The sequence below is a fragment of the Paenibacillus amylolyticus genome (assembly GCF_003719335.1).
GTDB lineage: Bacteria > Bacillota > Bacilli > Paenibacillales > Paenibacillaceae > Paenibacillus > Paenibacillus amylolyticus_D.
Window position 1 is genome coordinate 230,687 of record NZ_RIAS01000007.1, and the last position, 57,671, is coordinate 288,357.

Here is a 57,671-nt window from a genome sequence, read left to right on the forward strand (position 1 = left end):
AGACCAACGGTTGTATAGAAAGACCCCAATGCAGAACCATAGATGTATCCTCCGGCAATCTGCACAATTTCTCCTGGAATCGGCGCAACAACGATCTGCAAAATCTGGAATAAAATAAACATGATCGGGCCCCAGTGTCCCGTGGAATGAATATAAGCTCTGAAATTGTCCATCGACGACATGATTCTAATGATAGCTGGAGCATAATAGATCAGTAGACCCGTAGACAAGGCAGCGAGCAGACCCAGCAGTATTTTCATCACAGTACGTTTTGAGAATTTCGGCATAACGTAAGACCCCTTTGTATAATGAGATTCACTATTAACAGTATAAAACGAAATCATGAAGAGATACCTACTTAACTTCTTAAGAATTCTTAAGGCGATGCTGATCCGCTGGCTCTGTTAAAACGCGCGGACTATACTGGAAGGAACGGAGGGATTTCGAATGAACAACAACAAGCAGATTTTAATTGCAGATGACAATAGTGAGATTCGTGAGATCGTGAAGATTTTGTTAGAAAGTGAAAACTACGAAGTCATTGAAGCCGTCGACGGTCAAGATGCGATAGATAAAGTAACGCAGGAAACAGATCTTATTATTCTGGATATGATGATGCCCAATAAGTCGGGACTGAAGGCATGTCTGGAGATTCGTGAAAAAACGAGTGCACCGATCCTGTTCCTTACAGCGAAAACACAGGATTCAGATAAACAACTGGCTTTTTCGTCCGGAAGCGATGACTTTTTGTCCAAGCCTTTCTCGTATACCGAACTGGTGGCAAGGGTCAAGGCGCTGCTTCGCAGATATTATGTATACCGGGGCAAGGAAAAAGTCGAGGAGGCCGAGCACATTGCGGTGAAGGATCTGACCATTCACAAGGATGCCAAATCGGTGTATATCGGTGAGAAAGAAATCTCGCTGACGGAAATAGAGTATCAAATTCTGTTGCTCTTGGCTTCCAAACGAAGAAAGGTTTTTTCAGCCGAAAATATCTATGAAAGCGTGTGGCAGCAGCCTTATTTTTATACTTGTAATAACACGGTAATGGTTCATATTCGCAATTTGAGAAATAAGCTGGAAGACGACCCGCAGCATCCTAAATATGTGCAGACCGTTTGGGGGAAGGGGTACAAAATTGAATAAACTGCTCATCGGGAAAAAACTAAAGCTCAAGCTGGTGCTTGCAATTATTCTGTCTCTGTTTGTTGCGGTAGGAACATTTATCGTGTTACAGGTGGTTGGCGAGACCGCGCTTGATAGTTATCTTAGTAAATCAACGTTTAGCGAAAACAGACAGCAGGATGCGCTCGAACGATTCCAGACCATGGTAAGCAGTGAGCACTTGTCCACACAGGATCATCAGCGGCTCTCGGAATGGATTCGTGGGGAGCGGTATCTGGAGCTGTTTATGTTTGAACAGGATAAATTGATATATTCGTCCAACATACAAGCGGATTCTGCGATTAATGAAGAACTGTTAACTCAGTTCTTGCCTTCTCGCACACCGATTACAACGGTGCAGTTTACAGATAAAACAGTGCAGATCTATCTGGTTGGTTTCTATGAATATCAATACTATAACCTGCTTTTGATTTTGACGGTATTCGCAGCCTTGATTGCGTTTATTGTTGCGTTCTTGCTCATGATCAATCGGAAAATATCCTATATTGGTAATCTGGAGCGTGAGATTAAAATACTGGAAGGCGGCAATCTGGATTATAAGATTACTGTATCTGGTAAAGACGAGCTGTCATCGCTCGCAATGAGTATTGATGAGATGCGGAAATCATTTGTGGAACGGCTCGGTAGCGAGGAAAGGGTGAGAAGCGCGAATCGAGAGTTGATTACGGCCATTTCTCATGATTTGCGCACACCGCTCACGATTCTGCTGGGATACATGGACATTATTGAACTGGGCAAATACAAGACACAGGAAGACCTGCACCAGTATATTCACAATAGCCGAGAGAAGGCGTATCAGATCAAGATCCTATCAGATAAGCTGTTCGAGTACTTCACGGTGTCTACTGCATCAGAGGAAGGGGACGTAGAATTCGAAATCTATGATGGAAGGGAGTTGTTTGATCAGCTCCTGGATGAGCAGCTAGCCTTAATGGAAAATTTCGATGTTGAGATGAAGCAGCAATACGGAGAACGGGCCTTTTTGATCGAGTTGAACCTTGTAGCGATCCGTCGTGTGTTTGATAATATTTTTTCGAATATAAAGAAATACGCACACACGTCTTATCCAGTGCATATCGAGCTGTTCTTTCATCAGCAAACCTTAATCATGACGGCTCGGAACCGGATTAAACCTGTCGACAAAACGAAGGACAGTAACGAGATCGGACTCGTTAGTTGCCAGAAAATCATCGAACAGCATAACGGAACATTGAAGATATCTCAGGCAGCAGACACATTTATCTTACAGATCGAATTGCCTGTTATTCTCAGTAAAGAAGATCAGAAGTAGCAGCTTATACAGGCAAATGGGGAGTATAGGCAGTTTAGGCAGAAAGAATGCATGTTCACTTATTCGATGAAACTTCCAGGTGTCAGGAAGGGTTATATAAGAGAGCTATAGAAAAGGTCACATAGAAGAGTGGCGAAAAGAAAAAGTGTAAGTGGAAATGAAAGTACAAGTGACAACATGAGGGGAGAGAGTTTCGTGAAGAACAATCATACTCCACTGAGTAAAAATCGGGTTTTGGAAGAACTGGACTCGCTGGGTTATTCGAACCGAATGAAAGAGATTGCGCGGCTGGGACGGAATCATCTGGCTGTGGCCCCGAAAGAATACGCAGCGCTGCTCATTCAGCTACTGGACAGCGGGACAGCGTACGAGGCACATCTGGCACTAACCGGAGCTGGTGCGGTAAAAGATGCACAAGCTGTTATACACGCATTAAATCATTCTAAGGCCGGGGTTAGGGGACGAGCAGCCTGGATGTTGGCAGAGGTGGTCATTGATCCGGGGTATAACATTGAATCCGAGATTGTTTCGATGTCGCACCATTGCCGTCAGCAACTACTGCGAAGTATTGTGAAGTATGCCAGACAGGATTGGGCAGAACGTCTGTTGCCGATCGTATTGGAACGTTGGGGTGCCGATGAGGCTGTTTTCCTACTATCCATGTGCGGTGAAGCAACGGTTCGCACACGACTGCCACAGCTTGGATATGCGATTGATAATTGGCGGGTAATTACGACCCGGTATCCTGATTTGGTCGCTGCTTACTTAGAAAATGCCTTAAATCAGGCATCGGAGAGCGACAGGCCCAGTGTGTGGTATGAGATGAGCACGGCGGTAGAGAAGCTGAGTATAGTAAGACCAGCAGTAGTCCTGGAATATGCATTGTCTTATGGTCCAAAAGAACAGATTCATCCTGTAATTAAGAATCAGCTGGGTATCCTGATTCGGACTAGCCCTGAGCAAGTATTTGAGCTGCTCACGAGGCAGGAAACAAGGGCATACCTGCTGAACAACGGAGTTCCGGCGGGTGTGTTGAAAAAGAGAAGATACTTCACCACCGCGCATTGGACTGCAATGGTGACCATGCTTGCCGAAGCACCTTTTCAAGTGGCCAAGGTGCTGGATACGCTTGCCCCTTCGAGCCGTGAAGCGTTATTTAATGCGGCGTATCCGGAGCAGGAGCGAACGAATCGAGTGTTCCCTATGACCTTGCTCGATGTACTGCCGCATCAGTTGCGCGACAAGGAAGCGGTTCGCATGCTTAACCTGCGAGAAGTCAAGGAAGACCGGGGAAGAACGTTCGATATGACAGCACGTCGCCTGATTATACAAGTTAGAGAAACGCTGGAACAGTCTGTTCAGGTATCGAATGCGGATGAGCGTGCTACGGCGTATTCCCGGTTGATACAAAGCACGGCTTTGTCCCGTAGTGGGATGGAGGAAACAATACGCTTTCTGACAAGGGTAAAAAACGATCAGGACCCGGTACGTTTCATCGTCATGGCTGAACTATCGAGATGTCCAGTCACGATGTTTAAGGAAGAGCATGTGCCACATCTGACGATCCTGGTCGACAGTGTCATTGAGGCGAGAGATACTTCACATGGAACCAGAACCGCAGTCGAGCAATTGGCTTTTACCGTTCTGCGGGAGCATGCAAATGAACCGGAGCGTCCCTTGTTCCAATTCGCACTTAGAACACTCAAGCGTATGGCGATGCGTGATGGGCAGTTTATGTTATTTTCCAGAGAGTGGGAGAGTCTGCCGCAGGCCGCGCTAGAAACCTTATTTGAGGAGATCTATGCCATGGGTATAGAAGCGAATAAACGGGAGAGTGACTACGTCGTTCTACAGATGGCTAGTGCATTTGGCAAAGCAATTGATCGATTGCCCAAACTCCATGATCTGCTCGAGGAATTGGTGAAGGGTAAAAAATCAGCGGCTCAAGCCGTCAGGTACTGGCTGGCACCCTACAAGACCAGGGATAAACGGGTTAGGGAACTGCTGGACCTTGATCCGACATTCATCTCATTCTACGAAGTGTTCGAGCACTTGCACCTGAAACGTCAGGAGTGGCTTGATCCGTTTATCTCCGGCAAAGTCCTCAAAGGCAAGCATTTAACAGGGAAAACGATCTATCTCGTTCCGGCTTATAATGGCTTTTACCGCTGGTTGCCTCGTCAGCAACAGGCGCTGGCTTCGCTGCTTGACCGGGTGGCACAAGACAACAAGCGAAGCTTCTATGAGCGTGCAAATGCGATGCGGAGTTTGGCGGGCATGCCGGATTATCGCTCGAATCAGCCGTTAGAGAAGCTGTTAACTGATCCAGAAGTACATATTGTCGAGGCTGCACTGCATGCCTTTTCGCTAACGGAGGAACCGGAAGAGGCTCTTCCGGTGTTATTAAATAATCTGGATGGAGATCGTGCACGAGTGGCGATGTATTCTATTCCGCGGTGTGCACGCAGGGTGAATCCGGTGCTGCTCACGTCCATGCTTTCGGACCTGTTAGACCGGGAGAAACTCAAGATTACAGTGCGGAAAGAAGCAGTGCGACTGCTGGGAGCCTATAAAATCCGCGAGAGTGTGACCTTACTCGTCCGGGAATTCGAAAAGCCAAACAGGCACAAGGATGTCATCATTGCCATTGGTCATGCGGCCAGACAATGTCTGGATGATGAGCGAAGCTGGGCAATGATGAGTGTTATGGCGTCTTCTTCGGATCGAGACATTGCACGCAGTTTGCTGAATCAGCGTCCCGATGAACTTCCGGTGGAAGCGCGGCAGCGATATTTACAATGGATTACGGAGATTGCAGGTCATGATGACCCGATTGTATCGATGGAAGCTTTTCATGCCATGTCACGTTGGGGAAAGGTAAGTGCAGAGGTTATTGCAGATTGTGCTGGCACAGCGCTGAGCAATCTCCAGGAGGGTACACGCTGGAAATCTGCACTCCATGCCTTCGTCACGGTTTGCAAAGACGGGAAGGTGAATGATCGGGTCATGCAGGTCACTCGGGAATTGGCACAAGCAAAGGTGGAGGACGACTGGAACGCAGGCAGTGAGCGGGATTTGCCGCATCGTCAGCGACTGCACCAGTTGATTGACTCGCTTGTCTCGTTATCTCCACTGGTGAAAAGGAAACTTGCTCCGTTATATGCAGCCATGATCGAGACTCTTCAGCAACATGAAATGCTGAAACTCACCGTGATTCGTCTGCACTTGGCTGCGATGGACTGGAGCCAGCCGGATCAAGTGATCACCCGGTTGTATCCTGTCATTGACGTTGCAAATGCGAATCCGGTTGTACTGAACTCGGTGGATCGGCAGGTTACACGTACAGTGCTCGATAGCAAAGGGTATTGGAATCCTGAACATCTGCTTCACATCGTAGATGTGTTGAGAGCGCGGGCGGATATAACTTCTTCATGGATTGGACTCTCTTTGCTCAAGATTGCTGGAGAGGAACTATTATGGAACCAGGATTGCCGCGAACGCCTGAGAGCATACCGGCAACATGAGCAAGAAGCGGTTCGTCTGCTGGCGTTGGATAGTTGGACAATACTTGAATAACATCACAGGAAAAGCGGTACAGAGATTATTCTGTACCGCTTTTTTGGCATGATTTAATGTTCAGAAGAACATGGTTCAGTGAAGGTTTAGCGGCCCGCATTAATGGATTCAAACATCTGCTCTTCATATTTCAGTACACTGTCGCTTCCGGGCTTGGTTACTCCGGTGTATACATTTTTGGTATTGTGATAGAAGGCTTCAGCCAAATCCCTGAGACGGTCAAGATCATGATGCTTCAGGGCAATAGCCTGGAATATACCGCTTAACATATATTTGTCGTCTGAACTATCGTCAAGATATCTCAAATTAAGAAACTCATTGAGAACATATACTTTGAATTCCTCAAGCTCTTCAGTAGTGGGGACATATTCCTTAGCGAGCTTCTCTACTGCAGCAGCCTTTTCCTTCGGGGATTGCTGGTTGTTTGCGATTTGATCAATCTGTTCTTCCCAAGCAGAGGAAGGGGGTTCATCCTGAATAGAGACAGCAGGTGACACATCACTACCGGCTCCACTGTAGAACATCAATGTCGTAAAAGTGTACATCAGGAATGATAACATAAACGCAATCTCTTTCATTTTTTTCCTCCATTGTATATTTATATAGAGTAGTGTACCAGAGATTCGAAAGACATGTCATGTAATGTAGATTTAATTAAACATGCAAATAAGTTCTAGATGTCAAAATAATAAATTTACTTTAAAGCGGAGAAGTGTTAGTATGTGGTGGAAAATGTTAGAAAAAGGATCTGAATTATGCTTCTACATGATCTGCACTCAAGGAGGCATCCCGTATTGAACATTGTATTTGTCGTGGATATTGTGCTCAGTGGCCGAGGTGGTATGGAGACAGCCCTTTCGTTAATCTATCATGAGCTCAAACAGAAACATGATATCACCGTGATTTTAAGAGGGGAGTCTGCAGATGATGCCTGGGAAGAGGGGATAAATACGATCACTTTGTCTGCCAAGATCAATGATTTTATCCCAAAGCATATTTTGTTCAATATGTATTCTGCTGCCTTGGCGAACGTCATGAAAGACCTTCCGAGAGCAGATATCATCGTCTCGACAGGTGCTATTGGCGTGAAAGCTTCAACGATGGCAGTGAAGCGGTTAGATATTCAAGTACCGGTGGTTAGCTGGCTTCATTTTAATCTGGATTTTTACTATCAATTCTTCGAAGATTTACGTGCCGCGGATGGCCATCTGGCGATCAGCGAAGGGAATTTAAGAGATTTAAACTGTGTTTTTCCCGAAAAACAAAACAAGCTGGTCTATAATCCCGTGAAATTTGATAACATTCCATATGTGAACAGAGCACCTCATCCCGTATTTCTGGTTGTTGGAAGACTGGCCAAGGTGAAAAATGTGGATCAGATCTTGAGGGCTTTTTCTCCTTTGCAAAAAGAATACTTTGAATTACACATCATTGGTGATGGTAATCAATATGAATCTTTAGTAGAACTGTCCAGGCAACTGGGACTGCAGAATCACGTGGTCTGGTATGGGTGGCAACCAAGGCCATGGGATACGGTGATTAGTGCGACTTCACTAGTCCTGGCATCGGATACAGAACCGTTTGGGCTGGTTCTGATTGAAGCCCTTGCTAGAGGCATTCCGGTGATCTCCAGCAACTGCAAGTATGGGCCAGGAGAGATTATAAATGACAGCAATGGCTGGCTGTATGAGCCTGATAATCTGAAGCAACTGACGTCTATTTTGGATGGCGTTATGCAAGGACGCTTGCCGCTTCCTGCACCAGAATTATGCAGAGAGTCGGTGAGAAGTTACGCCGTGCAAAGCATCGCTGAACGTTTTGAACAGGCGCTCCAGGACATTGAAAATGACCAAGCTATTCAACAGAAATGAATTGTTCACAGAATATTCAAAAAATAGTTGACACAGCAAAAGAATGGAAGTATTCTAGAAAAAAATTCAATTAAATGAAATAAAATACATTGTACTCCAAGAAGAATTACACATGTTCATACCATGCACATGGACTCTACAGCATATCCAATTACAAAATCTAATGTGAATTAATTTGATGTTCACGTTAACTTCCTAGAATGACCTCTCGATCTCCTTCCTTTCTTTTTTAACTAGACTTGAAAGTGCAATCTTTGTGCTAGACAAGCCTTTACCCCATTCGTTCAACGTTTGAATCGTTCAGCTTTTTTGTTTTCTCTTACAGCTTCCTCTTTCAATAAACCTTTTTTGCTCAAAATGCAAGCGCTTACCTTACGTTGTTATATGAGAGGAGGTGAGAAGACATGACGAATTATAAAAAACCGACTTTTCGCAAATTGGAATCCGCAGCGATTGCTGTTGCAGCAGGTTGTGGCTGTGGTTGCGCATTTTCAGTGGGCGCCGGTTATGGATCTTGCTAATCATTTATTGTTCATGAACACACAAAGAGGCCTGTTTATCGGCCTCTTATCTTGATTATTGGAGGCATGTTCATGCAAATGGAGGAACGATTGCATATTCCGGATGTCGCGGTGTACTACGAGGATGGTCAGTATGTCGTACATAACGTTCAACTCAACTGTTGGGTTGTGTACTCACCAAGCGAGTATGAGATTGCATCGGAATTGATATATGACGGAAAATCGGCAACTGAATTGATTGATTCAGGCTTAAACCCGCAGCAGGTGAAGCAGGTTGCACGAAAAATGTTGATGTATCGTGTAGCCTATCAAGGAGAAAGACCCGCTGAGTACCACATGCTGGATGTGATGCAGAAGCAGGGAATGGGGAAGGTTCCGCCTGCTGCTGTATATTTCGTAACGACCTATAAATGTAATCTGAGCTGTATTTATTGTTATGCGGACAGCAGCCCGGAGCGCTCGATGAATGGGGATATGAATACGGAAGAAGCCAAAGACATGATCAGACAGATCAAGGAACTTGGCAGTAGTACCATCGTGTTTACGGGTGGTGAGGCGTTTATCCGTAAGGACATCATGGAGCTCATGGCCTACAGTAAAGAAATCGGATTACGAGTTAACGTAATCAGCAATGGAACATTAATTAACAGTCGTGAAAAGGTCAATGAAATTGCCAAGCTGGTGGATGTGTTTACGATCAGCTTTGACTCACTCGACAAAGAGGAGCATGAAGCCAATCGCGGTATAAATACGTGGGAACGTGCTCGTAAATCGATTGATCTTATCTTAGAAGCCGGAATTAAATTGAAAATCAACCAAACGGTGACCAAGCATAATCGGGATTCAGTTGAGCCCATGCTGCAGTTTGCCACGGAGCGCTCGGTACGCTTGAATATTGTACCGCTAGCGACGCTTGGCCGCGGGGATGACCGCATGCAGGGACTGAACTTTGGCGAACGTCGCCGAATTGCGGATCGGATGCTGGATATTGAGATGGGAGACGCTCATGAAGATTGTCATGCCTTGAACGTAAGGCAATATGAGCGTAGACGGCATTGCGGTCACGGTACGAGCGAGTTTTCAATTGATGCGAAGGGCAACGTTTTCCCCTGCAAGCTGATGCATTCTCCGATGTTCCACGCTGGATCGATTCGAGAGAAGTCACTTCGGGAAATATGGGAGACGTCGGAGGTGTTTGAACGCTCGCGGAACAGGACGGTGCACACGTTGCCAGAGTGCATGAAATGTACGTTCAGGGAATCTTGCGGTGGGGGCTGTCGTGCATTTCATTGGGGAGCTACAGGTGACATTGACGGAACCACCCCTCATGATTGTTCAGGGATCCGGCGTGGAATTCGTAGAAAAATGGTAGCTTATTTCAAAATGGCAGGAGGTAAACCGAATGAGCCAGTGGTTTCAAATAGCCGATGATGTTTTTTTTGATGAAAATGTAGAAGGAATATTCATTCTTTCGGATGCTGGTGAGGTATTTGTATTGGAGGATGATGTCAGTAAAGCGGTGTGGAATATGCTCGCAGATTCTGCACAATCTCTTGATGAGATGTGTCAGCAGATCAAGCTGAAATTCAATATTGGCGATGAAGATCATGTCGAGGACGACGTTCGGGATTTTGTAACGGCATTATCCAAAATAGGAGTTCTGAACGAATGCTTAGTACCCGCAGACAGGATTTCCTGATTCGTGCATTGCAACAAGGCAAGTCCATCCCCATCGTGATTGAGGGTCACTGTATGCACCCTCTTCTTGTTGAAGGGCAGCACATTACTGTGCATCCTTTACTGGAAGACATCAAAGTAGGCGATATTGTGCTGGTTCGTGACCAGATGAAAGGTTTTTTGGCTCATCGCATTATCAGCCTTGGACATGACTTCGTTGTTACTTCAGGTGACCGCAATCACATGTCTGATCCTCCGGTACGGCGGAACGATATTTTGGGACGGCTGGATGTACCGGAAAATCCAATGCTCAATCAGAACCCGGAGCAAAATCCTGATCAGCGTTCATCGACCTTAACTGATTTACAAGGGTTATCATGTGAAATAAAGATTGTTGTTCATCCTGATGCCATTGATAGTTCATATGGTGAAGTGTTGTCTCGTGCCTTTGGTATAGATGTCGACATTGCGGAAAATCCGCTCACCCAGCTAAAGCATATGCGGGAGAAGGGATGGACATCCGTTGTCATTCATGAAGGTGCAAGACAGCATCTATCTCAGTTGCCGCATGTTGCTAGCAGGGTTGTGATCTTTGCCGGTTACGAGGTGGCGAGGGACACGGATGAATCTGCCGGTATTATTGGCATGAGTGATGTGGACTTCGTAGCTCGAACAGCAGTCGAGTATTGGAATAACCTGCATGCAGAACTAAGCATTGCAGCGATTATAGGTTTTCATATGAGGGGGACAACCGTATGTCATGGGTAATTACCGCCACATGCGAAGGAGAACTTTTGGCTAAATGTATCGTGGCTTGCCCCGAAGAAGCCATTCAGACATCTCCGGATGCGAAGCAATATTATATTAATCCATCGGTATGTACCGATTGCGGCCTGTGTGATCTGGCTTGCCCTGTGGCAGCTATTTTTCCGGAAAGCGCTGTGCCGAAGCAATGGAGAAGCAGCATTGAAGAGAATCGTTTGTTCTTTCTCACGTAGTCACGCCATCATAACCTGCATATGTCAGCGCAAGGCGGAAGAGGCTTGCGTTGACATGTAGTATCAGGGAAGAAGGGGAGCCGTAATACGATGCCGACACTTCGTGTACGAGTTGGGCAATATCCACTGTTATTGGAGTTGTGTAGAGCCATTAATGAGTTAAGACAAGATAAGTTGTGGACTGTTCCTAAGGAACGAAACTATCCGCCTGCGCTCTTGAATCTTATCCGTAATCGGGGTCTTCGTTCTAATGTCTATCGCTATTGGGGCAGTTTGCTTCTGAAAGATATGTTGGCTGTCCAAAGTGAGCCGGAAGTTAAATTGGTCAAACGCATATTAAGTGCATCTGCGGATACCAAAGCGGATGAGGTTATGGCTGAATATGAAAGTCATCTGGCTTCACAATGCGAGGCGATTCGTGAGTATCTCGCACCTTTAATCCAAAATTTTGACATTGCCGAGGTTGTTGAACTGAAGCTTTACCCGCTATCAACCATGCCTCCTCCGCAGATCGGAAGATTCGGGGCCAGCCTGAGCAAAGCAACAACAACATCCGTTCATTTGGCCTTCGGCGCACCACCGCTTCATCTGTGGGATGACTTTAACCTGACCGTCTCTTTCTTCGCACGAGGCGGCATTCATTATCTCGTTAAAGAATGGCTGCTTGCTCACGAAGGTGAATATGGAGAAGTAAAGGAAGGTTTGAAGCCGTATCTGATTAATCTGGTATCGGCGATCATTTTAATGGAAGTGGATCACTTTTTCAGCACGAATTTTGATCTGGTTTTCCATGAAGAGGACAAATTAGTCTATCAGTGGGCACTCTCGCAATATGATGGCAAGATGGGGTTTGGTAACCATCTGATTCAATATGTTCGCAATCTGAATGCGGACTGGCCGCCTCCGCATCTGGGAGATGTTCGTCATGACGTCCCTATGACGGTCGTACATACGATCCAGAAGAAGGTTCGAGTCTCCATAAGCGACCAGTACAACCTTTTGGCAAACACCAGATGGATTGCTGATTATTATGATATTGCGGAGGCGGAGGATGATGGCGGATTGGGGAGGGCATATCCGTTTCTGGTCTTGCCATGGAATGCAGAAGGTGCTGCCGAGATCTGCTCAAGGCATCATATACAGCACAGCTATCATGAAGCCGCCGTGACTTATGAGCATATGACGGGTCAAAAGCAGTTCGATACCACCGATACCCTCTGTCTGCTCATAGACGATGATGCGGAGTCCTCTTGGAAGTTTGTTTTACTGTGTCCTTCCGCGCGTACTGGATCAGGTTATTACATTGAGACTTCCGTATTGTCACAGATTCATACAGCAATCGCTTTCGTAGATTCTGCCTCGGGAAGGAGAATATTATGAGCCGTTTACAGGCCGGATTGGTCCAGATGTGGATGATTGTCCGGGCAGGGGATCGGGCGATCTGGGTATTGTTAGCGCTTATTCTTGCACTCGGCGTATGGCCTGGTTTCATGGTATGGGCAATCAAGCATTCGGTGAATCAACTGGCTAATGGCGACCGCAACGCCTCTTTAGCTTACATAGGCATTATTGCTGGGGCTGGCACGATTGCGATTTTGCTCAACGTGATACAGCCCTATTTTCTTAGAAAAGTAAAAGACCACGTCTATCATAATCTGTCTATCCGTTTGTTTGACAATGTGAATCGCAGAACAGAAAATGAGCTGCTCCGTGCGTCGACCCGAAACCGGATTTCAAGCACCTCGGAATCGGTCAGCTCCATCTACCATGGTGGACTGGACGGGCTGTCGGCACTACTCCAGGTCATTATAACGGGATTTTCCCTGACATGGATTCTGCTAGTTGTAGCATGGTGGGCGCCCCTGCTAATTCTCGCTGGAACGGTGCTTAATGTTTGGCTCATGAAAAAGGCAGCAGCTACTGAATCGGATTTTCTACAAAGCATCTCGGAAAAAACGAGGCTGGAAGGAACTTTTCTGGACATGCTGACCACATTAAAGTCTGCCAAAGAAATGCGTGTTTTTGGCATATCCGGTTGGGTGAAAGACAAATGGCAGACCGAGCAGATTCGAATTGCACAGTTAACGATCAGACAAATGATCAAGACCGGATTTTACAGATTGGCAGGTCAACTTGGCAGCGGGGTTGTAACAACCATTGTATTGCTGGCCGGGTTATGGAAGCTTTGGCAAGGTACACTGCATCCCGGAGAAGTCGCAGCACTGCTAATTGGGGGGCTGCATCTGGAACAGTTACTGGGTCTGGTTCTTAGCCAGGGCAAGCACTGGTTGGGACGGAAAATGTTCTTGGCGGAACTGATTCAGCAGCCCGCAGAGGAACAGTCGAAAACAGTGGCAAATCCGGTTACAGAGACAGTTGCAAACACAGCTGTTGCCAAAAGTACAAACATAACTCCGTATGCGGGTATGGATACAGGCACAGTAGGCTGCCAAAATAATGATATCCATTCTACCTGCGCCATTTCTGTTCGACAACTAACGTTCAGTTATGACGGGGATCATGATGTGCTGAAAAACATCAACTTTGATATTGAACGCGGAGCCAGGGTGGCGATCGTTGGCGCCAACGGCTCAGGCAAAAGTACCTTGATGCTGATGCTTGCGGGCTTGTTGAAGCCGGACCATGGTTTCGTAGTGTCGGAGGATACAGGTGGCTTCTGTTTGCAAGACTACGGACGTTATAAACTATCCGCTGCCGAGAACGTGTATCTGGGCGATATTACTCGCAAGGAGCATACGGAAGACATAATGGAAGCATTGAAGCTGACCAATGCCCAATTTGTAAACACACTGCCTCAAGGGCTACAAACCGAGTTGTGGCCGGAAGTCGGGGGATCGGATTTGTCAGAAGGCCAGTGGCAGCGGCTCGCGTTAGCCAGAAGTATGTTCCGGGCTATTTATCGGGCAGGCTCGGTCATTATCATGGATGAGCCAACGTCCAAACTGGACCCGAGTAACGAATTAAGCATTCTGGAGTCCATCATTAACCGATTAGAGGGATACACCGTATTGTTTGTTGTTCATCGTCTGGTGGGTTGTGCCTTTGCGGATACAGTTCTTCTGATGGATCAGGGAGAAATCCGGGACTATGGAACACATGATGGATTGCTTCAGACAAGCGAACCTTATCAAGCGATGTGGAAAGCCTCTTCTTCTTTTATGGAGACGATGAAGGAAGAGGAAGGAGGGGACGTGGCCTAATGTGGTTAACCAAGGTAAAGAACAAACGAAAGTTGTTACCATGGATTGCGTTCGCTCTGTCCGTGACACTGTTCAAAGGGATATTGCCCGCCGTTCGCATTTTTTTATTCGGTTATGCTGTTCAGCAAGTGATTTCCGGGGTGGATCTCGATCGGATGATTCTGCTGATGGCCTGGTTTGCGGCAGCAACCATCGGAGAGAAAGTGATGGATTCGTTGTACGGCATTGCGCTGGAGGGACTGCGTGTTCATATGGGCCGAGCCGCCAAAGAGCTGTATATCGATCAATATAACAAAGTACCCTATCAGAAACTTCTCGATGCCTCGTTTTCCGAATCAGCGGAGAAGGCAGCGAACGGTCTCGATCGTGGACATCGCGTTCTTACGCTGGCCCTGGATGTTCTGAGTGCCGCAGTAACTTTAATCAGCTTGGGTACAGCGCTATGGTTTGTCACGAAAATCGGGTGTCTGGTGATGATGGTAACCTTTGCTTTTGTTGTAATCAAACAATACAAGCTGGGCCGTCAGATGTTTAACATAGAAAATCAGCTGTCAGGTCAGCGTATCCGTGAAAATTATTACCGTAGCACTGTCATGGACTTTCAACTGGGCAAGGAACGAAAGCTGTTTGGATACTCCCCTTATATCGTGGGTCTGTGGAAAAATACATTTACGGACATCAGCAAGACCAATCAATCCTTTCTCCTTACCTCCCAAAAGACATCAGGACTGATGCAGATTGGTCAACTTCTTCTCATCTCAGTGGCTTATATGGTATCGATTCTGACGGCCAGTTCATCCATCGGTGGTTTAATCATCGCCTTTCAATTAATTGATGAATTGCTTGGCAAAGCCAATGCATTTGTACTGGAGCTGCGCATGTTTACCAGTGAATTACTCACTGCGTCCAATCTCTCTCGTTTTTTGGCTAAAGATACTGCTGATCAAGTCGAGACCCCTGCCAAGGAAGCGAACAACGAAATTGAACTGAATGGAGTGGGATTCTCCTATCCGAATCACAGCAATCCTGTATTGACCGATGTGACCATGCATTTTCGTACTGGAGAGCTCGTCGGGCTGGTTGGGGAGAACGGAGCTGGTAAAACAACGCTATGCAATCTGATCTGTGGTTTGCTTGAGCCTGCCGAAGGCGAGATTTGGGTGGATGGAAAGCCTAGCTTGCACACCGACAGGTTGCGTTCAGTCTCCGTTGCTTATGCTGATTTTTCCAGATTCCCGCTAAGTGTTCAGCAGAATGTTGGACTTCATCAAAAGTGGAGTGATGTTGCGCAGCAGCTTGTACAGGACATCATCGAGCGAAGCGGAGACAAGCGGCTCGGTGCAGGGTATACAGACGGAACGGAGCTGTCGGGCGGACAATGGCAACGTGTGGCGGTTGCCCGGGCAATGGCTAATACCCGAACGATGCTGATCCTGGATGAGCCTACGGCTGCGATGGACCCTGTGATGGAGGAAAGTGTCGTTCGAAGTGTGAAACAATTTGCCGCTCAAGGCAAAGCGGCATTGCTGATTGCACATCGGGTCAGTACGGTGATGCATTGTGACAGAGTTTATGTAATGGCGGATGGACAGATTGTGCAGGAAGGCGCACCGCTTAGACTGTTGGAGGAAGATGGCGTATTCAGGGATATGTACGGTGCGCAGGTTGCATTGCTGAGGAAGCAGGGAATGGCCGCATCCGTCGGATGATATCTGGAAGCGTTGGAAAGGGGAAATATCGATGAAAGTACTCGTCGTATCACGTGGAAACGGATTTGGACATGCGAAGCGTGATTTGCTTGTTGCGCAGCGGCTTATACAGTTCAATCATGAAGTCATTATCGCGTCTTACTCCTCCGGATTTCAATACTTGCAGAGGGTATATTCAGGTCAATTGATCGATCTGGAGCTGCCTTCTGCTGGCAGCAGTGCCGAGCGAACCTTGAAGTTGCTGGACTTGATACGTCGCACACAACCCGATGGGATCGTGGTGGATGAAGAGCTGCTTGTTCTACCACTTGCCAAAAGTTTGGGTATTCCCACCTGCTTCATTACCAATTGGTTAGAGGATGAACAGGAGACGCTGGGTTATCTGCACATGGCGGATCGAATTGCGATTGTGGATCAGCTGGAACACTGGATGTTCCCGACATCGGACTCGATTCGGGAGAAGCTGCATTTTGTGGGCCCGGTGGTTGAAGTGCCTGAACGGGCTGCGGCCAGGGAGAAAAAGATTGTCATCACGTCAGGCTCAGCGACGATTGTGGACGTTCCTTTTTTCAAAAAAGCAATAGCGGATCTGAAAGGGGAAACCGATTATATCAAGCTGGTGTACAGCGGTACATTGACGAAATCATTGCAGCGGCTGGGGGATGAAACGACACAGTTTATCGCAGACCCAAGCTCTTTCATGGATAAAGTGAGAGACAGCTCGCTGGTGGTGTGCAGGGGTGGACATACGACATTGTGGGAATTGGCTTCGCTGGGTATACCCGCCATCGCTGTTCCCCGGCGGGAAGAAGTGAATCGCAGCAACATTGTATATGCACGGCAGATGGGCGAGAGAGGTTATATCCGTTGGCTGGAGGAATCCGACATGGATCAGGGTTTGATCGCTGCGTATGCCCGTGAGATTTTGCGAGGCGAGACACAGCTTCAAACGTATGCTTATGATGGTGCAGCACTCGATCATCTGACCTCTTGTATTCTGGAAAGCTTTTCACTTCAGCTTGCGGAGAAGCCGTTATGAACGTGACAGTCATCATCCCGGTTTATGGCAAACCGGATGTGTTGCACCTGACTCTGCAGGCGCTTGCCGGGCAGCATTACTCCGACTTTTCCGTCTGGCTGGTGGATCAGGGAGGCACGATTCCTTTTGAGCAGTTCAGGAATGCCTATGAGGACAAGTTGCGTATTCATTACATCGATACCCCTGCGCATACAACAGTGTCTGACAAACGGAATAGGGCGATTCGTGAATCCGCTGAGGATGTTGTTATTTTTCTGGATGCAGATACGATTGTGTGCGCTGACTTTGTAGGTGAACATATGGCGCTGCAGTGTGCCGGGAACGAGGTGGTGATCGGTTATATCTATGGGAAGAAGGGCATGCAACGGGAAGAGCTGAACTATGAGGGGAAGCTGGAGTTTGAGGCTTTTATGCGATGGTTTGAGCATGAATCCAGGCATATTCCAGACGAGCGTGAGAAATATTATGAGCCGGTGCAGGATCAATTGATGCGATTGCAGTGGCCTTGGGCTGTATTCTGGTCAGGTAACATCTCTGTATCCCGAGCTGCATTACAGCGTGCTGGCGGATTTGATCACAGGTTCAAAGGCTGGGGCATCGAGGACATCGAGGTTGGCTACAGACTTGTTCAATCTGGCTATGAACTCACCTTAAGCCGCTCGGCTTGGGCTGTGCATGTGCCACACGAGGTGGATGAGGCGAAGCGAATGCAGGATCAGACGGCAAATGCCAGAATGTTTTTACGAAAATATCCTGCAATGGAGATTGAATTATATTTTCTCAAAGTGCATGACTGGAGGAAGGTCCCAGATCGAGGCGAAGCCATAGCTAAAGCAGCAAATAAAGCCACAGTAACAGCAACGACGTCCATAGCCGACACCCTCATGCAGGAAGATGAACTGACCCATGGGATGCAGAAGATTATACAGATGGTCACTTCCAGCTACGACACGCACTTTTTACTGGTAGGTTATGATGCCAAACTGTTTGTTTTATCGCAGGTGAGCACACTGATTGACCCCAGAGCGATGAGCGAAGGGCTGATGAATGTTTCTGGAAAAAAGGTCTACAGGCTTGCCGGGAGCTGCATGCCGTTTGAGGCATTATCATTTGATGTTTGTATCATTACACCTGTGTGGACGATGTACAACCCCGAGATGATTCCTCATCTCCTCATGGAAGCATTGAGAACCTCACGTGTATGCTATTGTTTAAGTCCAAGAACGGAAATTTTGCCTCTGCTTGCAGTCCTCACTTCTTTGAAAAAGCTGGGCAGAGACATCGAATACAGCATTGTGGATGTCGTAGATCAAAACATGAAGCTTATCACGTGCAAAGATCGTGGAATGATTCAAGTTCAGGAAGGGGGCATGTTAGATGATCAAGGGCGTTACCGTCATCATTCCTACATATAATCACTCGGATTTACTGGAACGAACGCTTGTATGTCTGAAACATCAGGAGGCTGACATATCATTATTCGAGGTCATCGTGTGTGATGACGGGTCAAGTGATGATACGAAAGAGGTCGCCTGTTCCTTTGAATCCGATCTAGATCTGAGGTACTGCTATCAGAAGGATCTGGGGTTTAGGGCAGGAACGGCACGTAATATGGGACTGCATCTGGCTAAACATGAGATATGTGTATACCTGGATACCGGTGTATTGATTGGTGCCGACCTTATTCTTAACGTCATTCAATTTCACGATCTTCACGAACATACAATTGGACTCGGCACGGTTCATGGTATGAATCAAAAGGATCACCAGCATCCACTTGCTAAATACTTGCAATCTATTGCTTCCTCCGAACATCCCGAGGCATGCTTGCGGAATCCCATGTTGAAGGCTTATCCCGATTCCAGACAAACACAGTTTGATTTTTATGAAAATGATCTGGATCGAAGTTCTGCTCCATGGTCGATGTTTTGGACAAGCATGGTTTCTGTGGAAACCTTTCTGCTAAGACAGGTGGGCGGATTTGATGAGTCGTTCCACGGCTGGGGGCACGAGGATCTGGAATTAGGTTACCGCCTCTGGAAGGCAGGTTTGCATTTCCGGTCCGATCCTTCGCTCCGCGCGCTGCATTTGCCACATGAGCAGTTCAATCCGGTGCAGATGACAAGTCGGAAGAATCATCTGCACTTTGTGAAGCTGCATCAGGAACTTCCGGTGGAACTGTCCTATGTGAACGAAAACTTTATTTTTGAAATGCTGCTTGGACAGTTGAATGTTGCGGATCAATACCTGCCTCAAAATTATGATGATCTTGATCCGAACCTGCTTGGTTCCCATGAAGAAGGAAGACGATTGGCAGTGGGGTATATAACCCCGGCGTTTGCTAGCAGGTTGAACATTACGGATGTGTTTGCGTGTAATCAACGTAACGCCGAGATTATTCGTACACAGAGACCGGATGTTCACACCGCTTTCAAAGCAGGGTTTGTCAATTTCTGTGAGGATAATATGTATCAGACGGTTATCATTACAGATGTATGGAAAGTCATCCCGATTACATTGTTAATTGTACTGCTGGATGACATGCTACGGATAGCCAAACGAGTCTATCTGCTGGATACAGCGGATTTAGAGCTCGATAAACTGCCGATCGTCGGCGAGCTTCTTCCAACCGGATTCCATGCGGAGTCGATTGCAAGTGCTGGCAAAACAGAAGTTTATGCCATAACCCGGCTGGTGCAGCAGCTTCATGTCGAAGTAAACAACCTGTAAAGGGGACAGGTTGTTTTTCGTTTTTATTTTCACTACAATCGAGTAGAACAAGTGCGCTACACCACTATGTTAATGAACCGGGGGAGAATGAGGATGACCACGAACTCCATTGAAAATGAGAAAGAACTGTCACCGGAACAACGTGATGAGTTGTTCAAGGCATTAAAGACCCGTTTTGAAAAGAATACGAGTCGTCATCCCGATCTGGAATGGGTTAACGTTGAGGCCAAACTCGAAGCACACCCGGATAAACTGTGGTCGCTTCACGAGATGGAGCAAACAGGCGGCGAACCGGATGTCGTGGAGTTTGACAGTGAGACAGGTAAATACATCTTTGTGGATTGTTCTGCAGAGAGTCCCAAGGGCCGCCGCAGTGTATGTTACGATCAGGCTGCACTGGATGCACGCAAAGAAAACAAGCCCAAACATAGTGCTGTTCAGATGTGCATCGAAATGGGCATTGAACTTCTGGACGAGACCCAGTATCGGGAACTACAGCAACTGGGGAACTTTGATCTGAAAACATCCAGCTGGGTGGTGACCCCTGAACACATTAGACAGCGGGGTGGGGCTATTTTTTGCGACCGCCGTTACGATACCGTATTTATGTACCATAATGGTGCAGAGTCTTATTATGCGGCAAGAGGTTTCCGCGGTTTGTTAAGGGTGTAAATGAAATCTAGAGTGAGCTAGGTTAGATGAATGAGGACAGTCCAACAGTAATAGAGAGGAACGATTCGGCAAGCTGCGAATCGTTCCTCTTTTTAATTTAAATTAAGTTAGTTAAGCTATATCTTCTTTTTCATTTGGCTTCTCAATATGCACCATAACCCGAACCAGGTAATCCTCCGCATGCTGCAGCACAATCTCATCCTGCATGTAGTCCTCGTAGGCATCCCCCTTAATGACGTACTGTTTCTTCTCGATGTAATCAAAGATTTGCGGAAAGAACTTCTCGGTATCTCCATAGTCGGCTCTGGCATAAGACACTAGATAATACCCCTCCGGCATATACGCCTGTTCATGATGCTCTGTGGTCATGTAGCTGTACATATGGGAGATCATGTCTCCATTTTTCTGAAGTAAATCAGCTTTAGGGATGATGACGCCGCCGGGATAACCGAGCGGTGCATGTTCCTTGTTCAAACGTACTCGAAAATCCTCCCAAATTTCCTCAGGGAACTCCTTTTTGGATGAGTAGATGCGGCGGCTCAGCAGCAAGGGGGTTTCGGGTTGCCAGATGACATGCATTCGGCTGGTGTCGAGGTGCATGGATTGCTCTATATTTTCCGCACGTTGAATAATCATTTGTTTCGCCTGAGTCAGTTTGGCAATTTGCAACTGCAGATTTTCTTCCTGTTTGCGCAACAGTTGGAGGGTAGTTTCCGGAGAACGCTCGCCGAGATGTTGCTGGATTTCCTCCAGGGACATGCCCAATTCTTTGAAAATATGAATAACGCCGATCATTTCAAACTGGCCGTGGCTGTAATAGCGGTAACCGTTATCTGCCACATAAGCAGGTTTGAACAGTCCGATGCGGTCGTAGTAAATGAGAGTTTTGCGCGAAACCTCGGACAGCTTGGAAAAAGCACTAATGGACAACATTTCATTGGGATGCATAAGTACCTCCAGATCAAAAAAGTGGATTGACTGTATAGTTGCTATACAGTTTATAATACGGCTGTTCTGACCGCCGATCCACCTTTAGATGGCTGATCAGGGTGTTTATTTTAGACGAGGAGAATGCTTATGGTAAGGAAATTACTGCAAAGTGTACGGGAATATAAAAAAGATATGTGGCTGACGCCTTTGTTTTTACTTGGTGAAGTGGCCATGGAAGTCATTATTCCGCTGTTTATGGCTGAATTGATTGACCAGGGGATTGCCGGAGGCCAGATGAATGAGGTAGTGAAGTATGGCTTGATTCTGATGTTGTTTGCCCTCGTGTCTCTGATCTTTGGAGCGCTGGCGGGTAAGCATTCTGCGATTGCGATGTCGGGGTTTGGCAGAAATCTGCGTTATGACCTTTTCCGTCATGTGCAGCAACTGTCGTACTCCAATATGGATAAATTCTCAACCTCAGGCATCGTCACCAGGCTGACTACGGATATTACGCATGTGCAAAATGCGTTTCTAATGATTATCCGGATTGCCTTCCGCAGTCCGGTGATGATGATTTTTGCGACAATTATGACGTATCGCATCAGCCCATCCATTGCTTCTTGGTTCATGATTGTTATCCCTGTGCTGGCCATTGGCATGATCATCATCATGAAGTATTCTTTTCCGATTTTCGAGCGTGCCTTTGACAGTTACGATGATCTCAATAAAGTTGTTCAGGAGAACGTCCGTGGCATCCGGGTCGTGAAATCCTATGTGCGAGAAGAGCGTGAGGTATCCAAGTTTCAGGCCGTATCCCAGCGGATCTTTACACAGATGGTTAAGGCAGAACGCATGCTGTCGTATGAAATTCCGCTGATGCAAGTTGTGCTGTATGCCGTGATGCTGATCATCTCATGGATTGGTGCCAAACTGGTTGTGGGTGGAAGCATGACGACCGGCGAGCTTACGAGTGTATTCGCGTACTCCATGCAAATTCTGATGAGTTTGATGACCCTGGGTCTCGTTGTTATTATGGTTGCCATCGCCCGGGCTTCGGCAGGACGGATTAATGACCTGTTAAGTGAACAGCCGGACATTACCAGTCCGGAGTCACCCGTTACAGAGCTGCACAGCGGGGAGATTGAATTCCGCGATGTATCCTTCCGTTACTCAGGCAAAGCCGAGAATTACGCCCTGTCTGGCATCAATCTGCGAATTTCTTCGGGACAGACGATCGGTATTATTGGAGCAGCGGGCAGTGCAAAATCCACCTTGGTACAGTTGATTCCACGTCTATATGATGCCAGTAAGGGTGAAGTGCTCGTCAGTGGAGTCAATGTGAAGGAGTACGATCTGAGTGTACTTCGCAGCCAAGTCGCAATGGTATTGCAAAAAAACGTCCTGTTTGAAGGTACGATTAAGGAGAATCTGCGTTGGGGCAATGAACATGCGACCGACGAAGAGTTGATTGAAGCGTGCAAAGCGGCACAGGCACATGAGTTTATTTCCACGTTTCCGGATGGATATGACACTCATTTGGCACAAGGCGGTACGAACGTTTCAGGAGGTCAGAAGCAGAGACTGTGTATTGCCAGAGCTTTACTCAAAAAGCCGAAGATTCTGATTCTGGACGACTCCACCAGCGCCGTAGATACACGAACCGACGCGTTAATCCGAAGCGTTTTCAAGGAAAGCATACCGGATACAACCAAAATTATTATTGCCCAGCGTATTGCATCTGTGGAAGATGCGGATCAGATTGTCGTGCTGGATGAAGGCATGATGGTAGATATCGGAACCCATCAGGAACTGCTGGGCAGAAATACAATTTATCAAGAGGCTTATTATACACAGACGCAAGGCGGTGAAGCACTGGATGGATAACATACAATATGGTCGGACAATAAAACGTCTGCTAGCCTACTTTAAATATTACAAATTCAGAACGACAATAGCGCTAATTCTGGTTCTGGTGAGTTCCGCTGTCTCTGTCGCTTCTGCGGCCTTTCTGCGATTGCTGATCGACGACTTTATTACGCCGCTGCTCGGGAATCAGAATCCCGTGTTTGACGCCTTGTTACAGGCTTTAATCATTCTGGCTGTGATCTACGCTGCTGGAGTCATGAGTACGTTTATCTCGAAACGGCTAATGATTACCGTCTCACAGCAGATTATGAAGAGGATTCGTGACCGCTTATTCCATCACATGCAGAAGCTGCCGATTAAATATTTTGACCGTAAAGCCCACGGGGATATTATGAGTCATTACACGAACGATGTGGACACGCTGAACATGATGCTGACGGATGGATTACCCCAGCTGTTGTCCACTGCGGTGACAGTGGTGGTTGTTCTCGGTACGATGTTGTATCTTGATGTGCCTTTAACGATCGTGGTTGTACTCGGGGCACTCGCCATGCTTTGGGTTACCAAAACCTTGGGTACCAAGGCTACCGAGCACTTTTTCCGGCAGCAGGAGTCGATTGGTGTGGTGGATGGATATATCGAGGAGATCATTCATGGGCAAAAAGTGGTGCAGGTGTTCGGTCGCGAGCAAAAAGCGATGGAACAATTTGCCCGCCTGAATGATGGATTATTTGATGACTCGGCGACAGCTAACAAATATTCGAATATTCTCATGCCAATCAATGCAAATCTGGCCACATTAATCTACGTGCTTGTGGCCATTGCAGGCGGAGCAATGGCGATATCGGGCTGGAATGCCGGTCTGACTCTGGGAAGTATCGCAGCTTTCCTGAGCTTGTCCCGTAATTTTACGATGCCGATTGCCGAAATTTCCTCGCAGGTCAACATGTTTGTCGTGGCTCTCGCAGGGGCAGAACGGATCTTTAACCTGATGGATGAACAGCCTGAAGCAGATGAAGGCCGGGTGACCTTGGAGAAAAATCAGGATCAGACCGGGTGGGGCTGGAAACTGGAGGACGGAACAAGCATTGTTCTGAAAGGAAAAGTGGAATTTAAGGACGTCAGCTTTACGTATGACGGAAAGAAACAGGTGCTTCAGAATATTACGTTATATGCCATGCCTGGACAGAAGCTCGCGTTTGTAGGTGCAACGGGTGCAGGCAAGACTACCGTAGCCAACTTGCTCAATCGTTTCTATGATATCACAGAAGGCGAGATCATCTATGACGGCATTAATATTCAGCGTATTCGAAAAGCGGATTTGCGGCGTTCTCTGGGAATTGTACTGCAAGACACGCATCTGTTCTCGGGCACGGTAGCTGAGAATATTCGTTATGGAAGGCTGGACGCCAGTGACGAAGAGGTGATTCAGGCGGCGAAGCTATCTTATGCGGCGAGTTTTATTGAACGATTGCCTGATGGCTATGAGACCCGACTTGATGGCAACGGCAACGGTCTGTCACAGGGGCAGAGTCAACTGCTGGCGATTGCCCGAGCGGCGATTGCGAGTCCGCCTGTCATGATTCTGGACGAAGCGACCTCATCCATCGATACACGTACCGAAGCGCTGGTTCAGAAGGGGATGGATAATCTGATGCAGGGTCGAACGGTATTTGTTATCGCCCATCGTTTATCTACCGTGCGAAATTCTGATGCCATTATGGTGCTGGAGCATGGCAAGATCAAGGAACGTGGCGACCATGAACAGCTGTTAGCGGCGAAAGGTACTTATTATCAATTGTATACTGGAGCTTTTGAGTGGGATTAAAGTTTAACGTAGTATTTAATCATCAAAGAGTATACTAGAAAGCAGCCAAGATCAAAAAGGGGGTGTCCCAAAAGCCTTATAAATGGCTTTTGGGACACCCTTAAATTTTGTTCACTGGTGGAGCAATTGTAGAACGGATTGAGGGCTTTGATTCGATTGTGTGAGCATGGCTTGTGCAGCCTGCAATAAAATATTTGATTTTGTATACTCTAACATTTCTTTGGCCATGTCTGCATCTCTAATTCGAGATTCTGCATTACTCAAATTCTCTGTAGCATTACTTGTATTGTTTAATGCATGTTCCATTCGATTTTGGATTGCACCGTATATTCCACGAATACTGGAAATTTTGGAGATGGCTTTGTCTACCCGAGATAATGCTTGTTCTTGAATAGATGGTGGTAACAAGCCCATCGTTGTAATGCCTAACTCATCAGCCTGCACGTTGAATAAGGGGATATCCATATGTTGCCCTTGATTTGCTCCGGCTTGGACCGTGAGTTTCGGTGTGATATAGTCTATGTCTTTGATCTCGACATTTGAAGTTGTTTCTATGCGTGTAGACACTTCTGTTTCGTTTGTACGTTCAAATACATCCAAATTTAATGAGAAGGGACCGTATTTGAAAGCAAACGTTAAACTTGATTGAGAAGGGAGGTTAACATCCCAATCAAAATTGATTGTAGGTTGTCCCCCTGCGGGATTATGAATTGCAAGTTGGGTTGGAGATAGAGATCCGAGTGAATTATCGAACGTAATATTAGCATTTGCTTCTGTTCCTGTCATCGTATATGTATTCCCAGATGGCGAATTAATGGATGTTACACCATTGGGGATAAGTAGCCCATTTGCATCTGTCATTACTGAATTATCAGGCGGGTTAATTAGGTTACTTAGTTTTAAATTCGTATCCGTTGGATTTCCGTTATTGATTATATATTCGATTTGCATCGAATTATCTGGAAGTATAGTCCGGAGTCTTTTTATCGATACATCGGTATTTGGAAACCACATATGATCCCAAGCCGGAACTGTACCGGTATTGCTTCTAGATGTATACTCCACTGGTCGCATCATGCCGTCCACTTCTACATTCTCACTCATCGTGCCATAAACACGACCTAATGTTTTGGGGCCAAACCAGGTTGTGTTCATTCCCGAAGCATACCAATAGTCTGGTGCTGAATATTGCGGATCGGTTGTAAGTGCTAAAGTTTCATATACTGAACGCTCTGTATCTGTTTTAGTTGTTGTATAAGTATCCACATTATATTCGTTGTAACCTTGTCTCAAATCCTGCGAGGTTATCGGAGTAATTACATTTGTGTTTGTATACGTCTGAGTTGTAGAGGACGTATTAGAAATGCTGGTCAGGTGTCTTGCTTCTGGGGGTGTCCCAGAGGCTGCATAAACGACAGTTTTCTGTACGGTTGGAATTGTAGGCGGCTCACTAAGGGAAGTGTTTGTGCTGGAACTTGAACGATCCGCCAGTATTTCATAATCATCTCTTGCCAACAAGTTTATCGTGTTATAGCTTGTGTTTTGGGAAATGTGGTTTATTTCATTCGTAAGCTCTTGAATCTCACTTTCAATCATCAGACGATCGTTATTGGTGTATGTATCATTTAGACCCTGAACAATCAATTCTCTCTGTCTTTGTAAAATAGCTGAAATTTCTTGCAGTCCACCTTCTGCTGTTTGAACAAGAGAAATCCCATCCTGTATATTTCGATTTGCTTGGTCAAGTCCCCGAATCTGTGCCCTCATTTTCTCGGATATTGCTAGTCCTGCTGCATCATCAGACGCACTATCAATTCTTTGCCCAGAAGATAGTTTCTGTAGGTGGCTAGAGTTATTACGGGCGTTTTCTTGCATTCTCCTATGTGCACTAGTAGCCGCTAAGTTATGCGAAATAATCATATGTTATACCTCTATCTAAAGTGGAGTAATATGATTAATTTTACCATGGTAGAATAAGGATAGTCTATTGATATGTGATTTTTTTGTAAATTTAGTGTGCAAATTGCCTAACAAAAGTGATGTCTCCACTAAGATAATCAGCTCAGAAAGAAGAGGGCCATGCGACACCGCACAGCCTATTTAGAGGAGAAAGAGCTACACGTATTAAACCACAGGTTCATTTTGCTTTTTGAAAAAGTATTCAATCACTAATTCAAGCACAGGTTCAGGCTCCGCTAGCTGCAACTGTGCCTGATCCGTAAATTCCATGCGATAGGGTTGCTTGATGCTGCTCGGAATCCAGTAGGGAAGTGGTTTTCCAGTGGAATCCAAACCGTTGGGGTCACCTGTCGCAATGAAGTTCGAGAGATAGTTGCACATCTGGCGTGCCAGATCATAATGTTTACCCGTGAAAGGGCGCCAGCATTTGGCGAGTGTTTCAAAAAAGAACCACAGATCGACCGAATGGAACGTGCCTGGCTGATCCCATCCCGGAATCTCTGCGTCGAAGTTATAATAATAGAGCGGCGTCTCGGACGGATGACCGCTATTAGAGCGGATTACAAGCTGAATCGCATGTTCAATCATGCGCACAGAAGCCCGCTGTAAGGCATGATCCAGATCGCCAGTATCGGCTTCACATCGCTCTAAGAAGGCAGGAGCATCCTCGCCAAATAGCTCTGTAGCCATCTGTTTCAGTTCCTCCACACTGTTTACCGCAGGCTTGGTCCAGAACTCGGAGGACGTATGCCCGAGCATGACGGGAACGAGTTCGCGCTTATGTTGCATGAAGCGGGTGAACGGATCACCTATACAAAACTGATCATCAATGACCGTTCCCCAGAAGCTTCGATATTCGAGGATTTTATCCCGTAGTGTAAAGGCATCCAGCTGTCTGGCTTCCTCCAGTGAAGCTACCCCCAGAAAACGGAAAAATTCAACGCCTTTCTGCTCGGCATCCCGCAGCGTACTGCGAACAGCAGGTACAGGGACGTTTGGATACAGCTCTGTAGCGATACCACTCATGATGACAGCTCGCTGGAAGAGACCTTTATTTTGCGGAGAAGTCATCTGACTAAGAACACTGCCACCGCCAGCAGACTGTCCCCCGATTGTAATCTGATCCGGGTCACCGCCGAACGCGGCAATGTTACGCTTCACCCAGGCTGTTCCTGCTTGCTGATCGAGATGCCCAAAATTCGCTGGTGCGTGCGGTGACTCCGCACTGATTTCTGGATGGCACAGGAAACCAAACGCATTCAAGCGGTAATTGATGGTCACGACCACAATCCCCCTGCGTGCAATGCGTTCACCGTCGAATTCCATCTCTGCCGTGTGGCCGACTTGGAGCCCACCACCAAAGTACCAGACAAAGACCGGCAGTTTCTCATCGGTTCGTTTGGCAGGTGTCCACACATTTAGATATAGACAGTCCTCATTCATCGGCAGATCAGGATCAACCGCCCATTCTCGCGTATAGATGTTATTCTCATCAATGACGGTTGGTGCCTGCATGGAAGTCGGCGCAAAATCAAAGGCTTGCAGTACACCATCCCAATCGGAAGCAGGCTGTGGCGCACGCCAGCGATTCCGGCCTACAGGGGGCGCGGCGAACGGAACACCTTTAAAGCTTGTAATACGTGGATCTGCGGCAGGCAGTCCCTGAACTTGACCATTTTCGACCGTAACAGTTCTAAGCAACACAACATTCTCCTCTCTGAATTGAACATCGTTAATGTATGTCGATCCAAGATGTTTGGTTGCGCTTACAACTCTGCTGGGCGATATGCCCTCTGTCTCTATCATAAGCAACTTGAAGCGTTGTTTCCAGCATCGTAATTAAACCAATAACCCCTCATAATGATATATAATGACTGGGATCATGAAAGGAGTTGCTGGACGTGGACACATTATGGCGAGACGGGAGCAGGGCGAGCCAGGTATATTTTATCAGCGGCGGTCACAAACCGATCAATCTTCATCAGTGGGGACCGGGCGTACGTGACGTCTATGCGCTGCATTTTATCATTCGAGGGCAGGGTACACTGGAAACGGGGGGCCAGCAATTCCGGCTGGGTCCCGGAGAGAGCTTTATCCTTTTTCCGCAAAAAGAAATCTATTACTACCCCGATCCGGTGGACCCGTGGGAGTATGTATGGATCGAGTTCAACGGACGAGACGCGGGGCGATTCGTAGATATGACTCAGTTATCGGTGCGGCATCCTGTACTGCCAGCTGCACCGAAAACAATGGCGCCATGGTTTCATCTGGGCTGGAATGCAGGCGCATCACCTGGTGAAGTGTTAAGAGCGGATGCACGTTTGCATCTGTTATTATCCTATTACATGGAATTTTTTCCGAGCGAGAAGCAGGCAGAAACCAGAGATGATGTATGGATGGCGAAAACCTATATCGAGCAAAACTACTGGCAATCGTCCTTGACGGTGGCAGAGATTGTACAGGCCGTAAATCTGGAGCGAAGTTACCTGTTCCGCAAGTTCAAGGAAGCTACAGGTGAATCGGTGTCAACGTACATAACGGCATGTCGTATCCGGCGTGCCTGCGAGCTTCTTGAGTCATCCCAATTGTCCATTCAATCCATAGCTTATTCGGTAGGATATAATGATCCGCTTTATTTTTCCAGAGTATTCAAAAAGGCAACATCATACACGCCGTCTGCCTATATGATGTTGCACCAGAAAAGAGCAGGTCGTTAGGGAAAGAGCGTTGTACGCCCTTTAACGAAAAAGAGCACAGTTTCCTGACTCCCGGAAGTAACGAACGAGCTTCTCAATCGGCTCCCGCCCGCAATTCATCTTCACGCCAAGACAATCAATGCAGACAAATTGCCGGGCTGTTAGCGAGACTAATTTCAGATAGATGCCGACATCGTCGGAAGTGAGCGGAACCTGACAGGTTGTGCACAGCCGGCTTTGTGCCATTTATTTCACCAGTTTGGCTCGCACGACGAGACAATCATGGGCCGCTACGACGGGAGCATAACGCTCGCGGAATACACCGAGTTCCTTATGCTCCCAGCAGTCATAGAGGGACAAGGAGTAACCTGATGCGTAAGGCAGTCCCATATCCCAGAATTGCAGGGACAGTTCGCGCTGGCTGTCGCTCAGGTTGAAGAAACCAATCGCCAGATCACCTTCCGTAAGCACCTTCACCAGCATGAATACATCATCGGTATGGAACCACTGCGGCTCAGGTTTGATGCGGTAAGCCCCGCGCGCCTCCGGGTCCTGATTGATCGCAAGCAGATCGGGGTTCAGCAAAATGTCCTTGGTGGCCTGATTGGCCTTGCGTACATCACATCCAATCATGAGCGGTGAACCCATCATCGACCAGAGGGAGAAATGGGTTTTGTATTCAATATCGTTGCAGCCGCCAATGCTGCCGATAAAGTCGCTGTTACTTCCGCCGTACATGCCAACAATAAGCATATCCATATCATTGTGGCAGAAGGAGCCCGTGTAGCTTTGTTTTCCAAGCTGTGAAAGGGCCAGTTCTTTGACCGAGTCCCAGTTATCGCGAATATCTCCGGTGGAACGGTACATATGCGCACCCGATTCGCGAATCCATTCGTAGACATTATCCTCCCCCCAGTTGCAAGCGGAGAAAAGAATATCGCGGCCGCAGTTTTTGAGCGCAAGACTCATGCGTTTGTATAACAATTCGCCCGAGACGTGGCGCGGCTTGAAGCAGTAGTCATATTTTAAATAATCCACGCCCCACTCGGCGAATAATGCCGCATCCTGAAATTCATGCTCGAAGCTGCCCGGATACCCGGCACAAGTATGTGTTCCGACACAGGAGTACATGCCAAACTTCAGACCTTTGTCGTGAATATAATCTGCAAGCGCCTTCATTCCACTCGGGAATTTGGCAGGGTCTACGACCAGGTTGCCGTCCGCATCCCGCTCCTTCAGGCTCCAGCAATCGTCGATGACAATGTACTCGTACCCGGCGTCACGGTATCCTTCCGTTACAAACACATCGGCAACATCCCGAATCAATTGTTCATTAATATCCCACGTAAACGTGTTCCATGAATTCCAGCCCAGCGCAGGGGCAAATCCCATCATTGCATTGGTGTTATTACTCATGATCTGACTCGCTTCCTTCCTCGAACAGTTTTTTGAAATAACCAAATGCCATTTTTCATGTAGTGATTGCAGTTACTAACTATCATGAACTTAACGGATTAAGGGAATTTCAACCATAGCCTGACGTTGCTTGGACATGGACAAATGTTGTTTAGGTTAATAAAATGAAAGGAATTAAGCTGGAAGTAATTGTGCTATGCCAATTGAAATATCAAATCATCATGTTATAATAAGGGCACAAAGAGCTTATAATGCAGAAAGAGCCGTGCGTCAACACGACTCTCCATGCAATAGCCGCTTTTAAGGGCGGTGGGCTTTAAGCAGAGGTACGAATCATTGGTAGACCGCATCCTTAGCTGGGGGGCGGTCTACTTGTCTTTATTGGACAGTAATGCTGTAATCAGCAAACCAAAGGTAAGCATCAGCATCAATGATTCAAATACTGTCACAAGGCATCACCTCCCTTCCGGGAGATTAGCCGACCGCCCATATAGCCTTTCCATTGCCATGTGATTGTACCACATATTCCCTGGGAATTGAACCGTTACCAAGCAAGTACAGTTTAGTATGGATCGTCTAAAATACGCGCCTGAAATGGCGTGTTTTTTGCTGTTTTACAGGGCTATGTCCTGTACAAAACCACTAACATTAAACCTCCTTCTGGCGAAGCTTTTTTTTATCGTTTATACTTGTAAAGCCAATTTACTTGAGGAGTTGTCTAACGAATCATGAATAAAAAAGAAGTCGCGCACATTCGCAAACAATTCAAGCTGGATCATGACCTGCTGAACATTTACGACATCCTGAATGTCTATATTACGAAAGAAACCAATGAAGTCTATCACTGGGAACGCCACCCGTTTGAACTGGTGGATCGGGAGAAGCAAGAGTTATACATGGGTAATTTCAAAAAATTGCTGACAGGCGAACTGGATCAGAAACTGTTCGAACTGAAATTCCAGGAAGAGGCGGAGGAGCCGGCACAGGTGATGCTTCACCAGGCACTCGTCACAGGTGACCCGGATGAGTGGCAGGATCTGATGCTGTTGCTCGTTGATCGGATGATGGCTGATGCCAAGTACGAACGGGATATGGTGGTTACGTTTATTAAAGGACAGTATTATCTTCCAACGAAGGCCAGAAATGATGCAACGGAGGAAAGCGAGAAAAATGAGGTCTTTGCCCATCCCTTTATCCTGTGCAGTGTGAATTCCACCGAGAAACAGCGTAAGACGCTGCTCTTCGACTATGTAGAGCGGGAATTCAAGTACAACATCATCGTTGATCCGATCATCAAATTAAGTACGCCGGAGCAGGGTTTCCTGTATCCAAGCGTGACGGACAACTATTCCGACGTAAACCGTGTGCTATACTGCACGGGCAAATCTAATTTCCCGGACCCTCATTTTGTTGAAAATGTGCTGAATGGGGAACGTTCGGTAACGGCTCTGGAAGAGCGGGCAATATTCGAGGATATCGTCAAAGAGATCACGGGTGAGCAGATGGATGCTACTACGCTGGCCCATGTGTATGAAGAGATTAACCGGGTTATTGAAGTGAACGAGGAATCCCATGAGGAAGAGCCACCGAAGCTGGATTACAAAGACGTGGAACGTCTGCTTACAGCCAGCGGCGTAGAAGAACTGACCACCGAGAAGGTGGAACGTGCATTCGAAACGATCGTTGACAATAAAAACTATGAGCTGAAGGCAAACAGCGTGATGCCGAAGTACACTTCCAAGTCGATCAAGATTGATACCAAGGTGGCAACCATCTCGATCAGTCCGCAGGACCTCAAATATGTGAGACAAGTCAACTATCAGGGAAGACGCTGTATCATGATTGAAGTAGATGAAGATGCGGTGATTGAAGGGTTCACGCTGGCTACGGAGAATCTGTAACGACGAACTTAACTTCGAACGTCAACTAGACTCTACTAAGCTTGATAAAAATGATTCAACTTAAATGTAATGCAAAGCCCAAGCTTGCGGTCATTCCGCCAGGCTTGGGCTTTGTTGTCTTAGGTCTGTCTCTGTCTTTGTGTCTGTCTTTGTGTCTGTCTCAGTTATGATTGTCGCAGTAACTGCTGGATATCGGTTGCCGGGCGGGAGCCAAGCTCCTCGTGAAGCAATTCCTCGAGTAGCTGGTATTGCCACTGGGCTTCAGTCCGCCGACCAAGCGAAAGATAGATCACGATTTTTTCACGGTGAATATCTTCTCGAATCGAATCGACCTGCAGGATTCGATCCAAATAATGCAGTGTACGCAGGGGTTGCTTTTGCTGAATATGATATTGAGCAGCCGTTTCCATCATTGTGATGAAGTCCATCTCGAGCTGTCTTGACCATGCGAATGCCCATTCATAATGCCGCCCTTTCAAAAGTTCACCCCGGTACAACGTGTCTATTCGTTCGAACATCTCAGGTGAATAGGTTGAAGTTTGACGGATCTGGCGGAATAACGCTTCGAACTCATACAGATCACAATCGATGGAATCCCGGTCAATACGAATCCCGTTTCGATCCTTCTGGATCAGAGGAACATCGCTGTTATCTCCAACCGCACGCCTGACGTAGTACAGCGTTGAGTTGATATTAGTCCAGGCTTTCTGCGGACTGAGATCCTTCCATAACGTATCAGCTAGTACATCACGGCTCGTCGACTTCGCACATAAAAGAAATGCGAGCAACTCCTCTGTTTTCGGCGTTCGTAGCTTCACAGGGGTATCCACATTCGCTCCATCAAGCACAGTAAATTCGCCAAACATCCGCACAGTCAGACGAGGGGGAGGGGAAACCGGCTCCGATGAGATAGCCGTGTTCCGGAGAAGTTGCTGCAAGCGCTGAATCGTACGACTTACACGCTCGGTTGTCACAGGTTTGATGATATAATCGATGACTTCTTTTTCAAAAGCCTGTACGGCATATTCCTCATATCCTGTGACCAGCACAATCGGAAGGGAGGCATGATGCTTGCGTAATTCGCCGATCAGTTGCATCCCGGAAATTCGTGGCATGGTGATATCCAGAAAAGCAGCATCAAAACGGTGATTTGCTGCATATTCGCAAGCTTTCTCGGGGTCATGGAATACTTCGCATACCTCAATGGCTCCACTTTCAGTCAAGATCCGTTTTAGTCGTTTGAGCGATAGATCCTCATCGTCTACGATGATTACTTTTATCATGTAATGTACCCCCCGTTACCCTTCATGCTCTGGTGTTGTATGGGAAGATCGAGCGTAATGCGTGTTCCTTCACCATCATGGCTTTCCATCCGAAAATCCCTGTTGTACAGCAGTTTGAGCCTGCTCGATATATTCCATAAACCGACACCTGTGCTACCGTCGGCGGCCTGGCGGAGCTCTTTCATTTTCTGCTCCGTCATACCTATGCCGTTGTCTTCAATGGTAAACCTGGTTTCCGTTTCGCTGAGATTACGAATAGAGAGCATCACACGACCGCCGCCAACTCGGGACATCAGCCCATGCCGAATAGCATTTTCGATCAAGGGCTGCAGAATCAGCGGCGGAATCTGCATGGTTCGATCCACATCCGCATCCACATCGATAATGACTTCGAGCCTTGATCCGAAGCGTGCCTGTTCAATGGCTACATAGGCCTCGATCATACCCAATTCGTTCTCCAGGCTGGTCTTGGAATCCAGATGTTTGAAGTGCACACTGCCCCGCAAATAACTGGATAATTGTAAAATCAATCGTTCTGCCTCATCTGGCGCATCCACACATAATTCGGCAATGGCGTTCAAGGCGTTATACAGAAAGTGCGGGTTAATCTGGGAACGTAAAAAGGAAATTTCGGCATTTCGTGCAGCCTGAACGGACGCTTTCATCCGGGTTAGACCACCGATTCGGGCCAGCAATTCCTCCGATTCAAAAGGCTTGGATACAAAATCATTGGCTCCCTTCTCCAGCGCAAGCTTTAATTGATGAGCTTTATTGCCTGCGGTCAGCATGAGCACGGGAAGTTCGGAAGGGGAGAAGCGCTCCCGAATCCGGTCGAGCAGTTCATAACCTGACATGCCTGGCATCATGATATCAGCTATCACCAGATGAACGGAAGGAAGCTTGTCTAACAGCCCTAATACCGAATGGGAACGGGAGGTAACGGCATAACTGTACCCTTCCAGCTTCAGCAGACCAACAATAGTCTGCAGATTGGCTGCATCATCGTCAACCACGAGAATCCATTCATTCCTTACCCCTTGCACAATGACAGGTTCTTCATATCTCAGTGGTCGATTCCCCGTAACCGTAGGGGCCATACTGAAAGGCGTCACGTTGGAACGTTTTTCTTTTTTACCTTCAGCCAGTGGGAACGTCAGAATAAATGTGGCGCCTTGACCCAGCGTTGATTCGGCGTGAATGGTTCCGCCATGCATCTCAACAAGCTTGCGCGTGATGCTTAGTCCAAGGCCAGTGCCTCCGGCAGCCATAGGGCCGGCATCTGCTTCCTGCTCGAATGGCAGGAAGATATGCTCCAACTTGCTGGGGCTGATGCCTCGTCCCGTATCGGCAATGCGTAGTTCTGCTTTGCCCTGAACGAGTGTAGCACTTATCCGGACAAAACCCTGTTCCGTGAATTTGATGGCATTACCGATCAGATTGTGCAGAATCTGAACAAGACGATTCCCGTCTGCATATATTGCCGGGAAATAGGCAGGGATGTCGTTGATCAGTTCCACCTTTTTGGTACCGAGCAGGAAGGAATGCATGCGCATTACGGATTCGACATAGGAAGACAAATCGGTGGCTGAACGGTGTAGTGGGATGTCCCCGTGTTTCATTTTGGAGTAGTCCAGCAGTTCATCCACCAAGTAAGTCAAACGTCTGCCGCTACCTGTCACAATCGCCAGATTATGTGCCTGCTCATCCGTGAGAGGGCCTTCTGAACCCTTGAGCAGACTCTCGCTAATATTGACGATGGCGTTGAGCGGTGTTTTGAGCTCATGGGACGTGTTGGATAGAAAGTCATCCTTTACCTGGTCGAGCAGGAGAAGCTGATCCTTCAGAGAGCGAACGGTGAGGTAGGCCTCGAAAAATCGCAGGACGGCTAGAAACAGCATCAGGATGCTGAATAGTACGATACATACCTGTCCGATATTGACATTTTCTTTGAGTGAAATGGAGAACAGATTGATGTCCAGACAATACAGTGTAATACAGAGCATGGCCGCGTACCATAGAAAGCTCGATAATCGTTCTCCCTTCTCACTGAGCACATACCGCAAAGCACACTGCACTAGTAGCCATAAGAGAATCAACGTATACAGTCCGATAACATAAGGTGCGGTTAATACGTAGACGGAGATAGGGAAGAGTACGAGCAAACTGATATAAGCGCCAAAAATAAACAGCGTTACAGAGGTAAGCACCCCTGAGAATATGCCCGTTCTGAAACGGTAGAAATAAAAGATCAATAAGCCGAGACAGGCAACGGAGCAAAAATCTTTTAGTTTATATAACGTGCTAAATGAAAGATCTGTGCTTGCTGCCGCCAAAACCCGTTCACTGATCATGCCATTGTAGAGGGCATATAGTAAACACACCAGACCAAGTAGTAGCAGGGAGCTATCCCGGTTTCGATATAGAGCAGATCCCAGATAACTGATGAGAAAAATGATGGATATGGTGGCCAGTACAGCCATAGTTGCCAGTTCAATGGCTGTGCGATTCTGATGGCTTTTTAGCATGGCAGTCTGTTCTCCCAAAAAAAGCGGACCCGAGATGCCTGCATTGGGATAGTCATAGTTGGCGACCCGAACCAGTATTTCAATATCACCGCCATGATAAGGAAAAAATCCGATTTGTGGTGAATTGCCTGCCTGATATCCTGCATTTTTTTCCACGGCTTGTCCGTCTTCCATCAGTTTGGTGCCATTGACGTAAATTTCGCTGGCAAAACGAATGTTGCTCTTTTTGATAGCAAGTGTGCCCTCAACGGGTGTATTGCGCAGGACAAGCCGATATGTAGCAAAACCGTAGGAAGGTAATCGTTTATCCCCTATCTGAATGGGTCCCCAAGTACCAGGGACCTCTGCATAAGCATCAGGAGATGTTTGGGTTCCCGGTTGTTTCTGACCCGCGATATTCACTGGAGCTGGTAGTAGCGTCTTCCAATAAAATTCCCATTCACCGTCCAGCCTGATGCGATTCTCTAGCTTCGGGTTCCAGGTTGATAGATCCAGAATACCCTGACGTGCATGGAGCTCGGCAGCTTGCGGTTCTCTTGCCGTGGATAGAACTAGCAGCATAACAGCAAGTATCACGGTGAGAACAACACCTGAAATTCGTATGAACACGTTTTGCTGCTCCTTTGGGAGATTACCAATCATCTCTAGTATTCTATCGGCATTGTAGCGGATATCCCGAGGGGGTGCAATTCAATATCGACAAAATTCTTTGTTTATTTTTTGTTTATTGTAATTTTGTATAATTCGAATGTGTGATATGTCGAAAGAATCTAGTGAAAGTATCCAAAGACCTATCTTTGCGCAACTCTGGACTTATGGAGCTGAGGGTATGTACAAATCCTTAAGCTTTTTGATTTACAAATCAAACTTAGAAAGGAAGTAGAACATGATCAAGATTCTGAATGCAAAAAAAGCTTTATCTATGATACTCACCTTTTTATTAGTCCTGAGCGGTATTCCCGGATTTCATAATTGGGGAGGAGACCGTGCCTACGCAGCCACCGAGACTTGGGCGTCCTTAGGAGCTCCAGGTATTAGTACTGGAGAAGCTGAATACAATTCCGTAGCCTTGGACGCACAAAATACTCCTTATGTTGCTTTCGCAGATAAAGGGAACTACGGGAAGGCGACGGTCATGAAATTTGTGAACGGCCAGTGGCAAACTGTAGGAAGTCCTGGAATCTCGTCAGGAAAAGCCTATGAATTGTTCCTTGGCATTGATAAGCAAGATACGCCATACCTTGTTTACACGGATGAAGCTAACGAAGGTAAGCTAGGAGTAAAGAGGTTCACTGCTGGTCAATGGGAATATGTGGGAGGGAGCAATGTTTCACCAGGATCAGCGAGTGGTATGCAGATTGCCTTCGACTCCGCAGATAATCCATATGTTCTCTATAAAGACTATCCAAACCAGAACAGAGCTAAAGTTGTGAAGTTTACGAATAATACATGGTCTACCGTGGGAACGTGGGTGACTTCAGGCTTGGCCAATGAAATGGCTCTCGCCCTGGATTCACAGAATACCCCTTATGTGGTCTATAGTGACGGGACAGACAACTTTAGGTTGTCTGTTAAGAAGTTCGACGGATCAGCATGGAGTTACGTGGGAGCTACCAAGCTCACAGCGGGTCAATCATCGAACCATGCGATCGAAATCGCTTCCAACGACGTTCCTTATATTGCTTTTTCAAATCAAGACAATTCTTATAAAACTAATGTACTAAAGTTCGCAGGTAACCAATGGGAGGCGGTTGGAAACAGTGGTGGCATTTCTGTTGGCTCGTCCAGAGAAAATACACTGGCTTTCGATTCCATAGGAACTCCATATGTTGCTTATAGTGACAATGGAACCATGTTCGGAGAGCGGCCTTTTGGAGTTGTCAAAAAGCTCATCGGGAATCAGTGGCAACCTGTTGGAGGAAGTAACTTCACTGGACCGAACACCCTTAATCAAGTTCAATATGTATCGTTTGCCTTGGGATCCGATAACATTCCATATGTTGCTTATCAGGATCAATCCGCTAGTAAGAAAACAACCGTGAAGTCACTTACTACCCAGTATAACGTCAGCTACAACGGCAATGGTCATGAGTCAGGTAGTGTACCTGTAGACATGCAGGGCTATTCTACGCTGTCTCCCCTTGTCACAGTAGCTGCAAACACCGGCAATATGGAGAAAGAAGGCTACACTTTCTCACACTGGAATACAGCTGCAGACGGAACGGGCACGGACTACAGTCCGAATAATACCTTCAACATTAACGGCGCTGACGTTACACTCTATGCGCAATGGGGAAATGGGAATTCGAATGTAACCTTCGTCACGAACGGAGGCACCCCAATCTTGTCGCAGTCAGTCGGCCATAATCATAAGGCAACAGAGCCACTGCCACCGATTAGAGAGGGATACAAGTTTTTCGGCTGGTACACAGATATCGAGCTTATGCAGGCCTATGATTTTCAGTCACCTGTGACGAGTAATCTTACTCTATATGCCAAGTGGCAGTCCGAGAATGCTACACTGTCCAGCCTGAATGTAGGTCAAGGCACGCTGGAGCCAGGCTTCTCGCCAACAGAGATGGATTACCAAGTGGAAGTAGCTCCCGAAGTAACGAGCCTGGTCTTCTCCTTCTCCAAGGCAGAGACCAGCCAGACAATCAGTGTGACTGGAGCAACAGAGCAATCCGTTACCGATGATGTATATTCCTATACGGCTTCTAACCTGATGACAGGCTTGAACCCTGTACAGATCAAAGTGACGGCCGAGGATGGCAACAGCAATACTTATAACCTGAGCGTGAAACGTCTCGGCGAACCTAGTAACAATACCCACCTGGGTGGTCTGACACTGAATAGCGGTACATTATCTCCAGCCTTCTCGCCAGAAGAGCGGAATTACCAAGTGGAAGTAGCTCCCGAAGTAACCAGTCTGGACTTCTCCTTCTCCAAGGCAGAGACCAGCCAGACACTAAGCGTCACTGGAGCAACCCAGCAATCCGTTACCGATGATGTGTATTCCTACACGGCTTCTAACCTGGTGACAGGATTGAATCCTGTACAGATCAAGGTGACAGCAGAGGACGGCAACAGCAACAGTTACAATCTGAACGTAAAACGTCTCAGCGAACCTAGTAACAATGCCAACCTGGGTGGTCTGACATTGACTAGTGGTATATTATCTCCAGTCTTCAGCCCGGATGTGGAGCATTATACAGCAAGCGTGAGCAGTTCAACCCGCTCGTTAGTGGTTAATGTCACTCCTGTTCAAGAAGGTGCGAGCGTTAAGATCAATGGTACGAGTGGAAAAAGTGCAGATATTTCGCTCGCAAACGGACGAAATAAAGTAACGATCGAGGTGACTGCACCGAATGGCAGCACCAAGAAGACTTACACGTTACTCATTACTCGTGGTAATGAAGATAACGGCACTGGCAATACTGGAAATGCTGGAACTGGTGGAGCAAGTAACGGGGGTGGAGGCGTTACCTCACCAGTGATCAATAATAATACCAGCAGTAACGTTCAGGTACTGGTGAACGGCCAGGCACAATCTGCGGGAACCTTAATGACTACGACAGTGAAGGGGCAACAGATCGTGACGATCTCTGTGAATGCAGAAGCGATCGCCCAAAAGCTGAATACCGAAGCCGCTGGCAGCGTAATTACGATTCCAGTTACGGGCAGTAATATTGCGAATGCAGGTGTAATTATCGGCGAATTGAATGGACAGACGGTGAAGCTTATGGAAGATAAGCAGGCGGTGTTGGTACTCCAGACAGATACAGCAAGCTTTACTCTGCCAGCAAGTCAGATTCGGATCAACAGCGTGGCTGACCAGTTTAAATTGAATAGTAACGACTCCCTTGAGAGCATCAAGCTTCAAGTAGAGATTGCTCAAGTAGATCCAACTACGGTGCAAGCAGCGAAGTCCGTTTCACAGCAAGCTGGATATACGCTGGTCGGAACACCTGTGGAATTCAACGTAATTGCCAGCTATAACGGTAAGACTACAACTGTAAATGAATTCAGTAGCTACGTAGAGCGTACGATTGCTCTTCCAGCAAACATTGCTCCAGACCGAATGACAACAGGTGTCGTCATTGATAAAGATGGCAGCGTTCGTCATGTACCAACGAAGATTACAATAATGAACGGCGCATATTATGCGAAGATTAACAGCTTGACCAACAGTGCATATAGCATTGTGTACTACCCTCAATCCTTCACGGATGTGGCTAACCACTGGAGTAATATAGCAGTGAACGATATGAGCTCACGTATGATCGTGAGCGGCGTATCAAACAACAATTTCGAACCAGATCGCAGCATTACACGGGCCGAATTCGCAGCCATCGTCGTACGCGCACTGGGTTTGAAGCCGGGTGAAGGAAGCACCGGCTTCCGCGATGTGAATGATAAAGACTGGTTTGCAGATGTCGTGAAGACGGCTTCAGAATATGGTCTGACCGGCGGCTATGAGGACGGAACATTCCGTCCACAAGAGCAGATTACCCGTCAGGAAGCGATGACTCTCATCGCACGAGCCATGAAAGTGACAGGACTGGACGGTCAGGTGCCTGCTGATGCTGTGCAACAGTTGTCCAGCTTCACAGATGCAGAACAAGTAGCCGACTGGGCGAAGGAAGCGGCCGCAGCCAGTGTCCATACGGGACTAGTAACGGGTCGCGGTTCGAATACGATTGCACCATTACAGTCGATCACAAGAGCCGAGACAGCGACCATCCTGAGAAGACTATTGCAACAGTCTGACCTGATCTAAAGATTCGTTTGCATATTTGAGCTGCGAAATGGAGTCAGTCATAAGAACGAATAAAAAAATCCCGGAAGTCTGCAATGACTTTCGGGATTTTTTTATGTAGTTTAGACCCAGCCTGTAAATGCCAAAATAGATGCTTTGGCTGATTGGGCTTCCATGTGAGTACCTGTGCGCCAAGCCTTCGGCGACGTTCCTATTAATCTGGCAAAGCAACGGTTGAAGCTGGAAATGGATCTGAACCCGACTTGCTCGGAGATCGAGAGCACAGAGGCATCGGTACTTTTTAATCGTTTGCAAGCCTCTTCTACGCGTGTACTGTTTAGAAAATCAAGAGGGGTCGTGCCCATAATCTCATGGAACTTGCGGCGAAAATGGGTGGTGCTTAGATGACACAGTTCTGCAAGCTCGTCAATCGTCACCGGCAACATATAATTCCTCGTGATAAATTCCAGAGCAGGGGATATAACGAGATCAGGCTGACGGCTCTGCCTTTCCGGTTCCCGCATCTGTTCTAACTCCAGCTTCTGCTCTCGGCTAAGCCCGTTCTCATCGCTCGCATGAATTCGCAGCAACTCAATATACAGCGACATTAACAATCCATACGCACTCTCTCGATAGAATGGGGATTGCCGCTGAATTTCCTCCACAATCGATGTCGCCAGCATATACACCTTTGGATACTGATCTTTATGTAACACACAACGGCTTGCTTGAATAGCTCGGAGGTTGGGCTCCATGTTACTCTGCGGTGTTTTTAATGAATGCTGGAACAGTTCCTCTGGCGAAAAAAAGAGATAGGCCCACCTGCTTGCAGTATTAGGTGAACTGTACGTCGTATGGGGCAGGTAACGAGGCAGGAATGTAACATCTCCGGCTCGGAAAGGAACGTTTTCTCCCTTAATCTCCATTACACCTCCATCGGAGTAACAGATTCCGATCTCCATATGATTATGGAAATGAAGGTGCTCACTCTTCACATCAGAGATTTTCCAGCGCTCCCCGCTGAGCAGCAGAACAGGAAAGTCTATGGGCAGGCTGTAATGGCGGTATTCAATGACAGGTTTTTTCGGTTTGGGCATGTCCGGCTGCTCCTATTCGTCGGATTATAAATGATCGAAATTGCGCAGTTTTGTTACGAATATGCTTAGATGCAGACTATTTTACTGCGTACAATGAAATAAGTAAAGCGTTTACATCACAGGGCGGTCACTTCTTATACTCAATCTGAGGAGTGTGCGCGGGAGAGGGGAATTTCAATGCTGCAAGTGAAATACGACCGTGAACAAATTTTAAACGTCATTCAAAATGTAACGAGAAAAACACTGGATATGGATTTAACGTGGGATTGGCCCTGCGGCGTAGCTTATTACGGAGTATCGAGAGCTTACCAAACGACAGGTGATTCGGAGATTTTGGACAAACTTGTGAAGTGGGCGGATGAATATATAGAACTTGGATTGCCGAGCTGGACGGTGAATACATGTGCGATGGGGCATGTGCTAATCACGTTATACGAAGAGACGGGCGATCAGAAATATTGGGATATCGTGATGAGCAAAGTGGATTATTTGCAGAATCATGCGCTTCGCTTCGGTGATCGGGTGTTACAGCATACGGTATCAACAGCGAATGATTTTCCCGAACAAGCCTGGGCAGATACACTGTTTATGGCGGCTTTTTTCCTGCTCCGAGTGGGCAGTAAGCTGAAGGATGAAGCGATGATCCAGGATGCGCTGAATCAGTATTACTGGCATATCAAATACCTGCAAGATCCGAGCACCGGTCTGTGGTATCACGGTTATAACAACGTAAACAAGGATCATATGTCAGGCTTTTATTGGGGAAGGGCAAATGCGTGGGGGGCTTACACTATGTCACAGGTGAAACCACAGCTCAAAGAGTGGTACTTGTATCCGCAATGTATGGACGTTGAATGTTCTTTGCGCGATCAACTTGCGGCTCTCAAGCTTCTGCAGACGGAAGATGGCTTATGGCGTACCGTGCTGGATGATGCGGAATCTTATGAGGAAGTTTCCGCGTCGTGCGGCATTGCCGCAGCGATGATCAATAACGGCAACCCGCTGCATACGAAATATGTGCAGAAGGCGCTGCAAGGCGTTATGAGCCATATCAGTGAAGACGGGCGTGTGTTAGGCGTATCCGGCGGAACGGCTGTGATGAAGGATCGCGAAGGATACCGTAACATTCCGAAAGACTGGATTCAAGGCTGGGGTCAGGGACTGGCACTGGCATTTCTGTCGGATATGCTGCGACAAGGAGAGTGAATATGTTGCCGAGATCAACCAAAGGCGCTTTCACGTTACCAGGAGAATCCGGTTATGAAGCGTTGACGCTGGAGCTGGCAGAGCGGTGGGGAGCTGATATCATAAGGGACAGTGACGGAACAAAGTTGTCGGGTGAGATCATTCAGGCCGGATACGGCATTTATTCGACGATCTGTATCATCCGGGATCATAATGAGTGGGCATCAAGGAACCAGGATAAGCTCCAGCAATGTTTTCTTATTACCCATCCCAAGGTAGCCGTGCAGGATTATATCTCCATCTATCTGATGGAGGACTTTTTTGCCGAACAATTCAAGGTGAACGATTCGAAAGAAGCGTTGAAGTATTGGCAGGTGTACGACCGGACAACCGGACAGGAAGTACCGAGAACGCAGTGGAACTACGAAAGGGAATCCGGGAACGTAGTCATTACCGGCATTACAGCTTGGCACAAATACACGGTAAGTTTCATGGTTTATCGCATCTGGGAAGAAATCTCTATGTATAATCACACAACGAACAACTGGGACAAGGAACACCTGATGCAGATCGACCCCATGTATACGGACACACAAACGTATCTATTGGATTGGATGGAAAAATGGTGCCTTGCTCACCCCGAAACAACGGTTGTTCGATTCACGTCGCTCTTCTATAATTTTGCCTGGATTTGGGGCAGTGATGAGCGTAACCGCCATCTGTTCTCGGACTGGGGTTCCTACGATTTCACGGTCAGTTCAAGAGGACTCGATTTATTTGCTGAAAAATATGGCTATGCACTCACCGCAGAGGATTTTGTGAATGGCGGAAAGTACCAGGCCAGCCATATGCCTGCGGGGCAGCGAAAGCTGGACTGGATGGCATTTATCAATGATTTTGTCATTGATTTTGGCAGAAAATTGATTGATATCGTGCATCGCCATGGCAAGCTGGCTTATGTTTTTTATGATGACAGCTGGGTGGGCATGGAGCCGTACAACGACCGCTTTGAAGAGTTTGGCTTCGATGGCATGATCAAATGTGTGTTCTCCGGGTATGAGTCCAGAATGTGTTCAGGCGTCAAGGCTGAAACACATGAAATTCGCCTGCATCCCTATCTGTTCCCCGTTGGGTTAGGGGGATTGCCTACCTTCAAGGAGGGAGGCAACCCAACGCTCGATGCCAAAAACTACTGGATCAACATTCGGCGCGCACTGCTGCGTGAGAAGATTGACCGCATCGGACTGGGTGGATATCTGCACCTAGTGGAGCCTTATCCTGATTTTGTAGAGTATATCGAGAAGGTCGCAGATGAGTTCAGGGAGATCAAAGCATTGCACCAGGCAGGCAAACCTGCGCAACTTCAGACGCGTGTAGCTGTTCTACATAGCTGGGGCCGATTGAGATCATGGACGTTGTCGGGACATTTTCATGAGACTTACATGCATGACTTGATCCATGTGAATGAAGCGTTAGCCGGGTTGCCGGTTGATGTACGCTTTATCGATTTTGAAGATATTCGTCAAGGCGTGCTGTACGAGGTGGATGTTGTCATTAATGCTGGAAGAGCCGGTTCGGCATGGAGCGGTGGCGAGCATTGGCATGACACGACATGTGTAGATCAGCTCACCCGTTGGGTGCACGACGGAGGCACATTCATTGGCATCAACCAGCCGTCGGCGGTGGAAGGTTATGATACCTTTTTCCGAATGGCTCATGTGCTTGGGGTGGATGAGGACACTGGTGCGCGTGTAGTACATGGAAAATGGGCCTATGATGTGCAGGATCGGCATGAGCTTATGCCAGAAGGTGCGACAGTGAAAGGCAAGCCGCAACGTTATCTGACCGATGGAACGGCCGAGGTGGTGCTGGAAACGGAAGGGAACATTGCGCTGTCTGTACATGCTTTTGGCAAAGGAAAAGGAATCTATCTGTCTTCGTTTGAGTTTAATTGGGCGAATGCCAGACTGTTGCTGAATGTGATTCGCTTCGCCGGTAATGAACAACACAACGCCAAGTATATTACGGATAATGTGTATACGGAGTGTGCGTATTATCCCGAGAGCGGCAAGCTGGTTGTGATCAACAACAGTGATCAGGCGCAGACGACGACGATTGACACGGAGCATGGGATGCAGAGGTTGGATATCGCTCCATTTGATACCATCATCACCCGAATTGGGGCGCAGGCATCGGTGTAACATAAATATGGAAGGTTGTCCTGTCATCGAATCGACCGTGAAAATGATTAGTTTTGACACCAAAAAAGCTCAAGGTCTGTAGCACATACGCTATAAGCCTTTGGGCTTTTTGTGGCGCCAGCAAATTTATAATGAATGCCATACGTTACATGTATGGACATACGGCCTGATGTGCTAGACTGATAAAAAGTATTTCAAAACTTGAAGCTAGGTATAGCGCGAGTTGCTTTATTTACTATGAGACTAAACGATTCATTTACACGTCAGCGATTAGAAGGTTGTTCTGTCATCGGAGTGTCCGTGTAAACTTAATCCTTATAAAAGGAGCTACCCATATGAATGTAACCGAGGTTATGCAAGAGCTTGAGGCTCTGGGCAAGGAACGCACGAAAAAGATCTATCTGTCCAACGGTGCGCGTGAACCCTTGTTTGGTGTTGCTACAGGGGCCATGAAACCCATGGCGAAGCAGATTAAGAAAAATCAGCCGCTCGCAGAGCAGTTGTATGCAACAGGCAACTATGATGCAATGTATTTTGCAGGCGTGATTGCAGACCCGAAAGCGATGACCCACGCCGATTTTGATCGCTGGATGGATGCAGCGTATTTCTACATGGTGTCCGATTATATCGTTGCTGTAACTTTAGCGGAGACGGATATTGCCCAAGAGGTTGCGGACACCTGGATTGCGAGCGGAGAAGAACTGAAAATGTCCGGCGGATGGAGTTGTTACTGCTGGCTTTTGGGCAGTCGCAAGGATACCGAGTTTGAGGAAGGTAAACTTAGACAAATGCTTGAACTGGTAGAACAAACGATTCACAGCGCGCCTGAACGTGCAAAAATAGCCATGAACCTATTTATCTATACGGTCGCCATATCTTACGTTCCGTTGCATGAGCTAGCGGTGGAAACGGCCAAAAGGGTTGGCCCACTTGAAGTGGGTCTGGACAAGCCGAAAAGCAAGCAGATCAGTGCTTCCGACAATATTCAAAAGGCGCTGGACCGCAATCAGCTAGGTTTCAAACGCAAATATGTAAGATGTTAGTGCGAAACGTGTATTCCATTATCACCAAGGCTCGTTATAATGGTGGTAATGGATGACACGGGTGGGGGAGACAACAACGGACATGAAACGCAAGTTGAAGTGTAAGCGTATTCAGTTGCTGGATGATTGGAGTCTTAGAACGAAGTTATACATAATGTTTATTTTTTGTGTGCTGGTACCTGTAGTGGCGACCAATGCCGTATTTTATCAAAGCATCAAAGGACAGATTGAAGCCAAAGAACAGAGCCGGATCAACGAAATGCAGCAGCGGATTCGCTTTAATCTGCGGAACAGTCTGGATAACAGCCTGTACGTGTCCAATTTTTTATACACGGATGCTACGCTGAATCGGTTTATGGAGTCCAAATACAACAATCAGGAAGATTATTATTTTGCATATTATGATATGCTGAGCGGCAACAATCTGGTTCGCTATTATTACAGTTACCAGCAAGTGAATCAGGTGACGTTTTATGTAGATAACGATACGTTTGTGAATGGCGGCAACTTTATCAAGCTAAATGATGACATAAGGAAAAGCGAATGGTATCAGGCGCTGATGAACACAGATGACCAGATGATGATTTATTCCTATTTTGACAAGCAGCAGGCTGAGATGTCGCAAAACCAAGGCGGTCGTAAGGTTAGCATTATACGCAAACTCAATTATTTCGGGAAACAACAGGTGGAGAAAGTATTGAAGGTAGATCTCGACTACGCCTTCATTAACAAATCATTCAAAAATGAAGGAGCGGGCGGAAAAATATATATCGTTTCGAATGACCGGATTATTTTCTCCAATGATGCACAGATGAATCAGGCTAGGAAGCCGTTCCATCTCATGTCCGCCATGGCGAAGGATGAGGGGCAATCCACGGAACTGATTCCTGTCGTATCGGAAAAATGGCAGATTATTGTGCGTGGAGAGAAGCTGGATTTTCTGACGGAGATCGTGGATTCCAGATTCAATCTGCTACTGCTGATTATTGTTAATCTGCTCGTACCTACACTGCTCATCTGGCTCATCTCCAGATCGCTTGTTCACAGGGTAGGGAGAATTGCAACGCATCTGGATCAAGTTAAACAGGAAAAATTCGAAGTAATTGCAGAACCCGCGGGCAAGGATGAGATCGGCAGCCTAACCCATAGTTACAACATGATGGTCATCAAAATCAGGAATCTGATCGAGATTGTATTTAAAGGGCAGGTCGAACGGCAAGCACTTGAGCTTTCGAAAAAACAAGCTGAATTAAAGGCACTGCAGAGCCAGGTCAATCCACACTTTATGTTTAACACCCTTGAAACGATCCGCATGCGCAGTCTGATTAAGGATGAGCATGAGACCTCTGATATCATTCAGAAGCTGGCGTTGCTGCTCCGGCAAACGATCAATTGGGGCAATGATCTCGTTACCATTCAAGATGAGATTCGTTTTGTCGAGAGTTATCTGGTGATCCAGCAATATCGGTTTGGCGAGAAGTTACAATTCGTTATTGACGTCGCCGATGCTGACATTTTGGAGATGAAAATTCCGAAGCTGACCGTGTTAACGTTTGTCGAGAATGCTTGTATCCATGGTATTGAAGGTGGCTTGAATGATGGCGTCGTGGAAGTCAGATTCCAGAAGTATAACGATCAACTGCATATGATGATCCAAGATACCGGAGTTGGCATGGAGAAGGACAAGCTGGAACTCATTCGAACGATGTTGCTTGATCCGAGTCTGGAACGGCTTAGTGAACTGAGCAGCATTGGAGTGATGAATGCATACATTCGGCTTCGGATGTATTTCGATGAACGTGTGCAAGTGAACATTGACAGTGAAAGGTACAAGGGGACTACGATTCGTATACAAATTCCGCTTGTACAAGCATCTCAGGGATAAGGAGCGAGGATATGATCAACGTGCTGATTGTGGACGATGAGCCATTTATTCGCCAAGGACTGCTTTTGCTGATTGATTGGAACTCGCTTGGGTTTCAAGTTTGTGGTCAGGCTTCTAATGGAGTACAGGCACTCGAATGTATCCGAACAATGCGGCCTGACCTCGTCATATCTGATATTAAAATGCCGGAAATGGATGGCATGCAGCTTGCCAAAATCATCTATGAACAATACGGCGGCGAGATGAAGATGGTGTTACTTAGCGGGTTCTATGAGTTTGAGTACGCTAAACAAGCGATCAAATATCATGTGAACGATTATATACTTAAACCGATTGTGAAGGATGAGCTGTTGCAAGTGCTGGAGGCCTTCCGCAAGGCTTTCATGGAAAGAACGGAAGAAAAGCGGCATCAGGAAAAACAGGAACAGATCGTTATGGCTCAACAGGTGCAATCAATTTTGCTTGGAACGGCAGATGAGGATACGCTCTCCAGTGTCCAAGTCTCATATGGGGATGTAGCGACGAAGTTGCGATGCTTGATGATTGAAACGGAATCGGAGAGACAACAGCAGCAAACCGATGGGAGTCTGCTCGTGGAAGCCCATATAAACCAGAATCATGCAGGATATGTCCTGAAATCTTTTACAGGTGAGAAAAATCGAGTGCTGCATGTTGTAACCGACATGTTGCTTAAGCGTGAGGCATTATCGCTTGAACAATACGTGACGAGGCTGTATACAGAGCTAAGTCAGATACAGAGTGCAGCTATAGCCATCTATGTCGGCAAGGAAGTGGACCGGCTGGAGGAACTGCATGAGTCTTATTATTCTTGCGGTAAGATTAAAAATTTACGTTTCTTTAGTGCGTACGGGCCGATTTATTATTTTGAACATATGGACACAAGTGTATTCACCAATCAACCAGCCGGACGGGAAAAACAGCTCTTTGACGGACTGATTCAAGCGATCGAGGAGCAACAGATTGAAGATATACGCGGTCATGCGCAGGCCATTTTTCAATTTTTTCTGGAGCAGCGCATCGAGCCGGGCATTGTGGGCATTCATCTTCATTATTTGGCGTACACGTTGCTTGGATTGGTGAACAGGGACGATACGGATCTGAATTCAGATGAGGAATGGATGCAGTCCACATTTTTGCAGACGAACTATGCCATGCTGTCCATGGAAGAGAATATCGAGAATCTGTGTGACTTTTCGTACACCTGTGCAGAGAAGCTGAAAGAGCGGCAGAAGCGGAATGCAATGGGGGTACTGGCGCGAGTCGAGTCTTATATTCATGAGCATTATATGGAAAATATCAGCCTGAAGCTGCTCGGAGAGCATTTTTTCATGAACAGCGCATATCTGGGACAGATTTTCAAAAAGCATTATGGCGTGAGTTTCAGTGATTACCTGAATCAGATTCGTATTGACGAGGCCATTCGATTGTTGCGCAGAACGGATTATAGAGTCTATGAGATCGCAGCGAAGGTAGGGTATCGGGACTCTGATTATTTCATTAACCGGTTTGAGAAAATCATGGGAGAGACGCCTGCCCAGTATCGAAAAAGGGCACAAACGATGCATAACTCGGATTCATCATCCTGCACGCCTTGAGGGGGAGCAGGATTTTTTGTATATCTGGAATTATTGGGATGAGGCCTATAATTTGTCCCGTTGAGCAGTACAGGTAACAATGATAATTTTAAATCAGCCTTTGGAAAGCGCTTTCTAAAGAGCGTCTCTCAACATACTTTGCTGGAGGGGTCATGATGAAAAAGGATGTCAGAAAAAGATTAAGGCAGCTCGTTCTACTGACGTTGATGTTTACGGTTGTGCTCGCTGGTTGTACGCCGGGGTCATCCAAAACGGAAGAGAAGACGGCAGACGGCAAAGAACTGAAGCAGTTTTCCGCATTTTTTGCTGTACCAGGCAAGCTCGCACCTGATGATAACCGGGTGATGAAGGCTATTGAGGAAAAAACAGGCGTGCGGGTCACGATGGACTGGCTTACCGGTCAGACCGCCAAAGAACGGATCGGGGTCATGATTGCAGGTGGTGAATATCCGGATTTCATTGATGGAAGTGATGGTACACAGCAGTTAGTATCTGCTGGTGCTTTAGTGCCGCTTGAGGACTATATCGATAAATACCCAAATATCAAAAACTATCTCGGTGACAATTGGAAGAAAATGAAGAATTCAACGGATGGTCATATCTACTTCATTCCGCAATTCGGGAATTTACAGGGCGAGTCTATGAAAGTATCCCATGACGGGGAAGCGTTCTGGATTCAAAAAGCGGTGCTGGAGTGGGCGAACTATCCAACAATCAAAACGCTGGATCAGTACTTCGATCTCATCGAAAAGTATAAGGCAGCAAATCCAACCATTAACGGTCAGCCAACGATCGGTTTTGAGATCATCTCTTACGACTGGCGTTACTTCGCACTGGAGAATCCGCCGCTGTTCCTGGCCGGTTATCCGAATGAAGGAGCCGCAATTGTTGACAAGGCTACGTTAACAGCGAAAAACTACAATACGATTCCAGAAGCAAAGGCTTATTTTAAAAAGATCAATGAGGTCTACAACAAGGGGCTTGTCGACAACGAAACGTTCACAGCCAACTACGATCAGTACATTTCCAAAATTTCAACGGGACGTGTATTGGGAATGGTCGATCAGGGATGGCAGTTCCTCGACGCAGAGGCTTCTCTGGTAAAACAAAAGCTGTATGAAAGAACGTATGTACCACTGTCCATTACGTTGTCCGAAGATGTAAAAGGACGTTATCAGCATAAGCCGATTCTGAACGTCAACGGCGGACTTGCGATCACGAAGAGCTGTGAGGATGTTGAGGGAGCGCTCCAATACATTAATGATCTGCTCGATCCGGAGATTGAAGTACTGAGAACGTGGGGACAAAAAGATGTGGATTATCAGGTGGATGACAAAGGTGTATTCTCCCGTAACGAGGAGCAACGTGCTAATTCAAAAGATCCGGACTGGGTGCTCGCCAACACTGGAAGCCCGCTGGTATATTTCCCTCACCATGAAGGCATGACAGCAGACGGTAAAAATGCGATGGACCCGAAAGAGCAGCCTGAAGAATATCTTGCCACACTGAATGACATTGATAAAAAAGTACTCAAGGCTTACGGATACACTAAATTTACGGATTTCCTGGAGCCTGCGGAAGAGAACGAACCTTGGTTCCCGATCTATACGTTCAATTTTGAACCAAATAAACCTGAAACCATCGCCAGACAGAAGATGGATGATGTGAAACGCAAATGGTTGCCTAAAGTGATTATGACCTCACCAGCAGAGTTTGATCAGGCCTGGGAAGAATATCAATCGACACTGAAAGAAAGTGCAGATATCAAAGCGTATGAGGACGCACTTACGGAAGAGGTTCGCAGACGTGTAGAGCTGTGGGGTTAAGCATGTAAAACAGGTACAAGTAGTACGACAGGCAATACGATAAGAAGCAAGATAAGCAATTCAATAAGCGGTATGACAAATAGCATGATAAGTGTGAGGAGTAATACGAGTAGTAAGAAAAGCAACATCAGTAAGCAATAGCTAAGGTTAAAGCAGAGAGGCTATGGGATATCCTGTAGCCTTTCTTAATCCAGACATGAACGTGTACCCATTGGACAGGAATGGATTCGAAATCATCCGGTTCGGATGATATAGATAAAACTCGTAATCAAGGAGAGAGAAAAGCATGGCTAAAAAGGAGTTGCAGTCCTCGGTCAACATCAGTCATATCCCTTCGGGGAAAAGCTGGATCGGGTATAACTTGTCTAGAATGAAAAGTCAGCGTCAATTGATGTGGATGTCATTCCCCTTCATTGCGTTTATTGCTATTTTTGCATATGGGCCTCTATGGGGCTGGCTCATGGCTTTTCAGAACTATAGACCGGGCATTGGTTTTATGGAGCAGGACTGGGTGGGACTGGATCATTTTCAAACATTATTTACGGACCCAACCTTCTTACGTGTCATTCGTAACACACTGGCGATGAGTCTGATCAGTCTGTTTCTGGGATTTGTCGGTTCGATTGGTCTGGCACTCTTGCTCAACGAACTGAGGATGGTTTTATTTAAACGGGTTGTGCAGACCGTTTCCTATCTTCCGCACTTTCTGTCATGGATTATCGTGACAGGTATCGTTGCGAATGTATTGTCGACGGAAAACGGGATTGTGAATGTGCTGATGACCAAGCTGGGGCTGATTGATGCACCGATTAATTTCTTTGCCGAACCCAAATACTTCTGGGGGATCGTAGGTCTATCCAGCATGTGGAAAGAGATCGGCTGGGGCACGATTATTTATCTGGCATCCATGGCTTCGATTAATCCGAGCCTGTACGAGGCAGCTTCCATCGATGGAGCGGGTCGTTTTCGCAAAATGTGGAATGTCACACTGCCGAGCATCAAACCAACCATTATTATCCTGCTGATTATCAACGTGGGTAACGTACTGAATGCAGGCTTTGAGATTCAATATTTGCTGGGGAACGGACTGGTGCAGGATGTATCCGAGACGATTGATATTTTTGTTCTGAAATACGGGATTAATCTTGGGAACTACTCACTTGCCACTGCGGCGGGAATCTTCAAAAGTGTGGTCAGTCTGGTGCTCATATTTATCGCCAACGGGATTGCCAAATCTCTTGGTGAAGAGCGGTTGATATGATAAGGGGGCAGCGCTGTGAATCGAATTAGCGGAAAACGAAGCCTGGGTGACTCTATTTTCTCCATCACCAATGGCATATTTATGTTGCTTGTTATGGTTGTTACGTTATATCCTTTTTTAAACACCATTGCCGTATCTTTCAATAACGGTCTGGATACGATTCGCGGGGGAATCTATCTCTGGCCGAGAGAGTGGACGCTGCAAAACTATGTATCTGTGTTCCAAAATCCACATCTGACCCAAGCGGCATTTATTTCAGTTGCCAGAACGGTTATTGGAACCGTGGTACAACTCTTCTGTACAGCTATGCTGGCTTATGTACTGAGCCGAAAGGAATACATGTTTAATAAGTTTGTCACTACACTCTTTGTGATCACAATGTATTTCAGCGGCGGCTTGATCCCTGGATACATGCTGATCAAACAAGTGGGACTGTTGAACAGCTTCTGGGTGTATATTATTCCTGGACTGATCGGGGTATTCAATATGATTGTCATCCGTACCTACATTCAGGGGTTATCCGAGGGACTGATTGAATCGGCCAAAATGGATGGTGCAGGAGATTTCCGCATCTTTATGCGTATTGTGCTTCCGCTCTCCAAGCCGGTGCTGGCTACGGTTGCACTCTTTATTGCCGTAGGTCAGTGGAACTCCTGGTTTGACTCCATGCTCTATACGGCAGGTAACCGCAATTTGACCACCCTGCAATATGAACTGATGAAGCTGTTATCTTCGGCAACGTCACAAGGGGGAATGGTCAATGTGGATCAATACAAAAATGTGACCAATATGGTCACCCCCGTATCTATTCGGGCTGCCATCACCATCGTGACCGCGATGCCCATCGTTGTGCTGTATCCGTTCTTGCAAAAATACTTTGTCACTGGACTCACCATTGGAGGGGTAAAAGAATGAACAATGTTAATCAAGGCGAGCAATGTACATTTAACAATCCGATCATGCCTGGATTTTATCCAGACCCGTCTGTCTGCCGGGTAGGAGAAGATTTTTATCTGGTCACATCCACGTTTGCCTATTTTCCCGGCGTTCCGATCTTCCATAGCCGCGACCTGGTTCACTGGGAGCAGATCGGCAATGTGTTAGATCGTGCGTCTCAGCTTAATCTGCAAGGCGCAGGGCATTCGCAGGGCATCTTTGCGCCAACGCTCCGGTATCATGAAGGGCTCTTTTATATGATCACAACGAATGTATCTCATGGTGGAAACTTTGTTGTAACCGCTACCGATCCGGCTGGGCCGTGGTCTGATCCTTATTTTATTGAAGGTGCGGAAGGCATTGATCCAACGATGTTCTTTGATGAAGACGGGAAGGCGTATTATTTGGGAACACGTCCTTGCTCCGAAGGTGTGCGTTACAACGGAAACTGGGAAGTGTGGCTTCGTGAACTGGATTTGGGCAGCATGAAGCTGGTCGGAGACAGCTATGTTCTGTGGCGCGGGGCGATGGTAGATGTGATCTGGCCAGAAGGACCGCATCTGTACAAAATTGGTGAGTATTATTACCTGATGATTGCCGAAGGTGGCACAGGTCTGAACCATGCGGTTACGATTGCACGCAGCAGCAGTCTGACCGAAGGTTACGTCGGCAATCCGAAAAATCCGATTATTACCCATCGTCATATGGGCAAGCATTATCCGGTTATTAATGTAGGACATGCGGATCTGGTACAGGCGCCTAACGGTCAATGGTTCATGGTGATGCTGGCTTCCAGACCATATGGCGGGGCTTTCAGCAATCTTGGTCGTGAGACATTTATTGCTTCAGTGGAATGGGAGGATGGATGGCCAGTCATCAATCGGGGGCTTGGAAAACTGGAGGAGCAGGGTGTGCTGAATCTGCCAGCAGTACCTGTGGCACCGGATCTGCGCTGTGAAAATTTTGACAGTGACGAATTGGGCCTGCAGTGGATGTTCCTGCGTAATCCTCAGGAGAACCTCTACTCGTTGACTGAACGGAAAGGTTACCTGCGTTTGAAGTTGAAACCGCAAACATTGAAGGAACTTGATAATTCCAGCTTTGTCTGTGTGCGGCAGCAGCATATGGATTATGTCGCTGCGACTGCGATGGAATTTGTGCCGCAGCATGAACATGAGACGGCGGGTCTGGTGGTTATTCAGAATGACCAGTATCATGTGCGAATTGAACGGGCCCGTGAAGGTGAGCAGCAGGTGCTGCGGGTAATGACGTGGCTTGGTGGTGAGGAATCACTGGTTGGTCAAGTTGTGCTGGATGGAGAAACTCCGCGTGTATACATTAAAATGGTGGCGCTAGGGCAGCAACTCAGCTTCTACTACAGCATAGATGGAAGGAAGTATCATCTGGTTGCAGGACAAGTGGATACGACCAGCTTGAGCACGGAGGTGGCTGGCGGTTTTGTAGGCTGTTGTATCGGTGTGTTTAGTAGCAGCAATGGTCAATCCTCTGATCAGGTGGCGGACTTTGATTGGTTCGAATATGGCTCGTACTGATATGTAACGGGCAAATTGTTGAATATCAACGTTTAGTCCTGGAAGCGGAGCTAGATAAGCACTCGAAGTTCACATCATAACAAAGGAAAGCTCAATCCAGTAGCAGATGCCCGCACAGGATTGAGCTTTTTTGATGTTCGTTAAGAAGAAGGATTAGTGATCTTTGCAAAACATTGCATTTGAATTCTTTTCAAATATAATTCGAATGATGTTTTTACGCATTCTCGCAGGTGTTAATCCGATTCAAATTCATTATTTCATTAACATGTTGTGTTTCAAATTGATCAAGCAGAGCGTCCAAGCCATACTCTAGCTTATGTTCAAGCTCCTCCAGATAAATGGGAAGGATCGCATAGAAGTGCACAGTTTGCCCATCCCCCATGTCCAGTGTGAGGAAATCCTCTTCGACCTCAAGCGGAGGCAACACGATTAAGGCGCACATATCTGTATTGTTGGAAAATGGCGTTGCCGGGTCGCCATTGGGTACTGTATGACCCCAACTCAGCCAGGTATCATAGTCATGTGGCAGTCGAGCCATCGTTTTCAACCATCGGATCGGCCAGTAATTATCCGATTCCTCTAGTTCTTCTTCTAATAGAGGCCAATCCGGAGGTAAACATATCATCAGTTCTGCATACTTATATTCCTCTGCATCTTCAGGTGTGTTCATCGGCAAGGCGCTCATGCCTGTGGTATACAACGTATAATAATTACGCTCAGGTGTCGGACGAATGATATGAACATCAATATGAACTTTGTCTGACACCAGCTCATGGAACACAGAGTCGGCTTCGCCGAGATACGTATCCGCGTGTTTCTCAATTCGCTGCAGCCATTCGGTTGCTGCATAAGAGGTAGACTGCCACTCGCGTTCCAAATCTTTATGACGAAGAATAGGAACACCAGAAGGCGAATATTCAGATGATTTAGACATGTTTACCGCTCCCTTGCGCCATATAATGTACTCGCTTTTCATCATATCATATCGTGTGAATGGAAGCCTGTACTTCGTTCTATGGTATGATAAGGTCATGTTGATGAGTTCGATTGAAGGAGCAAAAGGGTATGAATCAGAACGTACAACAGTTCAAAGCCGATTTCTTCAAAGCACTGGCACATCCGATGCGAATTCGCATTCTGGAACTGCTGGGTGAAGGAGATAAAAGCGTCAATGAATTGCAAAGCATTCTTGGAACGGAGGGTTCTGCAGTATCCCAGCAGCTGGCTGTGTTACGTAGCAAAAATGTGGTACAGGGCATTAAAGAAGGCACAACCGTCACCTACTCACTGCGGGATCCGCTGATTAAAGACCTGCTGACTGTTGCCAAACAGATTTTTGATAACCATCTGGTCGATGCAATTTCAATGCTTGAGGATATGCGTAAAGACAGCTGACACAAGAAACAAGAGCAACC

General features: G+C 46.9%; 41 protein-coding genes and 1 pseudogene (1 of these 42 cut by a window edge). 30 read left to right on the top strand and 12 right to left on the bottom strand.

The window, feature by feature from the left end; genetic code table 11:
• Window positions 1-287, bottom strand: the start of a protein-coding gene (locus EC604_RS14810) for a TVP38/TMEM64 family protein (RefSeq protein WP_123064895.1). It extends 535 nt beyond the left edge of the window; 287 of the gene's 822 nt are visible here — the first part of the coding sequence; the start codon lies at window positions 285-287; the stop codon falls past the left edge of the window.
• Between the two features lie 160 nt (window positions 288-447).
• Here EC604_RS14810 and EC604_RS14815 point away from each other — a divergent pair, with 160 nt between their 5' ends.
• From EC604_RS14815 to EC604_RS14825, 3 genes are all read left to right on the top strand, one after another.
• A complete protein-coding gene (locus EC604_RS14815; RefSeq protein ID WP_123064896.1) occupies window positions 448-1,146 on the top strand; it encodes a response regulator transcription factor in 699 nt (232 codons plus the stop codon).
• Entirely contained in the window at window positions 1,139-2,476 is a 1,338-nt protein-coding gene (locus EC604_RS14820; protein ID WP_161556947.1) for a sensor histidine kinase, read from the top strand. The genes EC604_RS14815 and EC604_RS14820 overlap by 8 nt, the downstream gene beginning before the upstream one ends.
• Window positions 2,477-2,671: 195 nt before the next feature.
• On the top strand, window positions 2,672-6,052 hold the full coding sequence (locus EC604_RS14825; RefSeq protein ID WP_240036901.1) for a HEAT repeat domain-containing protein: 3,381 nt from the start codon (window positions 2,672-2,674) through the stop codon (window positions 6,050-6,052).
• An 86-nt stretch (window positions 6,053-6,138) separates the two neighbouring features.
• Here the strand turns inward: EC604_RS14825 and EC604_RS14830 are convergent, their stop codons facing one another.
• Complete coding sequence (locus EC604_RS14830; protein ID WP_123064898.1) at window positions 6,139-6,630, bottom strand: hypothetical protein; 492 nt, start codon at window positions 6,628-6,630, stop codon at window positions 6,139-6,141.
• A gap of 216 nt (window positions 6,631-6,846) precedes the next feature.
• Between EC604_RS14830 and EC604_RS14835 the strand changes: the two genes are divergently transcribed.
• The 12 genes and pseudogenes from EC604_RS14835 to EC604_RS14890 all read left to right on the top strand — a co-directional run bounded on the left by EC604_RS14835 (window position 6,847) and on the right by EC604_RS14890 (window position 20,490).
• Window positions 6,847-7,923: a glycosyltransferase gene (locus EC604_RS14835; RefSeq protein ID WP_161556948.1), complete on the top strand. Its 1,077-nt coding sequence runs from the start codon at window positions 6,847-6,849 to the stop codon at window positions 7,921-7,923.
• A 593-nt stretch (window positions 7,924-8,516) separates the two neighbouring features.
• Entirely contained in the window at window positions 8,517-9,875 is a 1,359-nt protein-coding gene (locus EC604_RS14840) for a radical SAM/SPASM domain-containing protein (protein WP_161556949.1), read from the top strand.
• Window positions 9,847-10,143 (top strand): PqqD family protein, encoded by a 297-nt coding sequence (locus EC604_RS14845; RefSeq protein ID WP_123064901.1) that lies wholly within the window; start codon window positions 9,847-9,849, stop codon window positions 10,141-10,143. The genes EC604_RS14840 and EC604_RS14845 overlap by 29 nt, the downstream gene beginning before the upstream one ends.
• Window positions 10,113-10,889, top strand: a complete 777-nt coding sequence (locus tag EC604_RS14850) for a S24/S26 family peptidase (protein WP_123064902.1) — start codon at window positions 10,113-10,115, stop codon at window positions 10,887-10,889. Before EC604_RS14845 ends, EC604_RS14850 begins: the two co-directional genes overlap by 31 nt.
• The gene (locus EC604_RS14855; protein WP_123064903.1) at window positions 10,877-11,119 is read left to right on the top strand and encodes a 4Fe-4S dicluster domain-containing protein; all 243 of its coding nucleotides are present in this window, start codon (window positions 10,877-10,879) and stop codon (window positions 11,117-11,119) included. The genes EC604_RS14850 and EC604_RS14855 overlap by 13 nt, the downstream gene beginning before the upstream one ends.
• Window positions 11,120-11,209: 90 nt before the next feature.
• The gene (locus EC604_RS14860) at window positions 11,210-12,499 is read left to right on the top strand and encodes a hypothetical protein (RefSeq protein WP_123064904.1); all 1,290 of its coding nucleotides are present in this window, start codon (window positions 11,210-11,212) and stop codon (window positions 12,497-12,499) included.
• Window positions 12,496-14,340: an ATP-binding cassette domain-containing protein gene (locus tag EC604_RS14865; protein ID WP_123064905.1), complete on the top strand. Its 1,845-nt coding sequence runs from the start codon at window positions 12,496-12,498 to the stop codon at window positions 14,338-14,340. The genes EC604_RS14860 and EC604_RS14865 overlap by 4 nt, the downstream gene beginning before the upstream one ends.
• A complete protein-coding gene (locus EC604_RS14870) occupies window positions 14,340-16,049 on the top strand; it encodes an ATP-binding cassette domain-containing protein (RefSeq protein ID WP_123064906.1) in 1,710 nt (569 codons plus the stop codon). Before EC604_RS14865 ends, EC604_RS14870 begins: the two co-directional genes overlap by 1 nt.
• A gap of 31 nt (window positions 16,050-16,080) precedes the next feature.
• Window positions 16,081-17,088 (top strand): glycosyltransferase, encoded by a 1,008-nt coding sequence (locus EC604_RS14875; protein ID WP_123064907.1) that lies wholly within the window; start codon window positions 16,081-16,083, stop codon window positions 17,086-17,088.
• Window positions 17,085-18,503, top strand: coding sequence for a glycosyltransferase family 2 protein (locus EC604_RS14880; protein ID WP_123064908.1), 1,419 nt, complete (start codon window positions 17,085-17,087; stop codon window positions 18,501-18,503). Before EC604_RS14875 ends, EC604_RS14880 begins: the two co-directional genes overlap by 4 nt.
• Window positions 18,466-19,107: pseudogene (locus EC604_RS31035) on the top strand (glycosyltransferase); the annotation flags it as partial. The gene EC604_RS14880 and the pseudogene EC604_RS31035, both read left to right, overlap by 38 nt.
• A gap of 804 nt (window positions 19,108-19,911) precedes the next feature.
• Window positions 19,912-20,490 (top strand): DUF4256 domain-containing protein, encoded by a 579-nt coding sequence (locus EC604_RS14890; protein ID WP_123064910.1) that lies wholly within the window; start codon window positions 19,912-19,914, stop codon window positions 20,488-20,490.
• A 111-nt stretch (window positions 20,491-20,601) separates the two neighbouring features.
• Here EC604_RS14890 and EC604_RS14895 read toward each other — a convergent pair whose 3' ends face one another.
• Window positions 20,602-21,438 carry a MerR family transcriptional regulator gene (locus tag EC604_RS14895; protein ID WP_123064911.1) on the bottom strand — a complete coding sequence of 279 codons (837 nt, stop codon included), beginning with the start codon at window positions 21,436-21,438 and terminating at the stop codon, window positions 20,602-20,604.
• A 129-nt stretch (window positions 21,439-21,567) separates the two neighbouring features.
• Between EC604_RS14895 and EC604_RS14900 the strand changes: the two genes are divergently transcribed.
• Both EC604_RS14900 and EC604_RS14905 read left to right on the top strand, forming a co-directional pair.
• Entirely contained in the window at window positions 21,568-23,304 is a 1,737-nt protein-coding gene (locus EC604_RS14900; RefSeq protein ID WP_123064912.1) for an ABC transporter ATP-binding protein, read from the top strand.
• Window positions 23,297-25,114: an ABC transporter ATP-binding protein gene (locus tag EC604_RS14905; protein ID WP_123064913.1), complete on the top strand. Its 1,818-nt coding sequence runs from the start codon at window positions 23,297-23,299 to the stop codon at window positions 25,112-25,114. Before EC604_RS14900 ends, EC604_RS14905 begins: the two co-directional genes overlap by 8 nt.
• A gap of 111 nt (window positions 25,115-25,225) precedes the next feature.
• On the opposite strand, the gene EC604_RS30830 is transcribed toward EC604_RS14905, so the two are convergent.
• Window positions 25,226-27,034, bottom strand: coding sequence for a flagellin (locus EC604_RS30830; RefSeq protein WP_123064914.1), 1,809 nt, complete (start codon window positions 27,032-27,034; stop codon window positions 25,226-25,228).
• Between the two features lie 204 nt (window positions 27,035-27,238).
• On the bottom strand, window positions 27,239-28,774 hold the full coding sequence (locus tag EC604_RS14915; RefSeq protein ID WP_123064915.1) for a carboxylesterase/lipase family protein: 1,536 nt from the start codon (window positions 28,772-28,774) through the stop codon (window positions 27,239-27,241).
• Between the two features lie 200 nt (window positions 28,775-28,974).
• Here EC604_RS14915 and EC604_RS14920 point away from each other — a divergent pair, with 200 nt between their 5' ends.
• Window positions 28,975-29,790 (top strand): AraC family transcriptional regulator, encoded by an 816-nt coding sequence (locus tag EC604_RS14920; protein ID WP_123064916.1) that lies wholly within the window; start codon window positions 28,975-28,977, stop codon window positions 29,788-29,790.
• Between the two features lie 21 nt (window positions 29,791-29,811).
• Here EC604_RS14920 and EC604_RS14925 read toward each other — a convergent pair whose 3' ends face one another.
• From EC604_RS14925 to EC604_RS31040, 3 genes are all read right to left on the bottom strand, one after another.
• Complete coding sequence (locus EC604_RS14925; RefSeq protein ID WP_123064917.1) at window positions 29,812-30,015, bottom strand: hypothetical protein; 204 nt, start codon at window positions 30,013-30,015, stop codon at window positions 29,812-29,814.
• Window positions 30,016-31,185, bottom strand: a complete 1,170-nt coding sequence (locus EC604_RS14930; RefSeq protein WP_123064918.1) for a glycoside hydrolase family 27 protein — start codon at window positions 31,183-31,185, stop codon at window positions 30,016-30,018.
• A gap of 368 nt (window positions 31,186-31,553) precedes the next feature.
• On the bottom strand, window positions 31,554-31,634 hold the full coding sequence (locus tag EC604_RS31040) for a putative holin-like toxin (protein WP_353056773.1): 81 nt from the start codon (window positions 31,632-31,634) through the stop codon (window positions 31,554-31,556).
• A gap of 279 nt (window positions 31,635-31,913) precedes the next feature.
• Between EC604_RS31040 and EC604_RS14935 the strand changes: the two genes are divergently transcribed.
• Window positions 31,914-33,086 carry a DUF4317 domain-containing protein gene (locus tag EC604_RS14935; RefSeq protein WP_123064919.1) on the top strand — a complete coding sequence of 391 codons (1,173 nt, stop codon included), beginning with the start codon at window positions 31,914-31,916 and terminating at the stop codon, window positions 33,084-33,086.
• Window positions 33,087-33,250: 164 nt separating this feature from the next.
• On the opposite strand, the gene EC604_RS14940 is transcribed toward EC604_RS14935, so the two are convergent.
• A complete protein-coding gene (locus EC604_RS14940) occupies window positions 33,251-34,369 on the bottom strand; it encodes a response regulator (protein WP_123064920.1) in 1,119 nt (372 codons plus the stop codon).
• Window positions 34,366-37,503: an ATP-binding protein gene (locus EC604_RS14945; RefSeq protein ID WP_161556950.1), complete on the bottom strand. Its 3,138-nt coding sequence runs from the start codon at window positions 37,501-37,503 to the stop codon at window positions 34,366-34,368. Before EC604_RS14945 ends, EC604_RS14940 begins: the two co-directional genes overlap by 4 nt.
• Window positions 37,504-37,780: 277 nt before the next feature.
• On the opposite strand from EC604_RS14945, the gene EC604_RS14950 reads away from it, so the two are divergent.
• Window positions 37,781-41,674, top strand: a complete 3,894-nt coding sequence (locus EC604_RS14950) for an S-layer homology domain-containing protein (RefSeq protein WP_123064922.1) — start codon at window positions 37,781-37,783, stop codon at window positions 41,672-41,674.
• 101 nt (window positions 41,675-41,775) lie between these two features.
• Here EC604_RS14950 and EC604_RS14955 read toward each other — a convergent pair whose 3' ends face one another.
• Window positions 41,776-42,750, bottom strand: coding sequence for a helix-turn-helix domain-containing protein (locus tag EC604_RS14955; RefSeq protein WP_123064923.1), 975 nt, complete (start codon window positions 42,748-42,750; stop codon window positions 41,776-41,778).
• A gap of 177 nt (window positions 42,751-42,927) precedes the next feature.
• Here EC604_RS14955 and EC604_RS14960 point away from each other — a divergent pair, with 177 nt between their 5' ends.
• The 9 genes from EC604_RS14960 (at window position 42,928) to EC604_RS15000 (ending at window position 56,256) form a co-directional block, all read left to right on the top strand.
• Window positions 42,928-43,956 (top strand): glycoside hydrolase family 88/105 protein, encoded by a 1,029-nt coding sequence (locus EC604_RS14960; RefSeq protein ID WP_123064924.1) that lies wholly within the window; start codon window positions 42,928-42,930, stop codon window positions 43,954-43,956.
• A 2-nt stretch (window positions 43,957-43,958) separates the two neighbouring features.
• Window positions 43,959-46,136 (top strand): 1,3-beta-galactosyl-N-acetylhexosamine phosphorylase, encoded by a 2,178-nt coding sequence (gene gnpA / locus EC604_RS14965; RefSeq protein ID WP_240036904.1) that lies wholly within the window; start codon window positions 43,959-43,961, stop codon window positions 46,134-46,136.
• Window positions 46,137-46,471: 335 nt separating this feature from the next.
• Complete coding sequence (locus EC604_RS14970) at window positions 46,472-47,179, top strand: DNA alkylation repair protein (protein ID WP_123064925.1); 708 nt, start codon at window positions 46,472-46,474, stop codon at window positions 47,177-47,179.
• Between the two features lie 82 nt (window positions 47,180-47,261).
• Entirely contained in the window at window positions 47,262-49,064 is a 1,803-nt protein-coding gene (locus EC604_RS14975; RefSeq protein WP_161556951.1) for a sensor histidine kinase, read from the top strand.
• Between the two features lie 11 nt (window positions 49,065-49,075).
• On the top strand, window positions 49,076-50,680 hold the full coding sequence (locus EC604_RS14980; RefSeq protein WP_123064927.1) for a response regulator transcription factor: 1,605 nt from the start codon (window positions 49,076-49,078) through the stop codon (window positions 50,678-50,680).
• Window positions 50,681-50,835: 155 nt separating this feature from the next.
• Window positions 50,836-52,506, top strand: a complete 1,671-nt coding sequence (locus EC604_RS14985; RefSeq protein ID WP_123064928.1) for an extracellular solute-binding protein — start codon at window positions 50,836-50,838, stop codon at window positions 52,504-52,506.
• Window positions 52,507-52,792: 286 nt separating this feature from the next.
• Window positions 52,793-53,767 (top strand): ABC transporter permease, encoded by a 975-nt coding sequence (locus EC604_RS14990; RefSeq protein ID WP_192895112.1) that lies wholly within the window; start codon window positions 52,793-52,795, stop codon window positions 53,765-53,767.
• Window positions 53,768-53,782: 15 nt separating this feature from the next.
• Window positions 53,783-54,682 (top strand): carbohydrate ABC transporter permease, encoded by a 900-nt coding sequence (locus EC604_RS14995; protein WP_192895113.1) that lies wholly within the window; start codon window positions 53,783-53,785, stop codon window positions 54,680-54,682.
• Window positions 54,679-56,256, top strand: coding sequence for a glycoside hydrolase family 43 protein (locus EC604_RS15000; protein ID WP_123064929.1), 1,578 nt, complete (start codon window positions 54,679-54,681; stop codon window positions 56,254-56,256). Before EC604_RS14995 ends, EC604_RS15000 begins: the two co-directional genes overlap by 4 nt.
• Window positions 56,257-56,470: 214 nt before the next feature.
• Here the strand turns inward: EC604_RS15000 and EC604_RS15005 are convergent, their stop codons facing one another.
• Window positions 56,471-57,190 carry a suppressor of fused domain protein gene (locus tag EC604_RS15005; RefSeq protein WP_123064930.1) on the bottom strand — a complete coding sequence of 240 codons (720 nt, stop codon included), beginning with the start codon at window positions 57,188-57,190 and terminating at the stop codon, window positions 56,471-56,473.
• Between the two features lie 131 nt (window positions 57,191-57,321).
• Here EC604_RS15005 and EC604_RS15010 point away from each other — a divergent pair, with 131 nt between their 5' ends.
• The gene (locus EC604_RS15010; protein WP_123064931.1) at window positions 57,322-57,651 is read left to right on the top strand and encodes an ArsR/SmtB family transcription factor; all 330 of its coding nucleotides are present in this window, start codon (window positions 57,322-57,324) and stop codon (window positions 57,649-57,651) included.
• The last annotated feature ends 20 nt before the right edge of the window (window positions 57,652-57,671 follow it).

Excerpts from the sequence above, each read along its gene's own strand:
- EC604_RS14955 (WP_123064923.1), bottom strand. The coding sequence starts at position 42,750 with ATGCCCAAACCGAAAAAACCTGTCATTGAATACCGCCATTACAGCCTG.
- EC604_RS14845 (WP_123064901.1), top strand. The coding sequence starts at position 9,847 with ATGAGCCAGTGGTTTCAAATAGCCGATGATGTTTTTTTTGATGAAAAT.
- EC604_RS14980 (WP_123064927.1), top strand. The coding sequence starts at position 49,076 with ATGATCAACGTGCTGATTGTGGACGATGAGCCATTTATTCGCCAAGGA.
- EC604_RS14875 (WP_123064907.1), top strand. The coding sequence starts at position 16,081 with ATGAAAGTACTCGTCGTATCACGTGGAAACGGATTTGGACATGCGAAG.
- EC604_RS14940 (WP_123064920.1), bottom strand. The coding sequence starts at position 34,369 with ATGATAAAAGTAATCATCGTAGACGATGAGGATCTATCGCTCAAACGA.
- EC604_RS14895 (WP_123064911.1), bottom strand. The coding sequence starts at position 21,438 with ATGCATCCCAATGAAATGTTGTCCATTAGTGCTTTTTCCAAGCTGTCC.
- EC604_RS14855 (WP_123064903.1), top strand. The coding sequence starts at position 10,877 with ATGTCATGGGTAATTACCGCCACATGCGAAGGAGAACTTTTGGCTAAA.
- EC604_RS14860 (WP_123064904.1), top strand. The coding sequence starts at position 11,210 with ATGCCGACACTTCGTGTACGAGTTGGGCAATATCCACTGTTATTGGAG.
- EC604_RS14890 (WP_123064910.1), top strand. The coding sequence starts at position 19,912 with ATGACCACGAACTCCATTGAAAATGAGAAAGAACTGTCACCGGAACAA.
- EC604_RS14960 (WP_123064924.1), top strand. The coding sequence starts at position 42,928 with ATGCTGCAAGTGAAATACGACCGTGAACAAATTTTAAACGTCATTCAA.
- EC604_RS14950 (WP_123064922.1), top strand. The coding sequence starts at position 37,781 with ATGATCAAGATTCTGAATGCAAAAAAAGCTTTATCTATGATACTCACC.
- EC604_RS14870 (WP_123064906.1), top strand. The coding sequence starts at position 14,340 with ATGTGGTTAACCAAGGTAAAGAACAAACGAAAGTTGTTACCATGGATT.
- EC604_RS15010 (WP_123064931.1), top strand. The coding sequence starts at position 57,322 with ATGAATCAGAACGTACAACAGTTCAAAGCCGATTTCTTCAAAGCACTG.
- EC604_RS14975 (WP_161556951.1), top strand. The coding sequence starts at position 47,262 with ATGAAACGCAAGTTGAAGTGTAAGCGTATTCAGTTGCTGGATGATTGG.
- EC604_RS14815 (WP_123064896.1), top strand. The coding sequence starts at position 448 with ATGAACAACAACAAGCAGATTTTAATTGCAGATGACAATAGTGAGATT.
- EC604_RS14865 (WP_123064905.1), top strand. The coding sequence starts at position 12,496 with ATGAGCCGTTTACAGGCCGGATTGGTCCAGATGTGGATGATTGTCCGG.
- EC604_RS14905 (WP_123064913.1), top strand. The coding sequence starts at position 23,297 with ATGGATAACATACAATATGGTCGGACAATAAAACGTCTGCTAGCCTAC.
- EC604_RS14840 (WP_161556949.1), top strand. The coding sequence starts at position 8,517 with ATGCAAATGGAGGAACGATTGCATATTCCGGATGTCGCGGTGTACTAC.
- EC604_RS30830 (WP_123064914.1), bottom strand. The coding sequence starts at position 27,034 with ATGATTATTTCGCATAACTTAGCGGCTACTAGTGCACATAGGAGAATG.
- EC604_RS14900 (WP_123064912.1), top strand. The coding sequence starts at position 21,568 with ATGGTAAGGAAATTACTGCAAAGTGTACGGGAATATAAAAAAGATATG.
- EC604_RS15005 (WP_123064930.1), bottom strand. The coding sequence starts at position 57,190 with ATGTCTAAATCATCTGAATATTCGCCTTCTGGTGTTCCTATTCTTCGT.
- EC604_RS14930 (WP_123064918.1), bottom strand. The coding sequence starts at position 31,185 with ATGAGTAATAACACCAATGCAATGATGGGATTTGCCCCTGCGCTGGGC.
- gnpA (WP_240036904.1), top strand. The coding sequence starts at position 43,959 with ATGTTGCCGAGATCAACCAAAGGCGCTTTCACGTTACCAGGAGAATCC.
- EC604_RS14850 (WP_123064902.1), top strand. The coding sequence starts at position 10,113 with ATGCTTAGTACCCGCAGACAGGATTTCCTGATTCGTGCATTGCAACAA.
- EC604_RS14925 (WP_123064917.1), bottom strand. The coding sequence starts at position 30,015 with ATGGCACAAAGCCGGCTGTGCACAACCTGTCAGGTTCCGCTCACTTCC.
- EC604_RS14935 (WP_123064919.1), top strand. The coding sequence starts at position 31,914 with ATGAATAAAAAAGAAGTCGCGCACATTCGCAAACAATTCAAGCTGGAT.
- EC604_RS14880 (WP_123064908.1), top strand. The coding sequence starts at position 17,085 with ATGAACGTGACAGTCATCATCCCGGTTTATGGCAAACCGGATGTGTTG.
- EC604_RS14830 (WP_123064898.1), bottom strand. The coding sequence starts at position 6,630 with ATGAAAGAGATTGCGTTTATGTTATCATTCCTGATGTACACTTTTACG.
- EC604_RS14970 (WP_123064925.1), top strand. The coding sequence starts at position 46,472 with ATGAATGTAACCGAGGTTATGCAAGAGCTTGAGGCTCTGGGCAAGGAA.
- EC604_RS14985 (WP_123064928.1), top strand. The coding sequence starts at position 50,836 with ATGAAAAAGGATGTCAGAAAAAGATTAAGGCAGCTCGTTCTACTGACG.
- EC604_RS14990 (WP_192895112.1), top strand. The coding sequence starts at position 52,793 with ATGGCTAAAAAGGAGTTGCAGTCCTCGGTCAACATCAGTCATATCCCT.
- EC604_RS15000 (WP_123064929.1), top strand. The coding sequence starts at position 54,679 with ATGAACAATGTTAATCAAGGCGAGCAATGTACATTTAACAATCCGATC.